Genomic DNA, 57671 nt, shown 5'->3' on the forward strand with positions numbered 1-57671 from the left:
TTTTGATCAAACCAGGTCTTCAAATACTTTGTATAAATTTTTATTTAACTCGTCTTTACTTGCAAAGATTTCTTCAAAGGAATGATAGGTGATCTCGTTTTTTTCTATTCCTAACGCTACACCGTAAATGTCTTTTTCAACTAGTTCAATCACTTTATGCCCCATTCGACTAGTAAATACACGGTCAAAAGCTGATGGTGTTCCACCTCTCTGGATGTGTCCTAACACCGTCGCCCTTGTATCCAATCCACTGTATTCATTTATTTGATGAGCAATATCCTCAGCCTTGCCAACACCTTCTGCCACTATCACAATACTATGCGTTTTGCCGCGTTCAAAGCCATCTTTTAGTTTTGCTGAGATATTCTGAATATCAGCTGGTATTTCAGGAACTAAAATCGCATCCACACCACTAGCGATCCCAGCATGAAGAGCGATATCTCCGCAATCTCTTCCCATGACTTCAATAACACTTACACGATCATGACTGCTCATTGTATCTCTTAAATTCCCAATGGCCTCTGTGACTACATTTAACGTTGTATCGAATCCAATAGTATAATCCGTTAATGGGATATCATTATCAATGGTTCCGGGGAGTCCATATGTTTTAATACCTCGCTTATTAAGTTCAGCTGCACCACGATAACTGCCATCCCCGCCAATTACAACAAGGTATTCGATACCCGCGTCTTTTAAATTATTTACAGCTTTCGATTGTCCCTCTTCTGTTCTAAATTCCTCCGAACGAGCAGAACGGAGAAACGTTCCGCCGCGATAAAGGATATCCCCCACATCTTTGGATTCCAGTATCGTAAAGTCCTTCTCCATAAGGCCATCGTACCCTCTTCTAATACCGACCATTTCAAATCCACTGGCAATTCCAGTTCTGACAATCGAGCGGATCGCACTATTCATACCTTGTGAATCTCCACCAGACGTTAACACTCCAATTTTTTTCAAAGAAAACATTCCTCTCTTTATATAATTAATTATTCCTATTATAGATGAAATACCCAGAGAAGCAAAAAACGAAGCAGAGAACCGTCCCCTGCTTTCCATAAATTGATTTTTCACTTATTATAAGACTATTGCTATATAAAAGGGCGGATAACTATGAATATACCTAACAGAAAAACTGGCTTTTTTTTCGTGATCACGGGAGCTTCATTTTGGGGAGTGGGTGGCACAGTTGCACAAAAACTCTTTCAGGAATATGCCATCGATGTCAATTGGCTGGTTACAACACGATTGCTCATTGCTGGATTGTTACTTTTAACCGTACAATTTTTTAAAAAGGACCGTTCTCAAGTACTCGGTGTCTGGAAAAACTGGAAGGTAGCGATGCAATTAGTTATTTTCGGGATATTCGGCATGCTCGCTGTACAGTACACTTATATGGCTTCCATTAATCATGGTAATGCTGCCGTTGCAACATTACTGCAATATTTGGCACCTGCAATGTTGATTATATATTTATTTTTACGCAAACAAACCATGTTAACAAGATTGGATGTCGTAACGGTTTCTCTAGCTTTATTTGGTTGTTTTTTCTTGTTAACAAACGGGTCTCTATCTCAATTATCTGTTCCGGCACCAGCAATCGTTTGGGGTGTTTTATCTGCAGTAGCATTAGCATTTTATACGTTATATGCCCTGCCGCTTCTTAAACAATATGATTCCCTAGTCATCGTTGGCTGGGCGATGGTCATTGGTGGTTTTGCCTTGAGTTTCATCCACCAACCGTGGCAAGTGAACGTTACAAACCTAACCGTAGAAGCCTCTTTATATATTCTATTTGTTATCGTCTTTGGAACGATGATTGCATTCTGGTTCTATATTGAAAGTTTACAAAGTCTTTCGCCTAAAGAAACAAGTCTTCTAGGCAGTTTAGAACCGCTAGCAGCTGTTTTAACTACACTCTTTTGGTTAAGAGAACCATTTGGAACTTTCCAATGGGTAGGAACTGCTTGTATTATAGGAATGATATTGATTTTGGCAATGAATAAAAGTTCTTCTTCAAAAACCAGCAAATCTAATAAAAAGCCCCTCAGAGTCAGTTAGTTTCTGATTCTGGAGGCTTAAAGTAATATAAAATATCGAAAAATCCACCAAACTCTTCATGTGTCGTACATGAAAACCATGCGGAATTATTCTTTATAAAGGTTAAATCTTCAGGTAAATCAGAGCTAACCAATCGTTCACATATTTTACCTACCGGGCAGTTGTTGATGTGACCGAAACAACTTTGGTTCCTGTTTTTTGTATAGATACTTTATCACCAATTTCATATCGCTCGGATATGGGAGTGATCATATTCACCGTCAGACCGGTTTGATCCGTAGCCGAATAATGAATTTCTCTTCCTTGATAAAGTGCGTTATTAATCACAACTTGAATGCCACTAAATTCTTTACTCATGATCCATTCATCAGGACGCACCGGATACGTTCCGTTTTCCTTAAAAGCTGATGCTATACATTTTCCATCCCATTCATTATCTGGTGCTGCATCAGGGTAAAATACTGATCCCTCCCAGCTACCTGGTATAAGTATTGCCTTGCTAACAAAACTTGCGACAAAACTCGTATTAGGTCTTAGATAAATGTCCTCCGGCGTTCCGATTTGCTCAATAGCTCCATCTTTCATAATCACCATTCTATCAGCCATGGCTAATGCCTCACCCTGATCGTGAGTCACATATAAAATCGTACTTTTTGTTTTTCGATGTATAATTTGAATCTCCTTTCGCATTTCTTCCCTAAGTTCCGCATCCAAACTACTTAAAGGCTCATCCATTAATAACAGAGAAGGTTCGTGAGCAATGGCTCGGGCGAGAGCCACTCGCTGTTTTTGTCCACCAGAAAGTTCGTTCGGCCTCCGTTCACTAAGATCACTAAGACCGACAAGCTTGAGAACCGTTTCCATGCGCTTTTTACGATTACTTTTAATCCTATCTGGTGTAGATGAATGGTGGATAATTGGAAATTCCACTTGATCATATATCTTCATATGAGGCCAGAGTGCAAAGGACTGAAAAACCATGCCAATATTTCTTTGTTCTGGTGGTTTCACATGATTCTCATTGCCAACAAGCTTATTATCAATATAAATACTTCCCGCTGTTGGTTCTTCGAAGCCCGCAATCAGTCGTAATAATGTCGTTTTACCGCACCCTGATGGACCTAGAATAGCAATAAATTCTCCTTCTTCAATTGACACAGAAACAGATTTCAGTGCCTCAAAATCCCCGAAGACTTTTCTCACGTTCTCAACCTTGGTTGTCATGGTTCCCCCACCCTCTTTTTCCACATTTGTTGAAAGATATAAAATACTGCCATCCCTAATAGTATTCCTAAGACAATCACTGTTGAAAACGCTGTGGAATAAGTTGTGTACCCAGCCTGTTCAAAATTAAAAATAACCACCCCAATTGTTTCAGAGCCACTCGACCATAGAAGTGAGGACACTGTTAGCTCTGTCAGAGAGGTTAAAAAAACTAATAAAGCTCCACTTAATAAGCTTGGTAGCATAAGTGGAAGTAAAATTCGCTTCCACTTACTTGTAGCCTTTGCCCCAAAAACTTGAGCTGCCTCTTCCATAGATGGATCGATCTGACTCATCGCTGTGATACTACCCCTCACTTGCAAAATCATGAATCTAGTGATGTAGGCAATTAATAATATAAAAATTGTTCCATAGATTCCTGGATTCCAACCGGGAATCGGCTGTAACCACATGAAGATCATCGCTAAGGCTAAAACCATTCCTGGCAATGCATATGGCAATCCGATGAAAATTTCTAGTATCCGTGTCAAATTATTTGGTTTCCGCGTTCTCATATAAGCGAAAGTCGTACCGACAATGATGCAAACAATGGCGGTCACAGTAGCGAGTACAAAACTATTCAGGATCGCCCCTAGTACGCGATCATTTTCAAAAAGAACAAACGAATAATGAGAAAACGTTAAATGCTCTAATTTAAATGGTAAACCATACGTTTTTATCAGCGATGACCTCATCATCGAAATGACTGGGACGATTGTGACAAACAGTAAAAAACTCCATAAACTGATTTCCAACACTGTTTTAAAGCGTCCTAAAGAGTAGCGGGGTGAATGATCTTCTTGTACTGTTTCTAATCGTTTAGATTTTCGAACAAAAAGCCATTGTATCAAAGTCCCGCCTAGTGCTATTAGACCTAATATCACAGACAAAGTTGCTGCTCTAGAAAAAGCAGAGGGGCCGAAACCAACCACCTCTTGATAGATAGCTGTGCTAAGGACAGGTATATTAGCAGGAATACCAAGAAAAGCGGGAATTCCAAAGTTATCCAGATTTGCAATAAACGCAATCAAACCTCCACTAGCAAGCCCCGGAAGAGCAAGCGGCATTGTAATTCGCAGGAAAACCTGCCTGCGTTTTGCTCCACTTGACCGTGCTACCCACTCGAGGTCTCTTGGTATTCTTCGCAAAACTCCAACCGTGAACAGATAGACAAGAGGAAAGTGAGAAAGCCCAAGTACAAATATCATTCCTCCCATAGAATACATGTTGATCGGTTCATATTGAAAAGGCATCCAGTCTAGTATCGAAGCAACTGGACCGTTCCGACTCATCAATTGTGTCCATGATAATGTCACAATATAGGATGGAACGATAAACGGAATCAGTATGAAAAGTTGCATCAAGAGCTTTCCTCTAATGTCACTGTATGCGATTATCCATGCAAACATCATACCGAGAGCCACAGAAATCGCTGTTGAACCGAGAACCATCCATACCGTATTTTCTAACATGTACCAAGTACGCCCTTCACCTAATACATCGACATAGGTAGCTAGTGTGACTTGCCCATCTTGGATCAAACTAAGGATAAATAAGCGAATGATTGGAATTACAAAGAAAAAGATGATGACTCCAATAAGTATGTATGTAGTTAGGCGTTGGCGCGTTTTTTTCCACATAGAAAGGGGAGAAAATCCCCTTTTAAGCTGTAAATTATTCATACCAATCTCTTACTCATCTCCAAAGATGCTACGGAATTGTTCTTTATCTTCTTCGCGTGTTTTCAAAAGGTCTGTCAAGTCATTCGATAATACTGTTAACTCATCCACACCTTTAAGTTCTTCTGGTGGGGCAAGTCCTTCCCTAATCGGTGTGTAACCAACGCCAATACTTAGTTGTTGTCCCTCTTCAGAAAGAATAAAATCGACAAATGCTTTTGCTGCTGCTTCGTTATCTGTATTTCCCAATATCCCCACCGGCTCAGTGATTACCGGCACACCTTCATCAGGATAAATTAATTCCACAGGCGCACCTTCCAATTTTGAACTCGCAACAATGAAGTCGACTACCATTCCATAGGCCTTTTCGCCACCTGCGACACTTTTTAAAACTGCACCATTTCCTTGGACAACAGTCGCTTCATTGTCATGAAGGTTTTCATAAAATTCCCATCCAAAGTCTTTCGTTCTGCTAAAAACACCAGCATTATAAGCTGCCGCACCTGAATAAAGTGGACTTGGCATAATTACTTCGTTTAAAGCCTCTTCCGTAGTTAGAGCTGACCAGGATGTTGGCAAATCATCGACCATGTTCGTATTTACAGCCATAATCGTTGACATGATTTTAGTTCCTGAGTACATATTGTCAACATCAACAAATTCATCAGGAATAGCATTCAGTTCAGGTGATTCATAAGATAGAAGCAGATCTTTTTCTTTTAAACCTTCAAAGGTTACCGCATCCGCAACTAATAGAACATCTGCTTGAACTGCTCCTACCTCTTCCTCAGCAAGCAATTTACTTATCACTTCTTCCGTGCCGGAGCGGAAGATTTCTACATCCACATTTCCGTATTTTGCTTTAAACCCATCAGCAAGGGCTTCCGCGTCTGCATCAGGTTGGGATGTGTAAAAAGAAAGAGTCCCACTAATTTCTTCGGGTTCTCCTGTATTTACACTAATTTCCTCTGTAGTTTCGTTTTCTTCTGTTGTTTCATTAACAGAAGCAGAATTTTCTAACACTTGTTCTTCTACATTATCTGCCCCACAAGCTGGAAGGATCATCATGAGTGAGATAAGAAAAAAAGATATTAAGAATTTCATGTCGTTTTCCTCCTTATATTGTTTAGGTTTAACAATGATCAAGCATAGTAAGTTGTTCCCTTACTTCTAGATATCTACCTTTTAAAAAAACCAGGCCACTAACGACCTGGAAATAGAATCTATGTAATGATAAGGGGGGTAATCACTACATAATGAAAATGGAACTTGTACTTCGTGTACATTTACATCATAAATCATGTTTATTAAGGCAGTTTGTTTCGTTTGTAAAGTTTCCGTAAAACTGCATTTTTCGTCATAAAACTGTAATGGTATTATTTACTCGTATCCATACAGCTTGCCGATTAAAAAATTTTATTCTTTATCAAAATCACTCTAAACTAATAGAAATCATTAAAATCGCACATAATAATTAAACATGATATTTGGAGGGGAAATTGATGGATAAAATTACAAACGAAACAGTAAAAACACCTCATCAAACAAAGCTTACTGCGCCTGAAATATCTAACCTTTGGACGCAGTATCAAAATGACTCGATGGCAATCTGTATTTACAATCACATGATCAAATATGTAGAAGATGAATCTATTCTTATCATTTTGAAGTCTGCTTTAAAGATAGCTGAAGGACATATTACTGTCATAGAAAGTTATTTAAAAGAAGAAAAATTCCCGATCCCTCAAGGATTTACCGAAAACGATTTGAATCTTACGGCACCTCGTTTGTTCTCGGACACTATATGCCTAAACTACACTTACATAATGAGTGTTAACGGTTTGGCTGGATATGCAGCAGCTATTACGACAAATGTGCGAAGAGATATTAGAGATTATTATACTCAATGTCAGAATCAAACGATGGAGCTATTCAATAAATCTTTGGACTTGCTATTGGAAAAAGGAATTGTGTCCCGACCTCCAAGCATCAGTCCCCCCACCTCTATTGAGTTTATCGAAAAGAAAGCTTTCGTAAAAGGATTTCTGGGATCCGAAAGACCATTAAGCTGTATTGAAATCAGCCATATTTTTTGGGATTTGAAAAAAATCCAATTAAGCAGAGCGGTTTCAATGGCATTTGCTCAAGTTGCTCAAGCAGATAAAGTGAAGAAATTTTTGTGGCGCGGGTCAGAAATGTACAAAAAACATATTGAAATTTTTGAATCAATTTTAGCCATGGAAGATCTTCCTACACCAAAATCAGATGACGCCGAAATTAGTAATTCAACCACTTCACCGTTTTCTGACCGGCTAATGATGTTTCATAAATTACTTTTTGGTTCAACGACTATTGGTTTTTACGGCACGGCTATTGGGACATGTCAGCGCGGAGATTTGTCCATACATTACTCCTGACTTTTATCCGAAATGGGATTATATTCTGCAGACGGACTCAAAATAATGATCGAAAATCAATGGATAGAACAACCCCCATTGACAGAAGACCGAAAAAAATTAGCCAAACAATAGGGACGGTTCTCTACTTCCTTTTTCTTTTAGCAGTTGAAACTATATGAATGCAAAAAAGACCTCAAAGATGGAAAATTATCACAGTTCGGACTATGAACATCCTTTACAATGTTTTAATAACAAACATGTAATTTCTTAAACTGATTTTCCTACTATCACTCCCATGGGAAGGGTACTTTCGGTAAAACCAATAAAGTTTTACGTACATAGGCCTGCAATTGTTTGTGAGGGCAACCTGAACGTTATTAAATGCTATACGTTTCACAAATCACGAAACAAGACTTGTTTCTTCCTCCGCGTTATACTTGCTATAACATAAATATCCAGAAAAGACTCAAAGGAGGAAATTAAATAATGACAGATACAAGTCTACCATTAAGAAAATTAGGTCAATCAAATTTAAAGATTTCAGCTTTAGGGTTAGGCTGTTGGCAATTTAGCAAAGGCAAAGGCTTAGTTGGCGGCTTTTGGCCGGAAATGAAACAGCAAGACCATCGTTAAGCTAAGTCTTGAAGGTGGCATCAATTGGTTTGATACCGCCGAGGCATATGGTAAAGTGGAATCAGAAACGGCTTTGGCAGAAGCATTAAATAATCTGGAGATTGAAGAAAAAAAGCGTTAATCGCAACGAAGTGGTGGCCATTATTGCGTGGGGCTGGTTCGATTACGATTACGATAGATAAACGAATCAAAGCATTACAAGGAAAAACGATAGACTTATACCAAATTCATCAACCGTTTTCGTTTTCCGGAGTCAAAGCAGAGATGGATGCGATGATTGAACTATTGGAAAATAATAAAATTAAAAATGTCGGTGTCAGTAATTTTAATGAAGCTAAAATGAGAGAAGCTGATCAAGTTCTTAAATCAGCGGGGTATTCCCTTGCATCAAACCAAGTGAAATATAGCTTGTTAGATCGCCGAATTGAAACGAACGAAGTACTAGATGCGGCAAAGGAATTAGGCATCACGATTATCGCATATTCTCCATTAGAACAAGGAATTCTTTCCGGCAAATTCCACAAAAATCCTGAAATGATCAAGAACATTAGCGGACCGAGGAAATATAGCAATCTATTTAAAAGATCAGGACTTGAAAAAACGAGACCTTTGATTGATTTACTAGAAAAGTTTGCCGAAAAATATGGTGTTAGCCAGACTCAAATAGCATTGAACTGGTTGATCCATTTCCACGGAGATACCGTTGTTGCGATTCCTGGAGCTTCGAAGCTCCATCATGCCCAGGAAAACATCGGCACTTTACAATTCTCCTTATCAAAAGAAGATATGGACGAAATTGATCTAGTGTCTCGTGCTGTCAGCAAATTCTAAGCTTCTCTTAGGCGGTGTAAAGGATAAATTCCTCCTTTTATACCGCCTCTTATTTTATGAACACATTAGTCATGGATATTTATTTCTTTCGGCAAACGATCAGAAGCAGCAGGAATTTTTCGCGGTTCATAATTAATCACATCAGAAGAATGAAGAGAAACAGAGATACTACCTCCATTTTGTTTCGTTCGAATCAGTACAGGTTGGTTATAATTGTTTTCAAAACGAAAGTCTGGTCCGTACCAGCTTACTGTAGCATCACGTCCAGGTGGAACATAAGGAACGCTCCTACTATGGGAATACCGCTGCACGATTTTTAACCCAGCTTCATCTACCGCATTAAACAATGTCGAGGACAACTGACATATCCCGCCTCCAACTCCTTCAAATAATTCTCCTTTAACGATAACAGGAGCACGTTTGTATCCTTTTTCAACCGTTCTTTCTCCGACCGCTTCGTTAAACGAAAACACCTTATTAGGAAAAACGACGTAATCATTTAAAGCATCCGAAGAAAGGGAGATATTGTGCGAGCGGTTTTTATTATTCGCATTAAAATAAGTGACATACTCCCCAATCTGCTGCACACGAATACCAGCAAGTAACTCACTATCCACTTCCGGATATATCTCTATCTCTGTCACTTCCACTTCCGAAGGTCCATCGCCAATAAAATACGTCCAAAACTGCTCCATAAACTCCTCTCGATAAAGTCGGTAACCCACCTGTTCAGGAACGATAATTTCCTGTTCATTAATCTTTGCATTAACAGGCGCCCGGTAAATTTGCTTATCCAGTTTATCGATAAACTCCAGGTACTTTTCATTATCAATCAACGGTGTACCTAGATAAGGGATCGAAAAATCTTCCCGGTTCACAATGGCTATCGTATGTCCCTCGTGGGTAACCGTTAAACTGTCAGGCAGCTCAATCGGTTGAGCCATAAACAACAAAACCACCATCGAAATCTGTGCCAACATCCCAACACCTCCTCTCATGGGTTCATAGGGACGGTTCTCTGCTTCCTAACCGTGCTGTGCGCAACTCAAGCTTATTAACGGAACAACACATTCACCAAATACCTATGGAATCAAGTCTTTTTGTTACAATCGCATCGAGTACATTTCGTGAATGGCTCTATCCACACCATTTACAGCCACTCTGATATAGTTCATCCATCTGACCGTCGCTATCGGCACTAGTTAGCCACAATCACATCCAAACCACTTTTCCCAATGTCACCAAACAATGATTATTATGACACCTAGACCGAGTACTCATTCATTTATTAAGTTTCTCAACTATCCATCAGAAAATAATCGAAAAAAGTTCCCAATAGAATACAATCTACTGGGACCATTTTTTAAAATATTATGCTGTTTTTCATATCCCACTTCGTTATGTTAAGAGAGAGTTCCCCTTCACAACTAAACAAAACTGAGCTATCCTCGTTATCCGTAAAATACCTAGCGCTAAATACCTCTTGCCCACCATTAATAAATATTTCTATTGTGGACACGTCTATAAAAATATTTAAAGAAAAAAGGTCTTCTAATTTACATTCACGAACCTCATCTATTTCAGAATGATATTTTCTCCTTGTTAACGAAAACATGTTTGTTGATGAATCATAGGATACCTGAATAGCATCCGACACTCTCATATTAAACACTTCGTAATCTTTGCTTAAAATATCTATTACCATTTCGATCGAGTTTCCTGAAATACCATCAAACTCATGAAAATCAGTAGAAATGGATACTTTATTATGCCTGACTTCTTTCGTTCTTAGACACTTCATTTCCTCTACTGGTTTTTGATATAGTTTATCTTCCATTACCGACAATTCCCTAGGGATAGTCATTCCATGTATCCAGCCATTGTCTATCGTAGGATGGTTTTTTTCGTCCTCGTCAGGCATACCCATCCAGGCAACTAATAATCTTTTCCCGTTTGACCCAATAGTTGTCTGAGGTGCATAGAAGTCAAAACCTCTGTCCAACTCTGTAAACGTACCATGAATAAACGTTTTATCCTCATAATTCATTTCTCCAATAAAATAACCGGATTGGAATAAATTGTTATATTTATACCCTTTGGCTTCAAGGCCTTGTGGAGAGACAATTAAAATATCTTGACCACTAAGTGAAAATAAATCCGGGCATTCCCACATATAGCCAAAATAATCTAAGCCGTTCATGTAGGAACCTGCTATCGGTCCATGATGTTCCCAGTCAGTTAAATTTGCCGAACTAAAGAAAGCAACCATACCCTCCTCCTCTTTCGTTTGCGTACCGACGATCATGTACCAAGTACTTCCCTGTTTCCAAACTTTAGGATCTCTAAAATGCGCAGTATAGTTATCGGGAAGATGGAGAATCGGTCCTTTTTTATCCAATGACATGCCATCTTTTGATGTCGCCATACATTGATACGTTTCTCGTTCGCCCTTTTCATTTTTAACATTTCCTGTGTAGAAGGCAATTAAGTTCCCCTTGTTTTCGATGGCACTGCCAGAATAGCAACCACTGTGATCAAACCAATCTTCAGGTGCTAATACCGAAGTTTCATGGTGCCATTCATAGAGATTTTCCGATGTGAAATGTCCCCAATATTTTGTACTATGGTCTGTCTTAAAGGGATTCCATTGATAAAAAACATGGTACATGCCTTTAAAGTAAATAAACCCATTTGGGTCATTTAATAGTCCTACAGGCGGAGTCATGTGATATTTCGGCCTATATCGATCTTCTTTATTTTCAGTTAAATGTGTCATCGGTTTTTCAAGATCTATATTCATATTAAAACCCTTTCCGTTTGAAACTATTAAGTGGAATCAAGCCTTTGACAATGCTTGATTCCACCTGTTTTTTCTATTTGTTCTCTTTTACTTTATCTTTATCTGAATAACCGAATACCCATGTGAGGGAGAAAGCAACTCCTATTGCAATCAAGTTTACTAGAATGTACAAAAATAGTTGTTCATTCAAATAAAGTAGAGTTCCCGGTATAACTGTAATCGACATACCAGTTCCTTGAAGGTTCATTATGGAAGCGAAGAATCCACCGACTCCTCCTCCAATTAGCCCCATTATAAACGGCTTTCCATAACGAAGATTAACACCGAATATCGCCGGTTCAGTAATACCTAGGAAAGCTGACAAGGAAGAAGGAAGTGCTAAAGCTTTTAATTTTTTGGACTTTGTTTTTAGTCCTACTGCTAAAGCAGCACCACCCTGGGCCGCAACAGATGCTGTAATAATCGCATTGTAAGGGTTAAACCCTAACGATTCCAATAAACCTATTTCCATCATGTTAAAAACGTGGTGAACACCTGTAATAACAATAATTTGATTAGAAAACCCTATTAACAAACCGGCTATACCCAACGGCCAGTCAAGTACTGCTACAGTGGCTGATAGAATAATTTCTTCCACAGAATGCAAAACGGGACCTAATACGAAAAGCGCAAGAGAAATCATGATTAACAATGTTAGAAATGGGGTGACAATTAGATCCAACGATTCTGGCACTTTATTTCTAATCCACTTCTCCATTTTTGCCCCTACTAGCCCTGCGATAAAAGCAGGCAGAACAGAGCCTTGATACCCTAGAACAGGCAGCACTCCGAAAAACATTAACGGTTCTGCATCACCTGCTGCAACTGCCCAAGCATTAGGTAAAGCGGGACTTACGAGCATTAAACCCAAAACAAGTCCGATGACAGGACTGCCACCAAAAACTCGGAAAGCCGACCAGGCAACCAAAGCAGGTAAAAAGACAAATGCTGTATCTGTTAAAACTTCGGTAAATAAAAGAAAGTTATCCGAGATATCCTCCGGAGCCATTCCAAAAAAAGCTAGAACACTTTCTTGCATAACCATACCTCTTAATCCCATAAATAGACCGGTTGCTACTAATACCGGGATGATAGGTACAAAGACGTCTCCAAACGTGCGAATAATCCTTTGAAACAAGTTTCCTTGTTTTTTTACATCTGCTTTTTGTTCATCTCTGGATGATTCCGAGACACCTTGATCTACAACCTCGGCAAAAATTTTATTTACTGTTCCGGTACCGAAAATAACTTGGTATTGTCCAGAGTTAAAAAACGCACCTTTCACTTTTTCTATATTCTCCACTTGTTCCTGATTAATTTTTTCTTTATCATTCACCATTATTCTTAGTCTCGTAGCACAATGTGCAACGGAACTAATATTAGATTCACCACCAACTGCTTCAATGAGTTCCTTAGCGATTTGAGAGTTTACTGACAACTTTAACTCCACCTTTCCATTTGTGTAATCGAATACATAAAATAAATTTAACAATACTTTAAAAACAATCTTTTTAGTGTGGAATCGATTACACAATCACTAAAAAAATAAAGGCATTAAAGCTTTATTTTCATCTGTAATCGGTTACAGTGTTATCTTACACTATCTCTTTCTATTAGTCTATAGTTTAAAATTATTTCTTTGTTCTTATATTCCTTATCTTGAATTTTGTTTAATATTAATTGTGCTGCTTCCCGTCCTGCCTTTTCATTATTAAAATCCACAGTCGTTAAACCAGGTTCAACAAATTCAGCTAATTCAGAAGCACCTATCCCAACAACAGCTATATCGTCCGGTATTTTGTACAGATGTTTTTTCAAATATCTCATTGCTCCGATAGCTAATCTATCTGTTACTGCGAAAACTGCAGATGGTTGCGTTAAAGAGTTATTCATGATCGATTCCATGGATTCCTCACCAAATGTCATAGCAAATGAGCCCGTTTTTATCCAATTTTCATCGATGGAAAGAGAATGATCTTTCATCGTATCAAGGTAACCTTTTTTTCTGTCATAACCAACCGCCGTGTCTTTTTCATCTACACCAATAAAGGCAATTTTTTTATGGCCTTTTTTAATCAAGTAATTGGTCAGACCTTTTGCAACTTCGTAATTGTTATAACTAACATAAGATTCCCCTTTTAATTCTTGGCCGATTGCAACAAATGGAATGGTTAGGTCGTCCACTTCTTCCATTAATTCTTTACTCGTGTTCGTTGCATTCAAAATGATTCCTTCCACCTGACGGCTTTTGAACAATTTTAAATATTTAATTTCGTTTCGTAATTCTAAGTCACTGGAAGCAAGAATTATTTGGTACCCTTCTGGGGCTAATACTTCATTTATGCCATTGACAATTCTACTAGCAGTCTCCGTACTGATCCGTGGTAATATTACTCCGATTACTTTAGAGTGCTTTGTCCTTAATGCCTTCGCATGTTCACTCGGAACATATTTATTTTCGTCGACAATTTTCATCACTTTTTGCCTTACTCCATCGCTTACATAACCCGAATTATTTATTACACGTGAAACTGTCGCACCAGATACATTAGCTAGTTTAGCAATTTCCTTAATAGTAATCATATAAACTCTCCTAATAAATACTCGATTTAGAATGCAGGGGACGGTTCTCTGCTTCCAAAAGATGCATGAGAACTCAATCGTGTATCATATCAATTTATCCAAGACACTTGTTAATCTGCACTAATTCCACCGGCCACATCTTTCTCCTCCAGCTCTGCAATTCTCTCTTCCACATCATCTTGATACTCTCCATAATGTGATCGCAACGTACTAAGAACCTTTTCTGTCTCATTATAGGTTCCTAACTTATTCGACATCCTTATAAACGCCCAAAAGTCGATAAGTCCTTCTTCACGAATGACGCCATTCCAAGGATCTTCACCATCACCAGCTTCAAGAATATCTTCGTAAGACATAAGTATTCCGGTGAAATCTACCCGCCATTCAAAGGGTGTTAAAGCTAATTCTTCCTCCAAAGTCTTCTCAAAATTATCTTCCATTGCTAAGTCGATCTCGGATTCAGTATTATCAACAGCCTCATCCAAATACCCGCTTAAAAGCTCTTCTATCGAAACTGGTGATGAAAATGGCTCGGGTAGCTGTACACTCATGACTCCCATTAGACCCTCGACATCACTCGCCTTATAATACTTATATTCTTCTGTTTCGTCATTCTCATCCACTTCATTTACGTCTTCATTCATCGTACCCGGATTTTGTTGAAGCTCGCCTAAGCCAAGCCCACTAAGCGGATTCAGTTGACTCATCAGAGAATCGATTCCGAGTCCTGAAGACACTCCTTCTAACATTAATCCACTTAAATCATCCTGACTTCCTTGAAGACCATTCAACATACCGCCAGTTGGATTCAGTTGGCCTGATTCCTGAACAGAAGACGGCGCATCGGTTCCTGCACTAAAGATATTCTGATCCTGAGCATTCGTTTGTCCTGAAGAACTCGAATTAAGGCTATTCCGTCCATTTATATCATTCCAGCGTTCATTTTGAATGTCACTCTCATACAATTCAAATTCGAAATCAAACTCACCCTCATCAAAAAAATCACTCGCAGCTTGTACATTCGAGCTATACCCACTAAAAATAATGACACCCAAAAAAACACCTAACGTTCCTATGTATTTGCGCACGAATGAATCCCTCTCTCTTTCGATTCTGATTGTTTGATTATAGCATAAATTAACATGTGAAATAACGAAAAATCAGGCCAAGAGCTAAATACCTCCTGGCCGTTAATAGTCCTTATTAATTTCCTCCGTGGTCACTCGGACCACTACCCATTCCATTCCCTATATGACTTTTAGGCATAGGTTTTGAGTGAGCGGATTTGTTATCATAAGCTTCTTCTACCTTACTTCTTTTTTTCTTATTCGCTTCATCTCCATAAAATCTGTTACTGTTTAAACCAAAAACGTCGCGAATGACCATAATCAAGATTGGAGAGGACAATAGTGCAATGAAACCTAGGAATATCCACATACCTGTTGACATACAAAATCACCAATCCTTTCTATATTCAAAATAAGTCTTTCAAATCCATATATGATTACTTCTTTTCTTTCAATGAGACACTTTTTTTATACCTTTATTATAACATAATTGACAAAAATACCTTTGACTCCCAATTAACTAAGGATAGCTCTAATTTTTTAGTGCCGTTCTGACCGCTTCAACAGCATGAATATAGGTTGTATCAAATAGCTGAACGTCTACATCTTCTGGTTTTACTAGTAAACCGATCTCTGTACAGCCTAATATAATTACTTCTGCTCCATCCTCTACCAAACCATTGACCACTTTTTTAAAGTACTCTTTTGATGATGGCTTCAATTTGCCTAAGCACAATTCTTCAAAGATTACTTTGTTTATTAGGTCTCTATCCTGTTTTCCAGGTGTAAGCACTTTTATGTCATGAGACTCTAGTCGTGATGTATAAAAATCTTGTTCCATTGTGTACTTTGTGCCGAGTAATCCAACCGTATTAACACTAGATTCTTGAATGTGATGTGCTGTAGCATCTGCAATATGTAATAGAGGTACCTTTGTTTTCAGGCTAATGTCTTCCACTACTTTGTGCATCGTGTTACTGCAAATGAGAATGAAGTCGGCACCTGCGTTTTCTAATGACAGTGCAAGATCTCCTAATAGTTTTCCCGCTTTGTTCCATTCGTCATCCCTTTGATAACGCTCAATTTCTTGAAGTCAACGCTATATAATAGACACTTTGCCGAATGAAGTCCCCCTAATTGCTTCCTCACTTCTTCATTTATTATTCGATAATATTCAACCGAAGATTCCCAACTCATCCCACCTATAAGTCCAATCGTTTTCATGGTAGTTCCTCCTATTTGAAGCTGGTACTTACATCTATTGGAAAAGATGATGCAATAACTGATCTTTATCTTCAAAAAACTGTCTCATAATAGAGTAATGATCCGTATCTTCCAGCTTTACTTCTGTCATTCCCGCTTCCGTAAGCTTCATAATTTTTGCATTCGGATGTGCCATAATCAGGGGTGAATGCGTAGAAATAATAAATTGAGATCTTTCATGTCTAATATAAACCCGACTGCAAAAACTGATATCAATCCAACCCAAAAAATTACACCGTTAGAAAAGACTCCGTTGTTGGAAATATAACTGTATATGTGATCAATAAATAATAGAATCAAAAACACATAAAAACCAACTATGCATCCTTTATCCCAGTTATTTGATTCCTTATCAGTCATTCGCTTAAAAAATAATCCCATACATTCACACTACCCTTCCAACCATTGCACATCATCATTTTATTGTGAGTTGGTATCTGTCGAAATAATATTAACATTAATTCCCTTTTTTTGTACCTAAAAAAGAAGTTTATTCAGATTTTATAAGTAGCATAGCATAGGAATAGATTAATTTATTCCACTAATTTTGTATTTAAAGCTACAAAGAGGTGAAAGATCGACCTTCACAAGAAATCCGGCCACTCATTTTCGCTAAAGAGCAAGTATCGTTACCTTCGCAACGTACTATTCATCGTAAATGTAACGTTAATAACCGTTTAGTTACACTTAGTTGTTTTAGCTTTACGTGATTGGCTTTAATCAGAGAATTATTAAAAAATAAAGGCACCTAAAACATAAATTTAACCTCATATTCATAAATTCCCTTTTTATTGGAAATGTTAGTATGGAAAAGGAGGGTTGAAACATGCCAAATATACTAGAAGCAATCCAGCATGCATTTAATTCCATCGTTGATGACGAACCAAAACCACCATTAAACATCATCGAGGCATCTTATTCCTGGTTATACTACGGTATCGCAAAGGAAGCCATTGCTTTTGAAGAAGCCGGATTAAATACGACACGGGATGATGAACTTAAAGGAATGCTGAACGATGCTATAAAACTATGCACGGATCACGCTCAACAATTGGAAAAGTTGATGAAAAATGAAGGAGTTACCTTACCACCGGTTTCAGAATCAAAGCCGAAAACTGACAACAAAGATATCCCTCTTGGAGTAAAACTAACAGATGAAGAAATAGCAAATGGATTGGCTTTAAAAGTTCTTGCGATGAGTAACAAATCAGCTTCGGGAGTAGCCGAATGTGTCAGAACAGATATAGGTGTAATGTGGCTGCAATTTTTCAACGAGGTAGCCGTATTTGGTGCGACTTTAAAAATCAAAATGCGAAAAAGAGGATGGGCCAAATATCCTCCTGCATTTACACCCCCTGGAGTTTAACGTTAAACTTATTGTTGTTGGGAAGAATGAACGCTCGCTTTCCATGGATCCTTCCCAACAATAGCTGAAGCAGGCAGGCAAAAGCAACCGCCTAGACCGGATTCGGGCACCTCACACCCTCTACTAAAAACTAATATTTTTTTATTGTCAACTCTAAAAAGAAGGAACTAAAGTTCAGTTCCCTCCAAGCAGTCCTCTTGTTTGCTCCAATATCTCTTCATCTTTCAACCTGAATTTGAATTCTACTCTCCGCGAATCCTTTGCATTATAATTTCCTGCTTCATCTGTTCGCTCATCGGTATTCGACCTTCCATTTACGGTTAACTTGTCTATTAAAGGCTGTTGGACATCTTGTTCCGGAAATCTTTCACTCAGAATGTGTTCGGCCACACTGAATGCCCGTTCCTGAGAAAGCTCTAAATTGTACAAATAGCCCCCTTCTCGATCGGCATGACCTTCCACGATGATTTCTGAAATATAGTCTTCATAACCACCCTCCAGTAACACCTCTAAATAAGTAGGCACGAACTCATCTAAAAACGCAAACCCTTCTTGTTTTAAATTTGCCTCATCAAATTCATACAAAATATCGGTGTTAAAGATGAGCGCACCTGTATCCTCGTCAACCTCCACCCCTACCGTTGATTCGTCAAACTCCTCTTGTAAATCTTCTATTAAATTAACTCTGACCCCCATTATTTGGTCAATTGTTTTTTCCATCTCTTCAATTTGGAACGATTTTATGACCATCATAATAATAAAGATCAACACAAAACAAAGTAAAACTGCCGTTAATAAATCCGTGAATGATGGCCAAAAGTGGCCATCATCCTGGTCATTTTTTAAAAGTCTCTGGTATTTATTGATCATGGTTGCTTCCAACCTTTATGCGATTAAAATGTCTTACTTCCTCCGGTTTCACGGTACGAAGCTGACGATTCAATTCTTGAAATTCTTGATTCAGGTCATAAATCATTTGCTGGGATAAACGAATGTTTTTTTGTTGATTTTGATCGGTGATTTCACCAATCTGTTTGAATTCCTTTTTAATCGCGCCATTCATATCCATAACGTAATCACCAATATTTCTTCCTACCTTATCAAGCTTGTCGCCCAATGTTCCATCTAGCGAGGTCACATAGCGGGATAGCGTATCTTTTAGCACTTCAACACTGGAGTCAATTTGCTTTTCTCTTTGTGAAAACGAATCCGTTATTTCATGCATGGTGCGATTTATCTCGTTGATCAGTTGATTATTTTTGATGTTTATTTGTTCATAAGAGCTCGATGCATCACGTAATTGCCTTTCAAAGGCATTCGATTCAGCGGAATGTGCTTTTAAATGCTGATTAAATTCTTTATTGAATTCTTTTAAATCGTCAAATCGATCCGATATCAAATGCTTGTATTCAGATTGCGTTTTAGAAATAGTTTCTAGTGCTTCTGGTAATTGAACAATCGAGCTTCCAAGTCTATCAAAATCACTCGACATATCCTTTAAAGATGAATGTATCCCTGACAGTTTCGAACTAACATCTTCCCCAAAAACCCCTTTAAACTGCTTGTTGTTTTCCTTCATTAATTTTACTAAATCATCGCACTGAGCATTCATTCTCTTAAAAGCGCCATGTGAAGACTCTTGCCTTTCATCCATCGCAGAAAGATACTCTTTCCAATCCTCCATGGAATCTTCAAACTGGTGTAACGTTTTCACTTGAGAGGCCGCGAGTTCCTCGATTTTTTTAGAAGTATATTGAAATGCTTGTGACATTCGATCGTTTCGTTTATCCATTTTATCAAAATAGGTAAACAAGTCGTTAAAATGATCATTTAGCTTTGTTGCTGCTTTATCAAACCCACTCGTTACTATTTTCATGTTCGTGAAAAGAACGGTGAAATCCTGAATGTTATTGGACAGTCCCTCGTTAAACTTACTTAGATCCTCTGCAGCTTTCTGGAGTCCAATCGTATATTCTTGAAACCCTTTAAAGGATTTTTCAATGTTTTGCAACGATTCCTGGTTTGTCTCCCGAAGGTCAATAATAGAAGAATTTATCGTTTCCGACACTTCAATAAGCCGATCTATCGGGTTCTGTTCATTTCCCTCTAAATGAGACTCCATTTTCAACATAATATCTGTCAGCAAATATTCCGTATTCGCCACCCGAATGATGACGGTCATCACTAAGGATAAACCCATTCCGACAATACTCGTGTAAAATGCGACATCTATCCCGGCAAGTACGCTTGCCACATTTTCAACAAGCTGATCCCCCGTGGAATCAATACTTCCTAGCGACATCGTCAGTCCAATAAATGTTCCTAATACACCAACTAAAATAAAGACAGACACAGTCATTTGAATCATTTTCATAAGACTCACTACGGGAATATGAAACATCCGCCAACTGGAGAATTTCTGTTGCACAAATGTCTCCACTTTTACGGAATCCTCTTGTTGTTTTTTATCAAACTCCTCTTTAAATGTCCGTAACGGATCTACATCCACTGAATCCGTAGCTTCTAAAAAATGGCGTATTTTCTTTAGCCTGAAATACATCATGAAATGAACGAGAAACGCTAGTGCAAATGTTATAAATAACACCATAAAAATCAATTCTATCAGCTGATTTGATAACATGGTTTGCGCTTGCTGCTCACTCATCACTAATTCTAAAATTGCTTCTACCATTAGATTTCCCCCTCATAGAAAAACATCCAAGCACTCCTTACTCCATGCTATTCAAAAGTGGGACAAATCATTCCAAACAAGGGGACGGTTCTCTGCTTCATTCTGAGCGAGAAAGGTTATATGTTACTTTGCAATGAAAGCAAGCCTTTCTCACTTCCTAAACGAATCAATCCTAACAATCTATCAGAAATAAAGTTCTGCTATTAATGAAACGAATCATTCAAGTACTTCCCTGTTGTAAATGAAACAACAAAACAGCTATTAAAAAAGAAGACCCTTTTAAAAATCACATGGCCTTCTCTTCAAATCTTTTTATTTCTTTTTTATGACCGATAACGATGAGTAATTCACCTTTCTTTATTTGGTATTCAGGTTCTGGTGAGACATTGATAGCCCCATCTTTTTTAATCGCTATAATCGTTATTCCATAACGTGCTCTAATATCTAATCCCACAATAGTATTGCCTTCAAGTTTTGATGTGGCAACCAGCTCGACAATGCTATATTCCTCAGATAGCTCGATAAAATCAATCACGTTTTCATCTGAATAGCTCTGAGCTATTCTTTTTCCCATATCCTTCTCCGGGTGAACTATATGATCAGCACCGATTTTTTCCAAAACCTTGTGGTGATATATGTTTTTTGCCTTTACACAAATATTTTTTATTCCTAACTCTTTTAATAAAAGAGTTGTTAGGATACTTGATTGAATATCATCCCCGATCGCAACAAAGACGGTATCAAAATTCCGCACACCTACTGAACGAAGAGTGACTTCATCCGTTGAATCAGCGACCAAAGTTTGTGTAGCAATCTTTGAAAATTCACTTACTGTATGTTCATCCTTGTCTATCGCTAACACTTCGTTTCCCTGATCGACAAGCTCTTCACATATGCTTCCACCAAAACGCCCAAGTCCGATGACTACGAACTGTTTTTTCTTCTGCTTGACCATCATTACTATCTCCTTATCTAAACAAAAAGACTTTGTTAACCCCAGTTGAACCGAGAGTAATCCTTTTATTAAGATTCACCCAATCCTAAATTTTATACATATTTATCCAAAACCTAATGATTAGATTAGTTCAACTATCAAAAAGCTAATTGTATTTTTAAGCATATCAATCATTACTAGCACAGGTGACACTCTTTTAAAATTAATTGTTTTACCGTAGTATTAAGAGAGATTGAAATCATTTGGAGGTTTTCGTATGATCAAAAATAATCAAATTAAGACCGAGGAAGTCCATCTGACCGGCTTGGACGGAGAAGATTTAGGCATCGTTCAAACTTCTGAGGCACTGGCCATAGCAAAAGAAAACAAGGTCGATTTGGTATGTACGTCCATGCTATCTAATCCTCCCCCATGCACATTAATCGCTTCTGGGAAGGCCAAACAAGAAAAACAAAAGGCCAACAAAAAAGCACGTAAGCCTAAAGTGAAGGAAATTCGTCTGACACCCGTTATTGAGGAGCATGATCTTGAAACCAAAAAAAGACGGGCTGAACAAATTCTCCAGTCTGGTGATTCCGTCTATTTTGTAGTGAAAGGCAAAGAAAGTGCAAGGTCGAAAGAGATGCTGGAGAGTCTACTACAAGAATTAAATCATTTAGGCACAAAAAAAAACAGTGTTCAAACGAGTGGGAAACAGACTGCTGTGCAAGTGGACCCTGTTGAATAAAGTGCTATTTAAAGGCACGGTGATTCCTTCTGATAAGCTACAGTCATAGATAGACTCTTTCATGAATGTAACTATAGAGGCGTCATAGTCACCCTCTTTTGATTCAGCTGCGGATGAGTGTAACTATACTAAGCTCATAGTTACACTCACATCCAACCTATCAATTGACCGTTACTTTACAAACACTAAATATATACTTGCAACAGCTATTCCAGCGAAAAATGAGATGACGACTGTACTCCATAACGCAGACTAATTTACTTTCTTTTCACTATTCACATCAACCATCTCCTAAAGAAAATTAAAGTCACTTTTTCACAGTAAAAAGAATCCCTTTGATTTTATTCCTTGAATAGTAAACTAAATTTTTCACAGACAACTAGCATGTTCTCTTGAAACTCTTGTCCTATATTTTTGAATTCTTTAGTAAAAAAAGTTTTATGGACATCTCGCCAATATTTTAGGGTACGATCCCCTTCTCCTTCCAAAAAGGCAAATTCCGGCGTAACTTCATCGAACGGGACAACTTCTACCGATGTCGTTTCTACGATTGCTACGGCCTTTCCTTCGCCATCAAGAATGATATTATGCAGACCAACATGCGGTAGTGGTTCGTCATCTAACTTATATAGCATGTAGTTAGAAGCAGTCGCTGTTTTCGTCCCTTCTAAAACCAGCTTAGCTAATTCATCGGCCATTTCCTTGGAATCACCAAATGCCCAAGCTTCGTATTTCTTTGGTGTGTCTGGGTTCGTTTTTAAATAGTCTTCCCACAACTTATCTGCGGAATCATTTCTCATATATATTCACCAACTTCCTAATATAATGCAAATTCTACCATTACCTTGATTATATATACCGTATATTTGATATTCAAATGAAAAAAAGTTTATGATAAGATTGTGAAAGGGTTTTCAACGTAAATTAGTATTCTTAAACTGTTGCTCATACTTCTAACAATTCTTAACCAAGATTTGCTTTTTTGAAATTCCCTGTCCCTCCCCTAGTAAATGCTTTTCATAAATCTATACATAAACCTACGAGAGTGAAGGTGTAAAAAATGACACGAAGAAAAAGACTTATCAAAAAAGGCTTAGCAATCGCACTTGCTTCTGTTACAGCCGCATCCGTTTTTACTATTTCTGCAACAAGAGTTAATTCTTTAGAAGTACCTTTACAAAAGCGGTATGATTTCGGGCCGTCTGACAGTTCAGTTGTAGCAGATTATCTAAAAGTTACAGAAGAAAGTATTTATAGTAAAGAAACAGGTTATGGTTTTTCTGACATCGCAAATGTAATGGCTATATATCAAGAGGAAGCGCAAGGCATAGAACGAGATTTTATCTCATACTCTAACACCGCCTTTCTCGTTGATCTCCCAAATGGCGATTACACGGTGTCTGTTGTTTCGGGTGACATCCACGAATCCACTGAATTTGGCATAAAAGCGGAATCGATTCAAAAAGTAGAAAACACCTCTCTTCATGCTGGACAAATTACAGAATCGGATTTTGAAATTGCAGTAATTGATGGGCAGTTATCGATTGAATTAACTGGTGATCAGCCCAAAATTAATGCTATTGTCATTACAAAGTTGCCAAATCGACAAGCTGCTAAACATCCAACAGTATATGTAGCCAGTGACTCTACTGCCCAAACTTACAAGCGTGATTTGAAACCACAAGCTGGCTGGGGACAAATGCTTCCTAGTTATTTCAATAAAAAATTAACGATCGCAAATCATGCAATCGGGGGAAGGAGCTCAAGAACCTTCTATACAGAAGGTCGGTTAGATAATATTTTACGTGAGTTGAAACCACGAGATTTTGTGCTGATTCAGTTCGGTCACAATGATGCAACTAGTTTCGTTCCCGAGCGTTATACACCAGTCGCAGATTTTAAAGAGTACATGAAAACGTATGTCACTGGCGTTCGCCAACGAGCGGGAATACCAATTTTAATTACTCCTGTTGGACGACGAGATTTTGATACAGAAACAGAAAAATTCAATACTAGTTTTCCTGAATATAAACAAGCTATGGAAGAAATTTCGAAGGATTTAGATGTATTACTCGTAGATTTAAACACGTCGAGTCGTGAGTATTATGATGAACTTGGGCCTGAGGGAACACGCTCTGTGTTTTTGCACGTAGATGAGGGGACTTACTCTGCGTTCCCAGAAGGAAAAATAGATGATACACATTTCCAAGAATATGGTGCCGATCAAATTGCTAAGCTGCTTTCAGAAGGACTTGTCAAACTGGACACTACTTTAGCAGAGTATTACAAGTTGTAAGGGTTCAGTTAAGTGTCTTTATCTTTTTTCTATTTTGTTGCTTTATAATCACGGAAGCTTGTTTGGAACAATTACCGCTCTCTTTCCGTAGATGATCCGCAAGCAAACTGACGCTCTGCGTGGTCTCGCGGATTCTTCCAAACAACATTTTTTTATAGAAACAGTTTACATAACCATTATTATTTCTGATAAAAGGCTAGAAGCGAATTTGAGAAACCTTTCGTTAAAAAGCATGCCCTCTTCAGCATAGAATTTTATTTTCACAAGATCTTTTGCCCTTGAGAATATTAAGTGATTTCAAGCATAGGTATAAGTGAAATTAGTTTTGAAGAGGGAAGTGTTCCTGATGAATGACAATAATTATTCAAATTCCATGCTAAACAAAGCTGAAAAATCCGTGCAAGCCCAAAATATACCTGTTTCTCTGCATCCAATTGTTCAACCTGCTTATGTGAATCAAATGCCTGCTCCCTATACACCTATATTTCCTGTTCCATCCGTGCCTCAGCCAACTCAGTATGTAACCCCACTCGATCCTGTTTTCGTTGACCATTTGAGTAGGCATGAAAATGAACAAATAATTGTAACTACAACTGCAGGAAAAATTGAGGGTGTTTTGACTGGCGTTGCCGTGGATCATATCCAACTTAATCTTTCCGATGACAAGGCGGTTCATATCCGAGTATCCCAAATCGTATTTTTTGAAGGATTTCCAATTTCGTATCGTTAAAATCTTTTAAGAAAAACCTTTTTAACAAATAAAGTAAAAACAACAAACTACCTAATTATAGTTTGTTGTTTTTGCTTTTTTAAAGATGTGGCTGAAGTCCTCCCACGGAAAGAATCCGCCTGCAGCTAGTTCAAGCGGTGCTTCCGATTAAGTAACTTACTTTCTATCCCCACCTAAAATATCAAAAAGCCCCCCTGCCACACTTCCCTCACCTTTGTTTCCGCCTCTTTCCGGTGCAGCAGCAAAAATGCGGCTGGCTAGTCGACTGAATGGCAGAGATTGAATCCACACAGTTCCTGGACCTGTTAAAGTAGCAAAAAACAGACCTTCCCCACCAAACATGGCTGTTTTAATGCCGCCAATATATTCAATGTTATAATCAATATTTCCTGTCATAGCAACCAAGCATCCCGTATCAACACGCAATTTCTCACCGGGTACAAGCTCTTTTTTGTGCATTGTTCCCCCAGCATGAATGAACGTCATTCCATCTCCTCAAGTTTTTGCATAATGAACCCTTCTCCACCGAAGAAACCAACGCCCATTTTCTTCTGAAACTCAATTCCAATAGACACTCCTTTTGCAGCAGCGAGGAAAGCATCTTTTTGACAAATCAGTTTTCCATCCAGTTCACTCAAGTCCATTGGGATGATTTTACCTGGGTATGGAGAAGCAAAGGAGACGTGTTTTTTACCTTGTCCTTCGTTGGTGAATGTCGTCATGAACAAACTTTCTCCTGTGATCACTCGTTTACCGGCACCAAGCACTTACTCATTAATCCACCTTTTTCAGAGGAACCGTCACCAAATAGTGTTTCCATTTTGATGTTTTCTTCCATCATCATTAAGCTTCCAGCCTCGGCGATTACCGTTTCATCAGGATCTAATTCCACCTCAACAAACTGCATGTCGTCTCCATACAACTTAAAATCAATTTCGTGATTATTCATTTTACCCTCTCCTTTGTAATATTCATTCACTGTCTTTATATTTCGTTCCGGCATAACAAAACTCCTTTTAATAAAAGGAAGTATTTGGACGATTCATGACTTTATTTCAGGCAAGGATGGGGATAAAGTTTATTTAGTGACCTTGAGGTGAAAAGTCTTATCCTGAGTGTCGTTGAAGATGATGTTTAGAGCCATTCAAATCTAACGGAGATTACCAATGTTACTATGGAAAGAGAATAGTGCCCTTGAGATAAGATAGTCTCAGTGAGTGACTCTATCTTATCAAAAACATTTTTTAACAAATAAAAAAACATAGGATTCACGCCCTATGCCTTTAACTAACTATTAAATCGCTGGATCATTTTCAAAATTCGTTTTTTATAGCTCATTTAATTCATGGAGTGTCTGTACTACGTGATCAATGAATTCTGGAATTTGATCCATATGATCCTCATTAATTTTATGATTAAAAGGTACTTCTACGGTATTCCTATATTCATTATGAGCGTTTCCATAGGTGAAACGTAACGTTTGGGCGGGACGATGGTCTGGCTTCCAAATGTTTTCTAAAATTTCATCAATAAGTTCACACTCGTCCTCGATATCCTCGACCACCATATGAAAACGCACAGATAGTGTGCAGCCGGGAGATTCACCAGATGTCTCTAATATTTCAGATGCCAAATCTTTTAACGTTGCTTCTAGGACAATCTCTGCCTTCACTTCCTGTTGATCCACTAATTCAAATTCTATGACAAATTCTCTGGACATTAAGGAGAGATCAAGAAGGTCCTGTCTGTTCGTAATATCAATCTCCCGATTTAAGTTATCTAAATCATACACATGATTCTCAAATGCCACTTTCAAATTATCAAAAATTGTTGGATCAAACATCGCAAAACGTCCTCACTGTTTTATTTTCAAGTCTACCATAAGTTTTATAAGAAGGCTCTTCTATAATACTATTCATAACAATCTATGTAATCACTTTCTTTTTATTTACTGTTGTGATTCGTAGTCGGTAACGTTATTATAAAACGCGTACCCTCTCCCACTTCACTTTCTACCTTAATTTCTCCATTCATTGCTTTAATAATGCTAAAGACAACCATGGTGCCAAGACCTGTGCCTTTATCCTTCGTTGAAAAATAAGGTGTCCCCAATTTATTAATTTGTTCTTCGCTCATTCCTGTACCTGTGTCATCAATCAAAATTTTTGCTATTCCATCACGTGCATCCACTGTAATAGTTATTTGTCCTTCCAGTTCGATCGATTCAATGGCATTTTTTATAATATTTAATAAACATTGATGGAGCTTCTCGGCTTCTCCGGTAACATACCCATTGTTTATTATATTCACTTCAATAAGAACATTATTCATAGTAGCATATGGATTGACGACTTTTAAAATATAGTCCAATTCTTTATCAAGTTCCAACACCTTAATATTTTCAAGTGATGGTTTAGCAAAGGTTAAATAATCAGTAATAATTTGTTCGGCACGATCCAACTCTTCCAAAGAATACTTAATGTATGTGCTCCTTTTTTCCTCTGTTAGATTTGGTTCTCTTAATAATTGCAAAAACCCTTTTGTGACTGTTAATGGGTTACGTACTTCATGAGATATGCTAGCAGCAATATCACTGACAGCCTGCAGTTTTTCAAGCCGTCTTAATTCACCGGCTAGGATAATATCTTGTTTCGCTTTTTCTATAAAACTAACAAACATAATAATACCAATAGGTTGTGCTATTGAAAAGAAACTTATAAATATGATATATCTCCTATCGATTAATTCACTAAATAAAAGAGAGACCAAAAGAGCCATAAACATCACACCTAATAAAGCAGTTACGGTGGCAAGTTTGACTTTACTCTCTATCTTAAAGGTCTGATAAAATTTTGGAATGATAAACCATAAGGAAAACAGTAATAGAAAATTGACGATAAAGGCTCCATAGAATCCTGAACCATCGAGAAGAAAACGATAAGATATCAAAATAACAAATAACACAACCGCCACTCTTCGGCCACCATACAAAGCTCCAAGAATAAAAGGTATTTGACGCAAATCAAAGATATGTCCTTCCGTTAGATTAACTGAAAATGTCATACATAAAATGATCGAAGTACCTGCTACTAGTGTAATTAAACCTTCATTTATACAAGGATGAAGATTCCTTTTAATAAACCTGCTAACAATAAAATAAAAAACAATGATGCTAAAAGTTTCTAATAAAAATATTTGAAGGTCGCTTAACAAAATAATCATCTTCACACACTCCCTTCTTCCAAACAAACGGTTACTAGTAATTTTATACTATAAAAAGGTAAGTGTATAGAATTCTTATTTCATTAATCGACGAAAAAGCCGTAGATTTTCCCGATTTTAAGCCTTTATATCATTTTTTGTCTAGACATAAAATTTTATATTAAAGCAGTTTTTTAGCGAGAGGATGAACGCCAATACTTTGAATAATTAACGACATAAGCACAACAGCAAATGTGATAGATATAATTACATCTATTTCTTGACTGCTTCCAACTTGCAGGGACAAGATTAAAAAAATCGAGACGGAACCTTTTAAGCCAGACCAGCTAATAAGAACTGATTCTTTGAGACTGACTTTCTTATTCCAAGCAGGAATAAGTTGCGTTGATCCTGTGATTATAAGAAATCTTACAAGTAGTGAAGCGATGAAAATGACAATTGCAAGTCCCCAATAGTCGAAGAAAAGGTAGTCAGCCGAAACGATTCCAATGACTAAAAATAAAATAGATAAAATCGATATTTCAACGATACCCCAAAATCCGTCCAGAGCTTCGCGGAAATGTTCTTCCTTAATAAGGCGACCAAACTCAAAAGAGAGTACGATGCCAGCGAATACGGTTGCGAGCACACCTGATACTCCAAAATGTTCAGCAATATGAAAGGAACCATATGCCAAGATAATACTGAGCATGACTTGATATTCCTTATGATGTGTAAAGTGAATGGCCTGACTAAATAACCAACCAAAGACTAGACCAATTGCTACTCCGCCTAGTGAAACGTATAAAAAATCACCAACAAATGCGACTGGTGACAAGCTTTGGGTTTGCATAAATATCCCCAATATAAATGTAAAAATGACAATACTTGTTCCGTCATTTAAAAGGGACTCGCCTTCAACGACATCCACAATAAGGTTATCTTTAGCCGATTTTTTCAACACACTCACAACAGAGACTGGATCGGATGGTGTCAGAATCGAGGCAATTAACATCGCACCGACAAATGATAGAGAAAGAAATGGTAAACTGACTGCATAAATTATTCCCCCTAATATAACTACCATTAGCAACGTTCCTGCTGTAGCCAAGAATGTGATAATACCAGCATGCTTTTTCAAATCAGCAAAGGGAAATTGATACGCTGAAACAAACAATAATGCTGGTAAAAAAACATGATATATCATCTCTTTCGTTACTTCGACTTCCAAGAAAAAGGGAACGAAAAATAGTCCGATACCTATTATCACTAGAATTGGTGGTACAGGCAAATCCTCTTGCTTTTTATCAATTGCGAAAATAATATAACCTATAAATAGCAATACAATCGTTATCGATACCGACATCTTAAACACCCTCCTTTTGTTTTCAAAATTACTATCTCTTATATTCCTTTGATTCATGGGTTTTTAAACATCAAAATTCCGAGTGATTTCATCACATCCTAAAATGAATCTCTTTAATTTTAACATGTATTTCCAAAAGTGTTTTTCTATCAATTGTTAAATACGAAGAGACTTTAATTTATTTGTGAAATTTACATCCAATAAATATCAACGTTTAGCGACGGGATACTCCTTTTTTGGTAGAATAGAAACAGAAAGGGTGATTAACGTGCAAAAAGACATTCATTGGGGAATTATCGGTTGCGGAGACGTAACCGAAGTGAAAAGTGGACCTGCTTTTCAAAAAATTAGTCACTCAAATCTCACCGCTGTAATGAGAAGAAATGGTGAATTAGCCAAGGATTATGCTTCTCGTCACGGTGTTCCTAAATGGTACAGAGATGCAGAACAATTAGTTGCTGATTCTGACGTCGATGCGATTTATATCGCTACTCCTCCAGCATTCCATAAAGAATATACGTTACTAGCTGCGAAATACAAAAAGCCCGTGTACGTAGAGAAGCCAATGGCGATGAATCATCTGGAATGCGTAGAAATGGTCAAAGTATGTAAAGAAACGGAAACACCTCTATTTGTAGCTTACTATCGAAGAGCTCTACCGAAGTTTTTAAAAATTAAAGAATTAATCGACCAAGGCGCTATTGGTAAGCCTTGTTTTGTGAAAACAACACAATTTCAAAAATCAATAGAAATGAAAGATAACAAAGAACCTTGGCGCGTAAATCCTGAGATTGCTGGAGGCGGACTGTTTTTTGATGTAGCTAGCCATACACTTGATATTCTTGACTTTCTGCTAGGATCTATCGAGGAAGCGAAAGGATTCGCATCAAACCAAACGAATGCTTATAAAGCAGAGGATATTGTCACAGGAACTTATTTATTCGAATCTGGTGTGCATGGTGTGGGAACATGGTGCTTTTCAGCTTATGAAAAAGAGGATGTGAATGAGATCGTTGGTACTAAGGGAAAACTTGTATTTTCCACGTTTGGTCACGAACCTGTTCAATTGACTACCGGTTCAGGTAAACAAGAATGGGAATTTGAGCGTCCAACACATATTCAACAGCCTCTCATTCAAACTATTGTCGATGAATTACGCAATGACGGAGAGTGCCCAAGCACTGGTGAAACAGGTTCACGAACCAATTGGGTGATGGAAGAAATGACTAAAAGCTATTATACTTGAAAACCTACTAACTAAACTAAAATGAATTAAGAAAGGCAAGTAGAGCTGAGAAGCCCTTGCCTTTCTTTTGATCTGAACAGCAGCAAATCAACTATGATTTAAACTTTCACCGTTTTAACAGCAGTTCCATAGGCTAGGAGTTCTGAACTTCCCTGCATCACTTGAGATGTGGTATATCTTACGTTAAAAATGGCGTCTGCTCCCATATCTTCAGCTTGTTTGACCATCCGATTATAAGCAATATTTCTCGCCTCAGTCAGCATTTCTGTGTACCCTTTAATTTCTCCGCCTACAATCGTTTTTAAGCCAGCCATGATATCTCTTCCAACATGTTTCGATTGCACAACATTTCCTTGAGCAATGCCCAATACCTCCATCACTTCAAAACCTGGAATGAAAGCAGTATTAACTGTAATCACAAAATAACCCCCTCTTATGAATATATTATTCTAGTAGTTATAAATAAGACTAGTTTTAATACAACAGTCTCTTCCTGCCTCTTTTAATCATTCAAAGTTGTTTTGAAGAATGATTGCTCCCTTTCTGTGAACATTGTTCCTTATCGAATTAATGTCCGAAGGGGTGGCTTCATTATCTATGTTTTTTCGGCAAGATCAGTGGGTAGTGAGTATTTATATTACTTTTCCCTGCATAATAAGTCAAAGTAGCCTTTTAAATCCAATTAGTAACTTTAAAAACTCATTTATAAAGGAGGTTTATTTTCATGTCATCGGAGTTAGTCGGTCTTAGTTTTGTCGTATTATCCATATTTATTGTCATTGGTAAATGGCTGCGTGTTTTTACTCCGTTACTTCAGAATATTTTTCTTCCGTCCTCCATTATCGCAGGACTCATAGCACTATTAGTGGGTCCTGAGGTGTTTGGACGATTGTTTTCACTATTTGCTGGTGAAGGTATGTTTTCACAAGGGCTACTAACAGAAAATATTCTCTCTGTGTGGTCTACCCTTCCTAATCTTTTTATTAATATCGTGTTTGCCTGCCTTTTTCTAGGAAAAGCTTTACCAAGCTTGAAAAAAGTATGGGACATTGGCGGACCTCAAGTTGCTATGGGGCAAATGGTCTCGTGGGGACAGTATGTTGTAGGTTTACTACTCGTTCTCTTGTTATTAACACCTATGTTCGGGGTCAATCCACTAGCTGGTACGCTTATAGAAATTAGTTTCGTTGGTGGACACGGAACTGCCGCTGGTTTAGGGAATACGTTTGAAGAATTAGGTTTTGCAGAAGGCTATGACATGGCAATTGGTTTAGCTACAGTCGGTATTTTGAGTGGCGTTATTATTGGTATCATTCTTATAAATTGGGGAGCGCGGACTGGTCGTACTGAAGAGCTTAAAGGTGGAAGTAAAGTTTCGATGGATGGTCAGCACGGAATTATTGATTTTGATGAGCGCGATTCAGGCGCTGACATTACCACCAGACCTGAATCTATCGAGCCCCTTTCGATACACATTGCCTATGTTGGAGTTTCAATCGGAGTCGGGATTCTCCTGTTGGAAGCATTAATCTGGCTAGAATCTGTCACTTGGGGTCCTCTCACAGATACTTATTTACTAATCTATGTCCCTCTCTTCCCACTTGCTATGGCTGGAGGAATTATTGTGCAAGGTCTTTCCCAACGTTACGATAAGTTTAGGATTATTGACCGAAATTAATTAACCGCATTGGCGGTCTTTCACTGGATATTTTAATTGTCGCTGCAATTGGTACGATCTCTCTAGAAGTTATCGGCGAAAATATCATTACTTTTGTATCATTAGCTTTGGCGGGAATTATTTGGAATGTATTTGCGTTTCTAGTCCTTGCCCCAAAAATGATTCCATCTTATTGGTTTGAAAGAGGAATTGGAGACTTCGGTCAAGCGACAGGAATCACAGCTACAGGCTTGCTACTTATGAAAGTTGTAGATCCTAATAACCGAACACCTGCATTAGAAGGGTTCGGTTACAAACAAATTCTCTTTGAACCGCTTGTCGGAGGTGGATTATTCACGGCAGCCGCCATGCCTCTCGTTGCACAATTTGGTCCAGTCGCAATACTTATCTTTGCCAGCATTGTTACTGCGTTCTGGATGTTACTAGGATTGTTTTATTTCGGAAAAAAATAATAACTAACGAAGAAATATAGCTAAATATTATTTTTGTGTCATAATTTTTAGAAATCTACTCACCAAACATTACCAGTTTCACTGAGCGTTTATAGGGAAAAAGATCTATATAAATGATAAGAGTGGAAATAATAAAGATTTCATAGGTGTTTAAGGAGGTTTTTATGATCATTAATCTTATAAATAAACAAACTATACTTTTAAGCAGTCTTTTAATCTTGTTTTTATTAGTTGGCTGTTCAGCAGGTAATAATACTCAGAATAATATATCTTCAGAGGATAACACTGCAGAGAGTAATGAGCAGAATAACACGGTCAATATTGAAGAAAATAATTCTGAACAACTAGAAGAAAAAGAAGAGGAACTTAATGATCTTCAAGAAGAAATAAAGACTAAAGTGGCTGAACTTCAAAAAGCAGAAAATGAACTCAGTAATATCGAAGAAGAAATTGAAGAGAAAAGTAATCAATTAGAAAGCGGAACCGAGGAAGATACCAATGAGTCCGCCAATGGCAACTCCGATTACGAAGTTATCCAGGAGAAAGCAGATTCCGTGGTCATTGGCTTGGAAAGCGAAGACTTTGGGACAGTTGCGATTCATGCTCATCCAGAAAAAGGTGTCCAGTTCTCTCCATACGGTTACGTGGATAAAAATGATCATCTAACTTTCACAAAAGAAGAACTGCGGAATTTTATGGAGGACAGCGAAGAATATAATTGGGGATCAGAAGACGGGAGCGGTCACCCCATAGAACTCACTCCCGCCGAATACTATGAAGAGTATATTTATATTCGAGATTTCTCGAGATCGGCCTCGGAAGTGAATTATAATGAGACTAAATCACGGGGAAATACGATTGTAAACGTAGAAGAAGCTTATCCAGAGGCACACTTTATTGAATATTTTGTGTCACCTGATGATGAAATCGGAATGAATTGGGCAAATCTCATTCTTGCTTTTGAAGAGCATGAAAATGATTGGCATTTAGTTGCTATTGTGGTAGACCGATGGACAATCTAACATAATACATCGAAAAAGGGCGGTAAAAGTTCACTGTCCTTTTTCAATATGTTTAAGTTGCACTTAACAAAATCCGCTCGGCTGCTTTCCTAGCTCCAGAAATATTTCTGGCAGTTGGCCCCAATTCCAATTCACTTAATGGTCCTGCAACATATAAATGTTCACACCATTCTAGGGAGGATTGAACGATGGGATAACCACACTTTGCACATTGCAGTCCCTCCGAATTTATTAAATTAGTTAGCCACGCTTCATTTGGCAGCGAAGGGGTGAAACCTGTTGCTAATATAACTGAATTCGTGGTAAGGCTATTTCCGCCTTTCAAATGTAATACTGTTTCTTTATCATCGATTCTTTCTCCAACCACCACTTCGCCATTTTTTATACAAAGTTTGTTTTCTTTCTCTAATCTAGCTAATTTATTATAAAGTTCTCGAGGTAAAGAACCTTTATGTCTCGCTTCATTTATTAGACTTCGACGTTTGCTGTAGTCTCTCTCTCTGTGAAAAGAGATCAAGTTCTTTGGTCCTAACCAGCCAGGATCACTATCAAAAGAATGAATACGAAAGGGATGTCTTTTTAGTAATGTTACTTGACCCGGATAAGGAACCGTTAATTTAATTGCAGCGTGGGCGGCTGGGCTGTAATTCCTCCACCAATAACCGTTACTGGTCCTGAAACATTTTCTAGGCTTGTCAAACTCTTATCGTACACATGATAGATATTATCTCTTGCAGATTTTAATGAAGCTACCCACTCAGGTATTTTTAGCTGATGATTGAGGCTTATAGCGATCACTATATTTTTAGTGAAAACTTCATTCCCTAATTCCGTAATAATTCTCCATCCGTCTCCTTTCCTTGATGCATGACTAACTTTTCCTTGGTGCCAAGAACGATGGATATTGACATTTTCCAATGTTTTATCCGCATGGTCGTTAAATAAATTTAAGGATGGTCTCTTGTAGTTGCCATAAAGTTCTTTCCTGTCATGATTATTTTCTTGATATTTCTGAAGACTGAAAGGGTCCAAATCAATATGATGAACAGATGGGGAACGAAGATATTCCATACCAATCAACTTTGTATTTCGTTTCCACATGTGTAATGGTTCAGAATGCGGATCTATGACTGATAACTTACTAGTTGTCGTTAAGCCTTTGGCTAGCAAAAAGTTAGCAACTGTACATCCGTGAATTCCTCCACCAATAATTGCCCATTCATACATAAAACAGACCTCCTAGTTAAACTCAAAATGATTACAATTAGTGTTATTATTTCAAAATTTATCCTTTATTAATCATGGATATACATAGGGTTCTGTTGGCTCATCGATACTGTTCCATTGTTGCACATGTATAAACGGAACTAATTGCCCTTCCAATTGATGTACATCAATTATCCCGCGTACGCTTATCCAACCCTTTTCCTTTTCCAAACTCTTATCACTACTCGACAATACCACCCCAGTGACATGTGCATCTGCCACACAATGTGTCACAATAAATCTTGCCAACATTGGATGACCATTGGCAACAGCTTTATCACTGAATATAAAACCTTCCATATTAATTCGTTTTCCAACAAAAAGCTCTGGCGATGTTTGGATAGCATTCGTATAATCACTAAAATTTGAATGATCAAGGGACAGGATTGGCTGATCGATCATTTCTTTCAGGATGTCGTCTGATTTAGTACCCAAAGTTTCGTGAGAGTGTCCTGTATGTGTCTCGCTACTCGAATAACAAATAGCCCGGTTCATGGCCTCTGCAGCACCTAACTCGCTATACGGGAGAAAAAATCCCGTGACTAGAGGCAGACATATCATCACATATCCAATTCTATTTTTCAGGGGCTTCGTATCTTCTATATCGTGACTACACCCCAAAATATTACAGTATTGATGGTCAACAGCTTGTTCTTCCGTTAAAAATATTCTCGTAACTTGGATAAAAAAGAGAACTAAAAAAATGATCGAGGCTACTTGACTAAAAGCTGCATACTGAGGGTTGATAAAACTATTAATTTCCCCTGTGTGGTGCAATCTAATAATAAATCCTGAAAATAAGGCTAATATCAATGCTTTTAATACTTGCTGTGGATGAAAGATCACTTTTTATTCCCCCTCATAGAAAAGGATGAACACCTAATAATATACCGAACACACTCACAGTGATGATAAGCATTAGGACGATAACAAAACGAAACTTAAATACAGCTAGCATCATAATCGTATTTTTCAAATCTAACATAGGTCCATAAATCAAAAATCCAAGTATTGATGTTTCTGGAAACAAATGACGAAATGAAGCACCAATGAAGGCATCTGCCTCCGAACATAATGACAATAAATAGGCAAGTCCCATCATGATTGCGGTAGAGTATACAACTCCCTCCCCGAGATCTACCATTGCTTGTGTTGAAATAAAAGTCTGAACGAATGCCGCTAACAGGGCACCGATAATTAAAAATTTTGCAACATCAAAAAACTCATCGACAGAGTGGAACAGCATAGCTTTCAAGCGCAAGGAGAGGTTAAGTGAAGCTGAAGAATAGCCTAACTCATTTGAATTTGTAGATTTTTTAAGTTGGTTTCGTTTAAAAATGAGACTTACAATTGCTGTAATAAATAATGCGATAATAAACCCTAGAATCATTCGCTGCAAAGCCATTTTTAGATCCTGACCAAAAGCTACATATGTAGAAAAAATGACAATTGGATTTATTAATGGTCCAGTAAGGAGAAATCCGACACCTGCAAAAATAGGGACTCCTTTAGATACTAATCTTCTAACAATCGGGACAATTCCACACTCACACGCTGGAAACAAAGCCCCTACCAAACAACTCATCAAGATCGTCATCACTCGATTTCTAGGAATGAACCTTTTCAGTTGCTCTTCAGAAACAAAAACCTGGATGATGCCCGCTATAAAAACACCTACTAGTACAAAAGGCAAGGCTTCAATTAAAATACTGAGAAAAATAGTGTTAAAAGCTAGCAGTGATGGAGGAAACAAAAGACTTTCCATCATCAATCGTTCATTTAATATCATAAAATAATAAACGAAGACGAGCACAAGAATTCCGGCTACTTCCGCAAGATTTTGTTTTATACGTTTCATCATAAATGCCTCCACATATATCTATTTACAGGAAAATATATGTGGACAAGATTAGTAACATGCAGATAAATCAAAGTAATTACGATTTAGAGGAATGCGCAGTGTCTTATTAAGAAAAATGCTTAGCGACTAACGCCCCCTTCTTTTAAAAAGAAAACGCGGTCCTACTCTTTTTATTTATTAGATAATGGTACTGTTGACCCTAAAAGTAATTCTATTTTCTCTATCACTGCTACTGAACAATCATCTTCTTTTACGAGCCTACTTTTAAACTTAGTTTAGCCCACTCTTTTTGAATTTCGTCGATATTTAGATCAATACCAATCAGTACCAGATAGTTTCTTCCCCTATAATCAGTCGGCTCCCAGTAGCTTCTTTTCATGACATGCTGTAATAAATAACAATTTTCATTTACAAATAGATATCCTTTTGCTCGTAATAAATTAGGGTGCCATCTTTTTAGAAATTTTGCTACTATTGATGACTTCATAGGTTCGTTTACAGAAAGAGTTAGTGTATTAATGCGTGAAAAAGAGACACTATTTCCATGTATATGAGGGTATGGAGTTCGCCTATTTGCATAAAATTTATCTTTATTGACTTCTGTGATTCCTTCAAGCAAACCGTTTACATCAATTTCCGAATACGTCGTAAAAAGTAATGGGGATACTGAGTTCCGTTTACGGATTGCCTTTGTGATTTTTTCTTTATAAGAGCTTGTAATTAAATCAAGCTTATTTACAACTAACAGGTCCGCAACTTCAATTTGGCGTCTCGTCGTTTGAACTAATTCTTTATCAGCTTCAAAAATACTGTTATATTCGAGTATATTTTCTCCATCTAGTAAAGTTACTACCTTTCTTCCTGGGTTGCCATTGGATCTGAACTATTCATATACAAATATCTATTCATAGAATAATTTTCGTGATTTGTGAGCAATTCATCGATCGTTTTTTGAGAAACAACAATATCTAAAGTACCAACCCGTGTTGCATCAATACCCATTGGCGTCTGGTCGGTTAAGGCCATGATCTCTATATCATTTATAAACTCCGTTTCCTCACTATCGAAATCGAAGGAAAATAAATCAATCATCTTTCCCGGTTCGACGCTAATCGCATCTGACTCAACAAATTTTCCTGAGACAGGATCACGAAAGGAGATCTTATTTATCACGATTGCCGGCAGATTTTCTTGATTTTCTAATTTCTTAACATCTAACCCTACTAGTTCAGCATACGTTTGAAAATTTTCTTCATCAAGCCCATGTAAATAGATATTATAAGGGTATTCTCCATCTTCTAATATACTTTCATCTTGTTTTACTTTTTCCTGCAATATTTCAGGAATATTCGTTTGTTCGATCCAAGTTCTCATTTGAATTTCTTGAACGATACTAGATTCCGTGACATAGTCAAGCGTCGTTAATGACTCCAAATCATCTTCTTCGGCGTATTCCCCACCAAAAACTTGTATATCATAATTAATCGTTTCTTGAGAAAGTCCCACTGATTTTTCCAAATTCGAAGTAAAAAAGGAGACCGACAGAAATAGGACGATACTCACTACAAGTGAAAAGACAGTAGCTTGATATCTTCTTTTATTTCTTTTTAAATTTTTCAAGCCTATTTCTGCTTCTATTCCAAAAATACTGCGAACCAGCTTGGAAGTTTTTACTTTTTTACCAGATAACTTCACGTCCTGTGATTGCCTTATTGCATCAATAGCTGAAACCTTTGATGCTTTGCGAGCAGGAAGGTATGTTGAAATAAAAATTGTAAGCAATGAAACGGCACTTGCTATTAAAATCAATCCTGGAGTGACAACTACTTCAAGATCATGCGTAGCATTCAGTGCTTCTGCGATCAAGGAGTTAATAAATGAAAACGTAATTGCTATCTCTGCAAGACCAGCAACAATGCCAACTGGAATACTGATTACTGCAATAATTGCTCCTTCAAAAAATACAGAGTTTCGCTTCTGTTTTTTCGTAGCTCCTACACTCGACAGCATCCCCAAGTGTCTTGAGCGTTCCGACACACTAATCGCAAAGGCATTATAAATTAATGAAACTGAACCAATAATTATGACAGACATGATAATGGCTACTAACGAATACATCGTCCATAGCAAATCACTGTTATCAGATACTCCGTATAAACGGAGTAATTCATCGTTATAATGAACTGCTTCAATATGATGTTGGTGCGCTAATTCTTCAGAATGCTTATAAAGAGATCTGCTCACTTTGTTTAAAACAACGACAACATCCACAGTGTTCGTTGAATTTACCATGCTTTCATTCATATAGCTAATTACGGTATATCCTGGTGACGAGGGAGGTTCCCATGTTGGACGTTCGATTGTACCAACAACTGTAAACATTTCTTCTGACTCATTTTGCAAAGTTTCCCCAAGATAATTTTCTTCTTCACCTATTTGGAACGGATCCTGCTGAGATAAAATATACTCTTCACCTTCTAAATATCTAGTTCCTACAGATAAAGGAAGCTCTTCACCAATTTCGATCGTTACATTAGCATTATCTTTTATCGCCTCTGAAATAATAATTTCATTCTCTGCTTTAGGAAGCCGTCCCTCCTTTAATACAATTGGAAACTGCTCTAAACCTTGTTGATTGTAATCTTTAATAAAGAGATACGGCTTGTTTTCATTTTTTGAGCCTTCTAACTTGGCATACCCACGGTCGTTGGAGATAATCAGTTCTTTAGTTGATTCGTCATTTTCAATCGCTTTTAATTGCTCTTGATTCACATTTTTATATTGCACATGCCATTCGCCATCTGTGGCAATCACTTCTTTTCTCATTAAATCCAGGAATGATACTCCAAGTGTAGCAACCCCAGTTAGCATGGCTACAGAGATGATAACGCCAATAATTGTTACAAGCGTTCGTCGTTTATTTTCTTTTAAATGTCTTACTGTAAGCTTGTTTATGATGTTCACGGACGGATCACCTCATTTTTGGCAATCCTTCCATCTTCAATTGAAATCACGCGGTCTGCCTGAGTAGCAATTCGTTCATCATGGGTAATAACTATAAGTGTTTGATTATACGTTTTATTGAACATTTTTAATAGCTCCATGATTTCACTGCTATTTTTACTATCCAAATTTCCAGTCGGCTCGTCCGCAAGCATGACCGCAGGGTTACTAATCAACGCACGTCCAATCGACACACGTTGTTGCTGTCCTCCAGATAGTTGGTTCGGCAAATGGGAAAGACGATTCTCCAACCCTAAACTTGCAACGATATTCTGAAGTTGCTTTCTATCTACTTTGTGTTGATCCAGCAAGACAGGAAGCGTAATGTTTTCTTCTACTGTTAAAATAGGTATGAGGTTATAAAACTGATAGACTAACCCGATTTGACGTCGTCTGAAAATAGCTAACTGTGTTTCATTTAGCTCATAAATATCCGTATCCTCAACAAGAATCTTTCCACTTGAAGGTCGATCGACACCACCTAGTAAGTGTAATAAGGTCGATTTTCCAGAACCCGATGGACCGATGATTACGACAAATTCTCCTCTTTTAACAGAAAATGATATGTCATCTAATGCTTTAACCGCTGTTTCTCCTTTACCATAAACTTTAGACAGATTATTAATTTGTAAAATATCCATTTGTAAAACCTCCATTGTTAGATCTTACTGCTAGTTTATCTGCCTAAAGTGACTTTCACGTGACTCGATTGTGACAGTTTAGTCACTTAACCTAAACTACACTACAATTTGTTTCAGAGGCCTTTGTAAAAGCTGTTGTTTTACTTCAAAGAGAGAGACTCGATCGCTCTATGCACCAGTTTTCCGCGGAAAATTATTAAATGATTTGTTTATAAAACTTAATTTTAAAGCGAGTCCCTCTACCTTTCTCACTAGTAACTTCAATGTCTCCCTGTTGACGTGTGATAATGCTGTAAGCCATCGCAAGTCCGATTCCAACACTATCATCTCCTGCATTTTTCCCTTTGTAAAACCGTTTAAAAATATAAGGAAGATCTTCCTTTGGTATACCAATCCCATTGTCTTCAATGACTATTTCTGTGAATAGTGCATTTTCTGAAAATGAAAGTTTAATCGTTCCGCCTTCTTGGCTGTGCTCGACACAATTTTTTAATATATTAATCACTGCCTCTGTCGTCCATTTTAGATCTCCAACAAAGAAAATCGTCTCGTCTTGATCGACATCTAATGTTTGTTGCTTGATATCCATCGGGATTAACACAGGTTCAATAGCTTTTTCAATCAGCGTTTGGACGGAAACGTTTTCTTTTTTAAATGGAGCAGTTCCCGCATCTATTTTTGACAGTTTCAATAAAGATGACACCAGCCATTCTATCCTTTCCAATTGGAGACGAATGTTATGTTTGAACTCTTCTCTCTTTGCTTCTTGGAGATTAGGATCACTTAATAAATCCGCCATCATCATCATCGATGTCAGTGGTGTTTTTAGCTGATGTGAAATATCGGAAATGGCGTTTGTTAACTTTATTTTATCCTCTTCTAATTTCGATCCTAGTTCCGAAAGCCTCAATGTCACCTTATATATATCATTTTTTAAAATGCTAAGTTCACCCTCTTGATTATCACGAATATCCAGGCTGTATTCGCCATTACTAATGCGGTGTAAATAACTGGATAGTTTCTCTATTTCACGATAGCGCCAGCTTGTGAAACAAAGGCAGCAGGTGATAAGAAGAATAGACGTGATTAAGACGGTAACAGCTGCTGGTATTGATACAATTATCGTTGCTAAAATCGTTGCTAGCAAACTGATCACTATCAGGATAAGCATAAGCCGTTGAATTTCTCTATTACGTAACATATTAATCACCTACCTTGTAACCCATCCCACGTACTGTTTTTATAAGCGTCGGGGTTTGCGGATGATCTTCAAGTTTATCCCGTAATCGTTTGATATAGACAGTAAGTGTATTATCGTTGACAAAGTCTCCGGCAACATCCCAAATTCGTTCTAAAAGTTGGTTTCTTGTAAGAACTTGTCCAATATGACTCGCAAAAATGAGTAAAAGTCGATATTCCAATGCTGTCATCAACACTTCCTCACCATGTTTATAGACTTTTCCCTCGAGCGTGTTAATTTGAATATGATCTATATCAATGATTGTTTTAGGTTGAGCGTGTATTTGCTTGTTATAGCGACGTAACACCGACTTCATCCGTGATAGTAACTCTCTTATTCGGAAAATGTAATCATCCGCTCCCATATCAAGCCCCATCACCACATTTACTTCATCATCGAATGCCGTTAAAAAAATGACTGGTATGTCCATTGCTTTTTGACTAACGCACACAAGTCATAACCACTGCCATCTGGTAACGACAAATCAAATAAACATAAATCAATCTCTGCCAATTGTTCACTGATTACTTTTTTCGCAGAGGCAGCATTCGGACAAAGCAGCGTTTCATAATTGTCCTGCTTTAGAGAATATTCTAATCCAGACGCAATCGTTTTGTCATCTTCTACCAATAAAATTTTCATTCTAACACCCTACCTTGGTTTCAATTCTCAACCAGTACTTTTTCTTTTATCATATTTGTTCCACAACCTTACGTCAAAGCAAATTCAAAATTCTAGCATCAGGGAATCCTGAACATCCAATATATGGGGGGGCTGACCCCTTTTCCTCTCTTTACAGAAACTTTATATTTATAGTTGATGTTATCGTTGTTTGAACTCAGTGACTCTGATACTGTTAAAATGAACGTTTCTGTCCATGATATTTTGCTCCAAGACATTGCTGTAGAATATATCATTTTATGTTGAAGTCAGGAATAAAACTTTTGTATGATATAAAATAGAACAGCAAAACAAAGAAGGTGAATCTATGCCAGATCAACTAGAACGTAAGCTGAAATCACTATTAGAAATACTTATGATATCCACTAGACTCGGGTTCACATCGTTTGGTGGTCCAATTGCTCACTTAGGTTATTTCCATGAAGAATACGTTCGCAGAAGAAAATGGATGGACGAAAAGAGTTACGCAGATTTAGTAGCCTTATGTCAATTCCTCCCTGGCCCGGCAAGCAGTCAAGTTGGCATTGGAATAGGAGTCATGAGAGTTGGCGTGTTAGGTGGCATTATCTCATTTCTTGGTTTTACGCTTCCTTCCGTCGTTGCACTAATCATTTTTGCTCTTCTGCTTCACAGTTTAGGATTTACAGAAGCAGGATGGATTCAGGGTTTAAAAATTGTCGCGGTTGTAGTTGTTGCACATGCCATTTTAGGAATGGCGAAAAACTTAACACCGGACGTTAAACGGAAAACAATCGCTCTTTTTGCCATCGTAGTTACTTTATTATGGCAAACTGCCTTTACACAAGTGGGTGTTATTTTACTAGCTGGATTACTAGGGTTTCTTATGTATAAAAATCAACCAATTGATGAAAAAAAAGATGACGTTCATTTCCCTATATCCCATCGTTTCGCTTTCATTTCCTTAACGTTATTCTTTGGTTTCCTTATTGCATTACCGATCCTTAGGGAAATGACTAACATCAACTGGATAGCGATGTTTGACAGCTTTTACCGTTCTGGTGCTCTTGTTTTCGGTGGTGGGCACGTCGTCTTGCCGCTACTCGAACGAGAATTCGTCCCAACCGGATGGCTAACAGAAGAAGAATTCCTCGCGGGGTATGGAGTTGCCCAAGCGGTGCCGGGGCCATTGTTCACTTTTGCCGCATATATTGGTGCGATGATCAATGGATGGAAAGGTGGTATACTCGCAACGATTGCTATTTTCTTACCTGCTTTTCTATTAATTTTAGGTACTTTACCATTTTGGAATTCGTTGCGTAAGAACCCAAAAATCAAAGCTGCCTTAATGGGTGTGAACGCAGCGGTTGTTGGAATATTAATTGCTGCCCTTTATTCACCAATATGGACGAGTTCCATTTTGTCTGCGATAGATTTTGCCTTTGCAGCCATATTATTCAGCATGCTTGTGTTTTGGAAACTCCCACCATGGGTTATAGTTTTAACAGGAGCATTTGGCGGATTTCTCATATCATCAATTATGTAAATAGAATTGCGAGGGAATTTCCCTCGCATTTTTCGAATTTAATGAAGACATTTACTTTTCCACTTCTACAATAATACTTCGATAATGTTTTTTACCAACATAGGCATCTAACCTCCACAGGCCCGAAGATGGTAATGAAAAAACAGCATGTTGAGACGCCTGTGCACCTAAAATCGACTTAAAACTTTCATCTTCATATTCAGGATTACTCACTTCCCAGTGATTCGAATCTATTACTACTTTTTCTTCCTGTGAGTCTTTATGAGTAGCAATTACCACAAGGTTTTCTCGATTAACTTCTTGTAAATCTTCCCCCCAGATGAACCATCTTGTCTTCCCTTCTTGACCCACTTTAAATTCCATTTCCATAAAGGCGATTTCTCCTTCAATACCTTGAAACACTCTTTCTCCATTTTCTGTCTTCACGGTAAAAGTTGGGGTGATTTCCCAATCTTTATTGATTGGTGCTTCTTCTCTTTCTTCATATTGTTTTTCTCTAACTGAAACAATAACATTGCCGTACAATTGATCATCTACAAAAACTTCATACTTCCAAATCCCACCAGCCGGGACTGCAAAATTCGTCGTAAAACGTTCCAAACTTGAATAACCAGAGGGTGGATTGACTACCTTATTTGGTGCTAAGACAGTTATCCGTTCGCCAGTCTCCTTATGAACTGCATAAATGGCCAACTCTTTTCCTTCAAAGGTGTCAAATGGAGCGGTAAAGTTAAACAGATAGCCGTATGGTTTTTCAGCAGAAAGTCCAGGATCTGGATATACACTAAATAACACTTCCCCATTCTCTTCATACTCATTTCTGATCTCCCAGTCATCAATTAGTGCTTGAGTAGAGCCATCATTAGGCTCTTTAATTGAAGGTGTTATCATGAATTCTGTTGAAACTAATAAAACGAGAATACTTAACGCAGCAGCAGTAAATCCGAAAACCATATGTTTTTTTGGCTCGTGACTTTCTGAAGTTTTTACGGAACGAATCTTTTGTTTGATCTTTGCTTTTTGAACTTCTGTGAAATGTTTTCCATTGTGAGTCGTGGAATCCATAGCTTTACGTAAATTTTGAAGTTTATCTTCCACTAAATTCTCCCCCTTTCAAGTTTAATTTTCAATCTGTCTCTGCCTCGATTCAGTCTAGTTTTAATCGTATTTCCATTCATTTTCAACATGACACTAATTTCCAAAACGGATAAATCCTCATAATAATATAGAATGATAATTTCCCGATATTTAATTGGAAGGGAAAGTATACACTTAGACAATACTTCTTCCTCGTTTCGTTTTATGGTTAGACCTTCTGGAGACAAGACACTTGATGATAATCTATCAAAGATACCTTTATTAAAAACTATTTTTTTAATAAAAGAACTTTTTAGAACATCTTTGCATTTATTAATTGTCATCCTGAAAATCCATGCCTTGAATGAAATAACTTTATCTATCTCATCAAATTGCTTATAGCAGGTAATAAATACATCTTGAACGACATCTTCAGCAATACCCCAATCTTTGACATAGTTATAAGCTAATTTCGTCAACCTTTCTCCATATTGATCCATGATGCCTTCAAGCCATAAATCTTTATCTCCTAACAGAACAAGATCATTCCTGTCCAATTCATCCAAATTATCCTCACCCCGTTTTCTTTTCTACTGCTAAGACGAATAAATAGCAAACAGGTTTCATTTTTTTCAAATGAATTAATAATAGCAATAAATATCATACCACTCACTGTTTCTCATTCTTTAATAAACACGTTCATGTTTAAGTACATATAATGTGGAACTTAAGCCTATACATAGGAAACACTCGAGGACACCTAAAAATACAAAGTAAAGCACCCTATAGAAGGATTCCAATCTACAGGGTGCTAATTAACCATTTATAATTTTGAAAATTCATCTACTAACTCAGCGAAAAGGCTGAGTGCATCTTCGATAGGTTCAGGACTTGTTAAGTCGACTCCAGTTTTCTTCAACAGTTCGATTGGATAATCCGAACTTCCGCTTTTTAAAAATGCAAGATAGTTTTCCAGAACTTCTTCATCGCCGCTCAGAATCTTGTTTGCAATCGATATGGCTGCTGCGAAGCCAGTTGCGTACTGATACACATAAAAAGGTCGGTAAAAATGTGGAATTCTTGCCCAGCCGTATTTTGTTTCCTCTTGTAAAACGAGTGCATCACCGTTATACTCCTGGAATAGTTTTTCATACAGTTCACTAAAGGCTTCTGCATTTAAGGACTCCCCGTTTTCCGCACGTTCATGAGTTTTCATTTCAAATTCAGCGAACATGACTTGCGTGAAAAACGTTCCTTTAAACTGGTCCATAAAGTGATTTAATAAATATTTGCGGTATTCTTCACTTTTTGCATTTTTTAATAAATAATTGATTAACAGCACTTCATTTACTGTTGAAGCAACTTCTGCAACAAAAATCGTATAGCCTGCTGTGATTTGAGGTTGGTGTTTGTTTGAATAATAACTATGCATTGCGTGACCCATTTCATGTGCTAACGTAAATAAGCTGTTAATATCATCCTGATGATTTAATAATATAAATGGATGAATGCCGTATAGCCCTAAGTTAAAAGCTCCAGACCTTTTACCAGGAGTTTCCCGGACATCAATGTAACGGGCATTTTTCATTTCCTTCAAAACTTCTATATAGTCCTTTCCAAGTGGAGCAAGAGCATCTAACATTGTTTCATATGCTTCCTCGTAAGGAATGTCTTCTTTCACTCCGGTTACTAACGGCACCCCTAAATCGTATTGTTTTAACTCTTCGACACCTAAAGTTTCTTTGCGTAATTCAGTATATCGATACATGGATTTCAAATTATCTTTTGTTGTCTGAATTAGGTTCATGTATACTTCTTTCGTTATCTTTTTTCCAAATAATGATTTCTCCAACGCAGAAGGATAGCTTCTAACTTTTGACAGAGTCACGTTATTTTTAATTGCCGAGGAAAGCGTCGAAGCGATGGAATTTTTGAGCTGTACATAAGGCACATAATAAGCTTTGAAAGCTTCTTCCCTCTTACTGCGGTCCTCATCCTCCATCAATTTGGAGTACATACCGCGAGTAAGTTCTTTTTTATTGCCATCTTCATCTGTCACTTCGCCAAACTTAATATCTGCATTGTTGATCATTCCAAACGTGCGACTTGGAGAAGATAATGTTTCCCCCAATTGAGATAAAAGTTCTTCTTTTTCTTTGCTCAGAACATGCTCTTTATAACGAAAAGCATCGTACAAATCTTCTTTAAAATAATCTAAGCGTGAATCTTCGCGTAGAAAGCTTTCAAGTGTACTCTTATCTAATCCTAAAAGGAACGGAGTAAAAAAGGACGTGGCCGCGCTAATTTTCACACCAAGTTGACTAGCTTTTTCCGTTAACGATTGCGCTAATGTTTCCCTTGTGTCGATATCACCGCTCAGTTTTGCAAATACAAATACTTTCCCAAACAATGACTCGACGATTTCCTCTTTGTGCAAATAATCATAGAGATCATTGCCGTCTTCAATCTTTCCATCAAATGTATGTAGTTCTTCTGTTAGTTTTTCTATTTTGTCGTAGTCCTGCTCCCATTCCTCAAGTGAAGAATAAATATCGTTTAAATTCCATTTTTCTTTTTCCGGAACTTCCTGTCTTGAATTAAAAGCATTCATGTAAAAACTCCTCTCAAATAATATAGATTTAGACTCTCAAAAAAGGCTTTCCGTTGCTTGAGACATGTAATCTTTCTTTTCTAAGCTTTATTTTTAGGATAGGTTTCATTCAAAAACGTGACAGATTGAGTAATTAGAGCTTTTAACACATCAACATCAATATCTGCAACCTTATTAATATAAACACACGCCTTCCCAGTTGTATGTTTTCCAAAATCTTTTAATAAATCCTCTCGTAGTGTATCTCCAGTTGCAAAATATAAACTAATTTTAGCTTTTCGAGGTGAAAAACCAACTAAAGGCGCATCACCTTCATGCCCCGATTTATATTTATAATGATAGGTACCAAATCCAATGATACTCTCTCCCCACATCTTTGCTTGGTAACCTGTCGTTTCCGTGAAAATGTCCAACAGCCGGAAAGCATCTTCTTGTTTCGTTTTACTGTCGACTTTTTCAATAAACGCCAATACACTTTTATCGTTTTCTTTCGTTTTCAGCTCATACATACCGATTACCCCTTTTCTATACTAAGTTTAGTTTTGGAAAAGTGAATGTATACCAAGTATACTAGATTTTTCATAAAACGAAATGTTCATGCTTTTCCGCTGGCGTGTTTCCCCACCCAAGTTATTCATTTAAAGAAAAAAAAGATGCGATAGAAGGCTAAAAGACCTTTGTCACATCCATCTAAATTCATACCGTAAATTTATAGTTTTGCGAATTCAGGATCCGCTACTTTAACTAATTGTTTGCCTATGTTCGTTCCTTTGAATAAACCAAAGAACGCTTCAGGTGTATTTTCAAAACCGTCTACGATTGTCTCTTCATATTTCAACTTGCCTTCTGCCAGCCATTTAGCCAGCTGTACAGCACCTGTTGGGAAGTCTTGAGCATAGTCCCCAAGTGTAAAACCTTTCATCATCGAGCTTGTTTTGATGAATTTCCATTGCATGCGAGGGCCAATGTCTTCCCCTTCTGTATTATATGAGGAAATACTTCCGCACAAGGAGATTCTCGCTTTATTATTGAGTTGTTCAATAACAGCATCAGATACATCTCCTCCGACATTGTCAAAATAAACATCGACACCGTTCGGTAACGCTTTCTCTAAATCTTCCTTAAAGCTATCTTTTTTATAATTGACTGCGGCATCAAAACCGAGTTCATTTAATAGATAATCTATTTTTTCATTAGAGCCTGCAATTCCGACTACTTTAGTTCCCTTGATCTTCGCAATTTGACCTACCACGGATCCGACTGCTCCCGCTGCACCGGAAACGACGACGGTTTCACCTGGCTGAGGTTTACCAATATCTAGCAAACCAAAATAAGCGGTTAAGCCTGTCAGACCTAGTATACCTAAAGTGGTTGTGATTGGAGCAACTGATGGATCAACTTTCCGAACTGAGTTTTCATTTGCTACGTTATATTCTGCCCAGTTAAGGTTGGCGTTAACAATATCTCCTTGTTTAAAAGAAGCAGAACGTGATTCTATAACTTCAGCGAGAACCCCACCTGTAATTGCTTCATTTAATTGGAACGGAGCTATATACGATTTTACATCTTTCATGCGACCGCGCATGTAAGGGTCAACGGATAGGTATAGTGTTTTCAACAAAACTTCATTTTCTTGAAGAGAAGAAAGTTCTTTTTCTCTAAATTCAAAATCTTCTTTTGAAGGCATACCTTCTGGTCGATTGACCAAGTGAATTTCTTTTTGAGTAAATGGTTCCATTAAAATTCCTCCTTTTTGGATCTGTTCTTTTTGCTTTTCGCTGAGAAGCGTAACACTACATAAACAAATAGGTCAAAGAAACTGCATTGCCACATTAACCTGGTGTTTCAGGTAATAAAAGACGGCTATGCGGTTTTCTTACAAGATAAGAATTTATAAGTTTACAGCTATCTTTACGCTACGCGTTTTTCTTAGTGAGCCTTTTAATTTACATCTTACACGATATATCGTAACATAGATCGTGTAAGATATAAATGACTGGAGGAATACTACCAATGAGAACTTTATACGAAACGACAATTATTAACACGGGTGGAAGAGAAGGTATTGTATATTCAGAGGATCAAGAATTTCAATTGGAAGTAGCAAAAACCAAAAGCTCTTGGAGGAAAAGTTACGACCGCTACCAATCCTGAGCAGTTATTTGCTGCTGGATATGGTGCATGCTTCAATAGTGCATTGGAATCCCTGTTGGAAGGTGATAAGATTGAAATTGAAAAAAGCGAAGTCAGACCAACAGTTTCTCTCGTTAGAGACACTGACAACGGCGGTTTAAAATTGGCGGTAAAACTAGAAGTTAGTATCGACGGAATTGATGAAGATCAAAAACATCAATATGTCGAAAAAGCCCACCATCATTGCCCTTATTCCAAAGCGGTCAAGGACTCCATCGACGTAGAGATTGTTGTAATATAACAAACCTAGGTGTGATGAAATGTATGAATCGTTAAAATTAGATCAGCAACTTTGCTTTGAAGTTTACAAAGCATCGAGCAATTTCACGAAAATGTATTCACGAGTGCTTAGTCCCTTCAATCTTACTTTTTCTCAATATTTAGTGCTAGTTGTCTTGTGGGAAGAAGATCATTTAGTAATGAAAGATATCGGGGATCGTCTTGGTCTAGGTATTGGAACACTCCATCCGATTATTAACCGGATGATTGCAAATGGACGACTTACAAAGGAGCAATCCACAAAAGACAAACGTGCCTCTGTTATCTCATTAACCGAATCAGCAAAAACTGATCACGGGTTAATAGAACAGGCCATTGTTGAAAAACTGACGAACTGCAACTTCATGGATGTGAGTCCAGTAACTTTAATGAAAAATTTAAAGAGTTTAAATGCATTTTTTCGAACAATGGACTTGTGAGACAGATAACCAAAGCAAAGGAGTGATATTTACATGAGTATTTATGACATTACTGTCACAAAATCGAATGGAGAATCCTATTCATTAAATGAATATAAAGGAAAAACAATGCTAATTGTTAATACTGCCACGAAATGTGGTCTAAAAGATCAGTTTGATGATCTGGAGGAATTGTATAAGAGTTATAAAGACCAGGGATTTATTGTTCTTGGCTTCCCCTCGGACCAATTTGGACAGGAAGTTAATAATTCAGCAGAAGCTGAACAGTCGTGCCTGATGAGTTACGGTGTTACCTTTCCGATGCACAACTTGATCCAAGTTAATGGCAAAGAGGCGGAACCATTATTTCGATACTTAACAGAAAATAGTAAGGGTTTTTTTGGTAAGAACATTAAATGGAACTTTACGAAGTTTCTGGTTGATAAAGAAGGTTCTCTTATCAAGAGATATGCCCCAAAGGACAAACCAAAATCATTTGAAAATGACATTATTAACGTTTTGTAGATTTTTAAAATAGGCTGTTTTCTTTAAAATTGTTGTTTAGTTAGAACTAAGAGTCCCCTTGAATTTGCTGCAGGGTTATTTTCCGAGGACACTTCTTCAGCTTACTCGGTAAAGGACTTCATCTATTTTTTCCCGGTGAAGTCTCTCCACCTTTTGCTTCTTCAATTTTCTTTTCAAAAAAGATTTCAGTTTACGAAAACAGCCCAAAAAAATCTTCAAGATATATTACTCTGTTTCCTCGCTTGACACTGAACTTTGTTTTTGAAAACTCCTAAAAATGCTCTGAGTCTTACCCAAAACTATGTAGAACCTTTTACCAAAATGAAATCATGAATCCCATTCTTCATCCCTCCACAATTTTCGTTTTAAAAATCCTAACAGCAATCGTGAGTGAAGGGTTGCCAATGTTAAACCAATAAAAGAATGGTGTAGCTTCCAACCTTTACACCAGGTAATTAATTTGGTTTTCCTCACTGCCCAATATTCAACGACAATCATTGGAATAATAAAAGAAAAAAGCTTTACTAAAATGCCCAAAGGTTTATCTTTCATCGTCATTTGGTTAAAAAGTACCGTAATTGTTGGATAAACAAATAAATCAAATAAGACATGGATTCTAAATACATTTGGAAAAATACGTACTGGATACTTGACTATTTCACGTTTTACAAGAACCTTGTCTTTTAATACGTTAGTAACAGCATTGTAAACATAAAGAAGTATCCACACTTTTATTGGTTTCTTACGCGTAATAATCGGTATTACTAGGATTAAATTAATAATGAAAATAGCAGATAAAAGATTTTTTTCCAATTTAAACATGAAAGCACCCCTTTGAAATTAGTGTGCTCTCAATAAGGTGATTTAATATCATTTATTCTGCATTATTTCAAAAAGATATTGCTGTTTATTTCAATAGCATCGTTTGACTCCTGCTTCGAAAACACATATTGTTGAAAGATTTGGGAAATCTATACCAACAATACTAGAGAGGTGTGAGCCTAATTGGACAAAGAGCAACTTAAATCGTATCACGAAGTAAAATCCTTAAAAGAGCAACTAACCGGCTTAGAAACAGAGTATTGGCATTTATATTCTGATTTGGCCACTTGGCAATTTTGGGTTATTTTACTGCTTTTTTTCATAGGGCCATTAGTAGCTTTGTATTTTTTAATTGACCGCAAAAAAATGCTTTTATTAGGTTTTTACGGTTTTAATATTCACGTCTGGTTTGGTTATTTTGATACTTGGGGAGCGAGACAAGGTTTTTGGGGATATCCTTATGAACTGGTTCCTTTTTTCTCGGGCAACATATCTTTAGAAGCTGCTTTTATGCCGATTTTATTTATGTTGGTCTATCAATGGACACTTAATAATAACAAAAACTTTTACCTGTATTCATTATTATTATCACTGTTTTTATCATTTATATTTAAACCGATATTAGTGATGCACGACTTTTTTCAGATTCATCATGGTACTAATTATTTTCATTTGTTTTTAACATTCTTAGTCATATTTCCTTTCTCAAAATTAATTACGAATGTATTTTTAAAAATGCAAAAATAAGCAATCGGATATCTTTTTTAAATCCACTTAAATCCCCCCCCTTTGCGGACTTCTAGCATAATGCCTCCATTTAGATTTTATTCATTCAGATTCCAGAAAATAATATGCCTTTCGATAATTCCATGCATAATTCCCAATTTTTAGCACACACTACCCGAAGAAAGGGAGTGAAAGCATTGAATAAGGGATTGAGGATGGCTTGCAGGATTTTTGTTCACATTGATAAAAAAGGATACATATTCGATAAGTGTCTCAATTGGTATATTCTTCTCCAAAGAAATTATTCTATGTCATGCACGTTTCAGTATTTTGGTGCAGTCGTATACTTAGTTTAATATGAGGTGCTGTCACTCCCCAATATTAGGGGGCAGTTCCTTCCAAATTATGGCGGGTCTGACCCCTTGCAGTGTATCTTATAAAACTGGCGAGAAAAGTCGGGCAAAAGATTCTTTCGTTTTTTCGAGAGCTCCTCGTTTCTCATAAAATGATCGATCTAAGAGGTCACTATCCAGCAAGTCCTCTTTAAAATGTTCGACGAGATCTTTCACGCTCTCCGTTTCATAAAGAAATGCGTTTACTTCGAAATTCAAATGCATGCTTCTCAGATCAAGATTTGCTGTCCCAACCGATGCAAACTGTTCATCAATAATAATAACTTTTTCATGCAGGAAGCCTTTTTTATATTTATAGATCTCAATATTATCCGCCAACATTTCGGAAAAATAGGAACTTGTTGCGTATTTTGCTAAACCGCTATCACTTATTTCCGGGACTAATATTTTTACATCAATCCCTTTCGAGCTTGCCATGGACAATGCTGTTCGAATCGCTCTATTAGGCACGAGATATGGGGTTGTTATTAAAATTGATTTTTTGGCGGAAGTCAAAAGTTCAAAATATAAATCACTCATAATATCTTCCCTAGGTGCGTCAGGACCACTCGGTAAAATTTGAACTCCTCCATCATTATCTACCTCGAAGTTTGTCTCAAAATACCCCGAATCTTGTAATGTATCTCCAGAAACGAAAGCCCAATCTAATAAAAATATTTCTTGAAGTGTTTTAATAGCTTCTCCACTAATAAGAAGATGAGTATCTCTCCAAAAGCCAAGTTCAGGGTCTTTTCCTAGATATTCATCCCCAACATTTAATCCGCCAACAAACCCTTTTTCCCCATCGACAACGATAATTTTTCGATGATTTCGGAAATTTAGTTTTTGGTTAAAAAATGAAAACTTAACTGGTAAAAACTCATAAAAATCTATCTTTGCTTCCATCATTTGTGCTAATACTTCCTTAGATATTGAACTTCCTACTGCATCATAAATAAAGCGAATTTCAACACCATTCTTCGCTTTGTTACATAATAAGTCAACGATCTCCTGACTAATTTTATCAGATCGAAATGTAAAATATTCTAAGTGAATGTACCTCTTGGCATGCTTTATAGCGTCTTTTATAGCCGGAAAAGTTTCATCGCCATTCTTTAAAACTTTCGACGACGTATGAAAGCTGATTTGATTATTACTAAATTTTTCAATTAATTGAGACAAACTTTTCTGCGTTTCTGTAAGGTTGTTCCATTGGGAAGAATTTTTAAATAATTTCCTGCTTTTAATTTCTTCATTAGCTTGCATTCTTTTATTTCGAAAAAGATGTCCTCTCACTTCTAATTGTCCGGAATAGACAAAGAAAATATATCCGAGTACGGGAATAAAAAAGAGCACAAACATCCATAGCAGAGTTCTGTAGGGAGATCGTTTTTCCAATACCAATCTATATAAAATAGAAAAAAGGGTAATTAGATAAACGATGAGGGAGAGGAATCTTATACTACTTGAGATACCAGAGAAAACAAAAACAAAAAATGATATCGCTAGTAGTAAAAACAGTATTAATTGCCGGTTACGCTTCATCTGTTCTCCTCACTTAATTTCTGATTTTATATCGTATTCTAATCACTTTTACCCTTGTGATTTCTGATGAGGTTTCTGCATATCTATTGTTTTATTGCCTGTCAACTATTTCTTTGATTACATTTGCTTGATTATTTTGTTCATCTTTTGCTGCGAATACCAGAGTTATATTTTTGTTGTGCTCCTTTGTTAATTCTTTTAATTTTTTAAGTTCTTCCTGTTGCTCCCCTTCTTCAAGCTCTTGTTTATATTTCTTTTTGAATTCATTATACTTATCAGGGTCATGTCCAAACCATTTACGTAAATCGCTGGAAGGACCTATTTCTTTCATCCAGTAATCCAGCTTTGCATCTTCCTTAGACACCCCTCTTGGCCAAACACGATCTACTAAAACTCTGACGCCATCGCTCCTATTTGCTTCTTCATAAATTCGTTTCGTTTGAACTGGCATAAAATATCACTCCTGTAGGCAGAACTATATTTTATCCATTCCCAAATAAATATCGTTTAAACACTTTTATCGATCAAACATTGAAGTGGGATATCACCTTTCACTCTTCAAAGTTTCCCTCTTTACTTCTTTTCCCCGAAATGTAATTCCCCAATAGAAAAAAGGCTCGGTAATAACAAGAGCCAATAATTCCATGCTTATTTTATCGATAATTAGTATGTGAAGTTGACAATGTTATAAAAATATTTGTAATTATTTTTGCGCCATAAATGACAAACAAATAAGCTGCTAATAATACAAACCAATTTGTATATATCTGAAATAAATTTAACGAGATCATGATTGGCTTTAAGATAAATGTAAATCCTATTGCCGATAGTGATGCATACAACCAATAGTTCTTATTTTTATTTAAACACCATTGATATAGAAAAATAAAATAAACTGGAATTAAAGATGCATCTATACTTATACTCCCGGGTAACTGAGGAAAGACAACGTGAGGATAATCCCACCACAATTTCCTGATGCCTAACGCGTCGGTATATGCTGCTAAAATATGCACTGAATACCCGAAAAAACCTAATAGAAATATCTTACTTTTATCTATTCCGATAATTAAAATAATTATTGGAATAGTTAGGGTTGCTAAAACCGCCCAAAATTCCCATGTCCTAAAATCTGAAAATTTCTGCCAATAATCCATATAAGTATTTTCAAGCTCTGACATTAATCTGTGTATGTGTTCAAAGTGTTCTTGTTGACTCATCGATGCCTCTCTCCTTCCTAGTTATAGTATTTAACTAAGAAGTTGTTCTTATCCAATTCCTCCAACCATTTTCAATAATCGGGCAAATCAAAACCCATCATACCCGACTACTTTGCATCATCGGGTATGATGTTAATTTGCTTCGCAGTTGCTTGAACTGGAAAAGATTCTTTCACATCACCTTGAAAAAAGACGTTCACATACATATCCATTGTTAAATCTTCAAAACTTGAAAGCTCATTTTTATAAATTTTAGTGTCCGATGTAACAGTGACTTGAGCTTCGGTATAGGTAGCACCATTTTCCTTAGAACCTTCGACTAAAATTGTTCCAAGGATAGTTTCATCCTCACTAACAGTTATTTCAATTATACGCCCAGCAACACCGTACTCCACAAACTGGCTGTCCTCCAAGGCAGAGTTTTGGTTAGTGGTTGATGGAGATTGATCCTCAGTAGCTCCGCATCCACCTATAGTCAAAACTAAGAAAAGAAATGTAAATTGTATACTTAACTTTTTTAACATACAGTTCCCGCCCTTCGACTTATATAAGATATAGACGGTAAATTAACTGAAAAGTTTCAATTATGGGATACGATTAACTTCAAAAATTCGTGAATATATATTTTGTTCAGCCAACCCTAATTCCGGGTATTTGTACGATAATTTGATAAATAACCTTTTTACGATGAGATTTTTCTAGCACACCATTTTAATGAGTTCACCATCATTTTTTGAAAGGCTGGGTGTAACAATCCTTCTTCAAGATGAGCAGGGGCTATACACATGACGCGCCCATTTCCGTACTCGTGAGCCCAGGCTGCAATTGAATCCCCGTCAACAGAACGCGATCTTAGTAACACATTCGTATTTTCTTCTTCACAATCTACCATGTAATGTTCATCTAAAAATTTGAATGTTTTATCTTTAACAATGAAGTCCGAGCCCGGTTCGGCGATATACTCGACAATTTGATGTGCACCATGATATTTGAACTGACCACGCAGCATGGAAATATATTCGGTCACATTTTCATATTTAGCCATGCCAGAGTGCCAGGCTATCCAACCACCTCCATTTTCTACATACTTAGTAATTGCGGAAGCAATGTCTTTATCCATCCAATTAGTTACAATATCATCTTCTGGGTTTAAGCGATTTTCCTTAAATAAAATGACCACATCAGGTTTTTTGTTCAGGTCTTCAATCAGTTCATTCGGAGAAATATACGTTATTTCTACTCCCCCAATTTCTTCATTTAACATTTGAACAGTCTTTTCCGATGCATTAAAAGATACCTTTTCATTATGATAATAGTCACCTAAAACAGCTGTAA

General features: G+C 37.2%; 53 protein-coding genes and 6 pseudogenes (1 of these 59 running past the window's edge). 17 read left to right on the forward strand and 42 right to left on the reverse strand.

Going from position 1 to position 57671, the window contains the following annotated elements; translation table 11 throughout:
• Nucleotides 1-6: 6 nt before the first annotated feature.
• Nucleotides 7-972, reverse strand: coding sequence for a 6-phosphofructokinase (gene pfkA / locus ACHABW_RS12885; protein ID WP_435755691.1), 966 nt, complete (start codon nt 970-972; stop codon nt 7-9).
• A 144-nt stretch (nt 973-1116) separates the two neighbouring features.
• Here pfkA and ACHABW_RS12890 point away from each other — a divergent pair, with 144 nt between their 5' ends.
• Nucleotides 1117-2064: an EamA family transporter gene (locus ACHABW_RS12890; RefSeq protein ID WP_435755692.1), complete on the forward strand. Its 948-nt coding sequence runs from the start codon at nt 1117-1119 to the stop codon at nt 2062-2064.
• A gap of 150 nt (nt 2065-2214) precedes the next feature.
• Here the strand turns inward: ACHABW_RS12890 and ACHABW_RS12895 are convergent, their stop codons facing one another.
• The 3 genes from ACHABW_RS12895 to ACHABW_RS12905 are packed head-to-tail and all read right to left on the reverse strand — an operon-like array spanning nt 2215 to nt 6110.
• Nucleotides 2215-3288, reverse strand: a complete 1074-nt coding sequence (locus ACHABW_RS12895; RefSeq protein WP_435755693.1) for an ABC transporter ATP-binding protein — start codon at nt 3286-3288, stop codon at nt 2215-2217.
• Entirely contained in the window at nt 3285-5009 is a 1725-nt protein-coding gene (locus ACHABW_RS12900; RefSeq protein ID WP_435755694.1) for an ABC transporter permease, read from the reverse strand. Before ACHABW_RS12900 ends, ACHABW_RS12895 begins: the two co-directional genes overlap by 4 nt.
• Nucleotides 5010-5018: 9 nt before the next feature.
• Complete coding sequence (locus ACHABW_RS12905) at nt 5019-6110, reverse strand: ABC transporter substrate-binding protein (RefSeq protein WP_435755695.1); 1092 nt, start codon at nt 6108-6110, stop codon at nt 5019-5021.
• Nucleotides 6111-6508: 398 nt separating this feature from the next.
• On the opposite strand from ACHABW_RS12905, the gene ACHABW_RS12910 reads away from it, so the two are divergent.
• The 3 genes and pseudogenes from ACHABW_RS12910 to ACHABW_RS12920 all read left to right on the forward strand — a co-directional run bounded on the left by ACHABW_RS12910 (nt 6509) and on the right by ACHABW_RS12920 (nt 8869).
• The gene (locus ACHABW_RS12910) at nt 6509-7423 is read left to right on the forward strand and encodes a DUF3231 family protein (RefSeq protein WP_435755696.1); all 915 of its coding nucleotides are present in this window, start codon (nt 6509-6511) and stop codon (nt 7421-7423) included.
• A gap of 468 nt (nt 7424-7891) precedes the next feature.
• Nucleotides 7892-8038 carry a hypothetical protein gene (locus ACHABW_RS12915; protein ID WP_435755697.1) on the forward strand — a complete coding sequence of 49 codons (147 nt, stop codon included), beginning with the start codon at nt 7892-7894 and terminating at the stop codon, nt 8036-8038.
• Between the two features lie 19 nt (nt 8039-8057).
• A pseudogene (locus ACHABW_RS12920) lies at nt 8058-8869 on the forward strand (aldo/keto reductase).
• 65 nt (nt 8870-8934) lie between these two features.
• On the opposite strand, the gene ACHABW_RS12925 reads toward ACHABW_RS12920, so the two are convergent.
• The 8 genes and pseudogenes from ACHABW_RS12925 to ACHABW_RS12960 form a co-directional block, all read right to left on the reverse strand.
• On the reverse strand, nt 8935-9849 hold the full coding sequence (locus ACHABW_RS12925) for a VanW family protein (protein WP_435755698.1): 915 nt from the start codon (nt 9847-9849) through the stop codon (nt 8935-8937).
• A 383-nt stretch (nt 9850-10232) separates the two neighbouring features.
• Nucleotides 10233-11669, reverse strand: a complete 1437-nt coding sequence (locus ACHABW_RS12930) for a glycoside hydrolase family 32 protein (RefSeq protein ID WP_435755699.1) — start codon at nt 11667-11669, stop codon at nt 10233-10235.
• A gap of 73 nt (nt 11670-11742) precedes the next feature.
• Complete coding sequence (locus tag ACHABW_RS12935) at nt 11743-13146, reverse strand: sucrose-specific PTS transporter subunit IIBC (RefSeq protein ID WP_435755700.1); 1404 nt, start codon at nt 13144-13146, stop codon at nt 11743-11745.
• Nucleotides 13147-13298: 152 nt separating this feature from the next.
• The gene (locus ACHABW_RS12940; protein ID WP_435755701.1) at nt 13299-14291 is read right to left on the reverse strand and encodes a LacI family DNA-binding transcriptional regulator; all 993 of its coding nucleotides are present in this window, start codon (nt 14289-14291) and stop codon (nt 13299-13301) included.
• Nucleotides 14292-14401: 110 nt separating this feature from the next.
• Nucleotides 14402-15379 (reverse strand): hypothetical protein, encoded by a 978-nt coding sequence (locus tag ACHABW_RS12945; protein ID WP_435755702.1) that lies wholly within the window; start codon nt 15377-15379, stop codon nt 14402-14404.
• Nucleotides 15380-15494: 115 nt separating this feature from the next.
• Complete coding sequence (locus ACHABW_RS12950; protein WP_435755703.1) at nt 15495-15740, reverse strand: hypothetical protein; 246 nt, start codon at nt 15738-15740, stop codon at nt 15495-15497.
• A 150-nt stretch (nt 15741-15890) separates the two neighbouring features.
• A pseudogene (locus ACHABW_RS12955) lies at nt 15891-16582 on the reverse strand (aspartate/glutamate racemase family protein).
• A 34-nt stretch (nt 16583-16616) separates the two neighbouring features.
• Nucleotides 16617-16847 carry a hypothetical protein gene (locus ACHABW_RS12960; RefSeq protein ID WP_435755704.1) on the reverse strand — a complete coding sequence of 77 codons (231 nt, stop codon included), beginning with the start codon at nt 16845-16847 and terminating at the stop codon, nt 16617-16619.
• Between the two features lie 600 nt (nt 16848-17447).
• On the opposite strand from ACHABW_RS12960, the gene ACHABW_RS12965 reads away from it, so the two are divergent.
• Nucleotides 17448-17987: a DUF3231 family protein gene (locus ACHABW_RS12965; protein ID WP_435755705.1), complete on the forward strand. Its 540-nt coding sequence runs from the start codon at nt 17448-17450 to the stop codon at nt 17985-17987.
• A gap of 174 nt (nt 17988-18161) precedes the next feature.
• Here the strand turns inward: ACHABW_RS12965 and ACHABW_RS12970 are convergent, their stop codons facing one another.
• From ACHABW_RS12970 to ACHABW_RS12980, 3 genes are all read right to left on the reverse strand, one after another.
• Complete coding sequence (locus ACHABW_RS12970) at nt 18162-18857, reverse strand: OmpA family protein (protein WP_435755706.1); 696 nt, start codon at nt 18855-18857, stop codon at nt 18162-18164.
• Entirely contained in the window at nt 18847-20679 is a 1833-nt protein-coding gene (locus ACHABW_RS12975; protein WP_435755707.1) for a MotA/TolQ/ExbB proton channel family protein, read from the reverse strand. Before ACHABW_RS12975 ends, ACHABW_RS12970 begins: the two co-directional genes overlap by 11 nt.
• Nucleotides 20680-20965: 286 nt before the next feature.
• Nucleotides 20966-21634: a potassium channel family protein gene (locus ACHABW_RS12980; RefSeq protein WP_435755759.1), complete on the reverse strand. Its 669-nt coding sequence runs from the start codon at nt 21632-21634 to the stop codon at nt 20966-20968.
• A gap of 256 nt (nt 21635-21890) precedes the next feature.
• Between ACHABW_RS12980 and infC the strand changes: the two genes are divergently transcribed.
• On the forward strand, nt 21891-22361 hold the full coding sequence (gene infC / locus ACHABW_RS12985) for a translation initiation factor IF-3 (protein ID WP_435755708.1): 471 nt from the start codon (nt 21891-21893) through the stop codon (nt 22359-22361).
• Nucleotides 22362-22702: 341 nt separating this feature from the next.
• Here the strand turns inward: infC and ACHABW_RS12990 are convergent, their stop codons facing one another.
• Nucleotides 22703-23161 (reverse strand): ASCH domain-containing protein, encoded by a 459-nt coding sequence (locus tag ACHABW_RS12990; protein WP_435755709.1) that lies wholly within the window; start codon nt 23159-23161, stop codon nt 22703-22705.
• Nucleotides 23162-23421: 260 nt separating this feature from the next.
• Between ACHABW_RS12990 and ACHABW_RS12995 the strand changes: the two genes are divergently transcribed.
• Both ACHABW_RS12995 and ACHABW_RS13000 read left to right on the forward strand, forming a co-directional pair.
• The gene (locus ACHABW_RS12995; RefSeq protein ID WP_435755710.1) at nt 23422-24657 is read left to right on the forward strand and encodes a rhamnogalacturonan acetylesterase; all 1236 of its coding nucleotides are present in this window, start codon (nt 23422-23424) and stop codon (nt 24655-24657) included.
• 346 nt (nt 24658-25003) lie between these two features.
• The gene (locus ACHABW_RS13000; protein WP_435755711.1) at nt 25004-25387 is read left to right on the forward strand and encodes a DUF2642 domain-containing protein; all 384 of its coding nucleotides are present in this window, start codon (nt 25004-25006) and stop codon (nt 25385-25387) included.
• A 156-nt stretch (nt 25388-25543) separates the two neighbouring features.
• On the opposite strand, the pseudogene ACHABW_RS13005 reads toward ACHABW_RS13000, so the two are convergent.
• The 4 genes and pseudogenes from ACHABW_RS13005 to ACHABW_RS13020 form a co-directional block, all read right to left on the reverse strand.
• Nucleotides 25544-26336 (reverse strand): annotated as a pseudogene (locus ACHABW_RS13005) (TIGR00266 family protein).
• A gap of 378 nt (nt 26337-26714) precedes the next feature.
• Nucleotides 26715-27230 (reverse strand): hypothetical protein, encoded by a 516-nt coding sequence (locus tag ACHABW_RS13010; RefSeq protein WP_110935466.1) that lies wholly within the window; start codon nt 27228-27230, stop codon nt 26715-26717.
• A gap of 101 nt (nt 27231-27331) precedes the next feature.
• The gene (locus ACHABW_RS13015; RefSeq protein WP_435755712.1) at nt 27332-28609 is read right to left on the reverse strand and encodes an ATP-binding protein; all 1278 of its coding nucleotides are present in this window, start codon (nt 28607-28609) and stop codon (nt 27332-27334) included.
• A gap of 160 nt (nt 28610-28769) precedes the next feature.
• A complete protein-coding gene (locus ACHABW_RS13020; protein ID WP_435755713.1) occupies nt 28770-29954 on the reverse strand; it encodes a cation:proton antiporter in 1185 nt (394 codons plus the stop codon).
• A 268-nt stretch (nt 29955-30222) separates the two neighbouring features.
• Between ACHABW_RS13020 and ACHABW_RS13025 the strand changes: the two genes are divergently transcribed.
• Nucleotides 30223-31200, forward strand: a complete 978-nt coding sequence (locus tag ACHABW_RS13025; protein ID WP_435755714.1) for a Gfo/Idh/MocA family protein — start codon at nt 30223-30225, stop codon at nt 31198-31200.
• A 98-nt stretch (nt 31201-31298) separates the two neighbouring features.
• Here the strand turns inward: ACHABW_RS13025 and ACHABW_RS13030 are convergent, their stop codons facing one another.
• On the reverse strand, nt 31299-31619 hold the full coding sequence (locus tag ACHABW_RS13030) for a YbjQ family protein (protein WP_435755715.1): 321 nt from the start codon (nt 31617-31619) through the stop codon (nt 31299-31301).
• 305 nt (nt 31620-31924) lie between these two features.
• On the opposite strand from ACHABW_RS13030, the gene ACHABW_RS13035 reads away from it, so the two are divergent.
• The 3 genes from ACHABW_RS13035 to ACHABW_RS13045 all read left to right on the forward strand — a co-directional run bounded on the left by ACHABW_RS13035 (nt 31925) and on the right by ACHABW_RS13045 (nt 34352).
• Nucleotides 31925-32878 carry a sodium/glutamate symporter gene (locus ACHABW_RS13035; RefSeq protein ID WP_435755716.1) on the forward strand — a complete coding sequence of 318 codons (954 nt, stop codon included), beginning with the start codon at nt 31925-31927 and terminating at the stop codon, nt 32876-32878.
• A gap of 107 nt (nt 32879-32985) precedes the next feature.
• Entirely contained in the window at nt 32986-33330 is a 345-nt protein-coding gene (locus ACHABW_RS13040; protein WP_435755717.1) for a hypothetical protein, read from the forward strand.
• Between the two features lie 164 nt (nt 33331-33494).
• Complete coding sequence (locus ACHABW_RS13045) at nt 33495-34352, forward strand: hypothetical protein (RefSeq protein WP_435755718.1); 858 nt, start codon at nt 33495-33497, stop codon at nt 34350-34352.
• A 52-nt stretch (nt 34353-34404) separates the two neighbouring features.
• On the opposite strand, the gene ACHABW_RS13050 is transcribed toward ACHABW_RS13045, so the two are convergent.
• The 10 genes and pseudogenes from ACHABW_RS13050 to ACHABW_RS13095 all read right to left on the reverse strand — a co-directional run bounded on the left by ACHABW_RS13050 (nt 34405) and on the right by ACHABW_RS13095 (nt 43005).
• On the reverse strand, nt 34405-34869 hold the full coding sequence (locus ACHABW_RS13050) for a hypothetical protein (RefSeq protein WP_435755719.1): 465 nt from the start codon (nt 34867-34869) through the stop codon (nt 34405-34407).
• Between the two features lie 95 nt (nt 34870-34964).
• Nucleotides 34965-35579 carry an FAD/NAD(P)-binding protein gene (locus tag ACHABW_RS13055; RefSeq protein WP_435755720.1) on the reverse strand — a complete coding sequence of 205 codons (615 nt, stop codon included), beginning with the start codon at nt 35577-35579 and terminating at the stop codon, nt 34965-34967.
• 72 nt (nt 35580-35651) lie between these two features.
• Nucleotides 35652-36464, reverse strand: coding sequence for a TIGR03943 family putative permease subunit (locus tag ACHABW_RS13060; protein ID WP_435755721.1), 813 nt, complete (start codon nt 36462-36464; stop codon nt 35652-35654).
• 13 nt (nt 36465-36477) lie between these two features.
• Nucleotides 36478-37479 (reverse strand): permease, encoded by a 1002-nt coding sequence (locus tag ACHABW_RS13065; RefSeq protein WP_435755722.1) that lies wholly within the window; start codon nt 37477-37479, stop codon nt 36478-36480.
• Between the two features lie 250 nt (nt 37480-37729).
• Nucleotides 37730-38098 carry a GTP-binding protein gene (locus ACHABW_RS13070; RefSeq protein ID WP_435755723.1) on the reverse strand — a complete coding sequence of 123 codons (369 nt, stop codon included), beginning with the start codon at nt 38096-38098 and terminating at the stop codon, nt 37730-37732.
• A 105-nt stretch (nt 38099-38203) separates the two neighbouring features.
• A pseudogene (locus tag ACHABW_RS13075) lies at nt 38204-38305 on the reverse strand (hypothetical protein); the annotation flags it as partial.
• 23 nt (nt 38306-38328) lie between these two features.
• Entirely contained in the window at nt 38329-40443 is a 2115-nt protein-coding gene (locus ACHABW_RS13080) for an ABC transporter permease (protein WP_435755724.1), read from the reverse strand.
• Nucleotides 40440-41123, reverse strand: a complete 684-nt coding sequence (locus ACHABW_RS13085; protein WP_435755725.1) for an ABC transporter ATP-binding protein — start codon at nt 41121-41123, stop codon at nt 40440-40442. Before ACHABW_RS13085 ends, ACHABW_RS13080 begins: the two co-directional genes overlap by 4 nt.
• Nucleotides 41124-41319: 196 nt before the next feature.
• Nucleotides 41320-42324 (reverse strand): sensor histidine kinase, encoded by a 1005-nt coding sequence (locus ACHABW_RS13090; RefSeq protein WP_435755726.1) that lies wholly within the window; start codon nt 42322-42324, stop codon nt 41320-41322.
• Nucleotide 42325: 1 nt separating this feature from the next.
• Nucleotides 42326-43005, reverse strand: a pseudogene (locus tag ACHABW_RS13095) (response regulator transcription factor).
• Nucleotides 43006-43351: 346 nt separating this feature from the next.
• On the opposite strand from ACHABW_RS13095, the gene ACHABW_RS13100 reads away from it, so the two are divergent.
• The gene (locus tag ACHABW_RS13100) at nt 43352-44548 is read left to right on the forward strand and encodes a chromate transporter (RefSeq protein ID WP_435755727.1); all 1197 of its coding nucleotides are present in this window, start codon (nt 43352-43354) and stop codon (nt 44546-44548) included.
• A gap of 51 nt (nt 44549-44599) precedes the next feature.
• Here the strand turns inward: ACHABW_RS13100 and ACHABW_RS13105 are convergent, their stop codons facing one another.
• The 5 genes from ACHABW_RS13105 to ACHABW_RS13125 all read right to left on the reverse strand — a co-directional run bounded on the left by ACHABW_RS13105 (nt 44600) and on the right by ACHABW_RS13125 (nt 49974).
• On the reverse strand, nt 44600-45646 hold the full coding sequence (locus ACHABW_RS13105; protein ID WP_435755728.1) for a DUF4871 domain-containing protein: 1047 nt from the start codon (nt 45644-45646) through the stop codon (nt 44600-44602).
• Nucleotides 45646-46191, reverse strand: a complete 546-nt coding sequence (locus tag ACHABW_RS13110) for a sigma-70 family RNA polymerase sigma factor (RefSeq protein WP_435755729.1) — start codon at nt 46189-46191, stop codon at nt 45646-45648. The genes ACHABW_RS13105 and ACHABW_RS13110 overlap by 1 nt, the downstream gene beginning before the upstream one ends.
• 257 nt (nt 46192-46448) lie before the next feature.
• Entirely contained in the window at nt 46449-48236 is a 1788-nt protein-coding gene (gene pepF, locus ACHABW_RS13115; RefSeq protein ID WP_435755730.1) for an oligoendopeptidase F, read from the reverse strand.
• A gap of 80 nt (nt 48237-48316) precedes the next feature.
• On the reverse strand, nt 48317-48745 hold the full coding sequence (locus ACHABW_RS13120; RefSeq protein WP_435755731.1) for a DUF1801 domain-containing protein: 429 nt from the start codon (nt 48743-48745) through the stop codon (nt 48317-48319).
• Between the two features lie 200 nt (nt 48746-48945).
• Nucleotides 48946-49974: an NADP-dependent oxidoreductase gene (locus ACHABW_RS13125; RefSeq protein ID WP_435755732.1), complete on the reverse strand. Its 1029-nt coding sequence runs from the start codon at nt 49972-49974 to the stop codon at nt 48946-48948.
• Between the two features lie 275 nt (nt 49975-50249).
• Here ACHABW_RS13125 and ACHABW_RS13130 point away from each other — a divergent pair.
• The 3 genes and pseudogenes from ACHABW_RS13130 to ACHABW_RS13140 all read left to right on the forward strand — a co-directional run bounded on the left by ACHABW_RS13130 (nt 50250) and on the right by ACHABW_RS13140 (nt 51631).
• A pseudogene (locus tag ACHABW_RS13130) lies at nt 50250-50670 on the forward strand (Ohr family peroxiredoxin).
• 19 nt (nt 50671-50689) lie between these two features.
• Complete coding sequence (locus ACHABW_RS13135) at nt 50690-51127, forward strand: MarR family winged helix-turn-helix transcriptional regulator (protein WP_435755733.1); 438 nt, start codon at nt 50690-50692, stop codon at nt 51125-51127.
• A 33-nt stretch (nt 51128-51160) separates the two neighbouring features.
• Complete coding sequence (locus ACHABW_RS13140; protein WP_435755734.1) at nt 51161-51631, forward strand: glutathione peroxidase; 471 nt, start codon at nt 51161-51163, stop codon at nt 51629-51631.
• Nucleotides 51632-51958: 327 nt separating this feature from the next.
• Here the strand turns inward: ACHABW_RS13140 and ACHABW_RS13145 are convergent, their stop codons facing one another.
• Entirely contained in the window at nt 51959-52453 is a 495-nt protein-coding gene (locus ACHABW_RS13145) for a CBO0543 family protein (protein ID WP_435755735.1), read from the reverse strand.
• A 183-nt stretch (nt 52454-52636) separates the two neighbouring features.
• Between ACHABW_RS13145 and ACHABW_RS13150 the strand changes: the two genes are divergently transcribed.
• Nucleotides 52637-53200: a CBO0543 family protein gene (locus tag ACHABW_RS13150; RefSeq protein WP_435755736.1), complete on the forward strand. Its 564-nt coding sequence runs from the start codon at nt 52637-52639 to the stop codon at nt 53198-53200.
• A gap of 413 nt (nt 53201-53613) precedes the next feature.
• Here ACHABW_RS13150 and cls read toward each other — a convergent pair whose 3' ends face one another.
• From cls to ACHABW_RS13175, 5 genes are all read right to left on the reverse strand, one after another.
• Entirely contained in the window at nt 53614-55116 is a 1503-nt protein-coding gene (cls, locus tag ACHABW_RS13155; RefSeq protein WP_435755737.1) for a cardiolipin synthase, read from the reverse strand.
• Between the two features lie 91 nt (nt 55117-55207).
• Nucleotides 55208-55567 carry a DUF488 domain-containing protein gene (locus tag ACHABW_RS13160; RefSeq protein WP_435755738.1) on the reverse strand — a complete coding sequence of 120 codons (360 nt, stop codon included), beginning with the start codon at nt 55565-55567 and terminating at the stop codon, nt 55208-55210.
• Between the two features lie 202 nt (nt 55568-55769).
• On the reverse strand, nt 55770-56336 hold the full coding sequence (locus ACHABW_RS13165; RefSeq protein WP_435755739.1) for a CBO0543 family protein: 567 nt from the start codon (nt 56334-56336) through the stop codon (nt 55770-55772).
• A 107-nt stretch (nt 56337-56443) separates the two neighbouring features.
• Nucleotides 56444-56860: a DUF3221 domain-containing protein gene (locus tag ACHABW_RS13170; RefSeq protein ID WP_435755740.1), complete on the reverse strand. Its 417-nt coding sequence runs from the start codon at nt 56858-56860 to the stop codon at nt 56444-56446.
• 158 nt (nt 56861-57018) lie between these two features.
• A protein-coding gene (locus tag ACHABW_RS13175; protein ID WP_435755741.1) for a ThuA domain-containing protein crosses the window boundary here: on the reverse strand, nt 57019-57671 show its 3' portion. Its footprint extends 13 nt past the window's final position; the window shows 653 of its 666 coding nt (coding positions 14-666); its start codon lies off the right edge, out of view; its stop codon occupies nt 57019-57021.

It is taken from the genome of Salipaludibacillus sp. CF4.18 (assembly GCF_051262595.1).
Lineage (GTDB): Bacteria > Bacillota > Bacilli > Bacillales > Salisediminibacteriaceae > Salipaludibacillus > Salipaludibacillus neizhouensis.

Coding starts and splice junctions, on each gene's coding strand:
- ACHABW_RS13020 (WP_435755713.1), bottom strand. CDS start 29,954: ATGTCGGTATCGATAACGATTGTATTGCTATTTATAGGTTATATTATT.
- cls (WP_435755737.1), bottom strand. CDS start 55,116: ATGAAGCGTAACCGGCAATTAATACTGTTTTTACTACTAGCGATATCA.
- ACHABW_RS12930 (WP_435755699.1), bottom strand. CDS start 11,669: ATGAATATAGATCTTGAAAAACCGATGACACATTTAACTGAAAATAAA.
- ACHABW_RS12950 (WP_435755703.1), bottom strand. CDS start 15,740: ATGTCAACAGGTATGTGGATATTCCTAGGTTTCATTGCACTATTGTCC.
- ACHABW_RS13015 (WP_435755712.1), bottom strand. CDS start 28,609: ATGATTATTTTGTTAAGCGACCTTCAAATATTTTTATTAGAAACTTTT.
- ACHABW_RS12895 (WP_435755693.1), bottom strand. CDS start 3,288: ATGACAACCAAGGTTGAGAACGTGAGAAAAGTCTTCGGGGATTTTGAG.
- ACHABW_RS13125 (WP_435755732.1), bottom strand. CDS start 49,974: ATGGAACCATTTACTCAAAAAGAAATTCACTTGGTCAATCGACCAGAA.
- ACHABW_RS13090 (WP_435755726.1), bottom strand. CDS start 42,324: ATGTTACGTAATAGAGAAATTCAACGGCTTATGCTTATCCTGATAGTG.
- ACHABW_RS13065 (WP_435755722.1), bottom strand. CDS start 37,479: ATGATGAAACGTATAAAACAAAATCTTGCGGAAGTAGCCGGAATTCTT.
- ACHABW_RS12965 (WP_435755705.1), top strand. CDS start 17,448: ATGCCAAATATACTAGAAGCAATCCAGCATGCATTTAATTCCATCGTT.
- ACHABW_RS13120 (WP_435755731.1), bottom strand. CDS start 48,745: ATGTATGAGCTGAAAACGAAAGAAAACGATAAAAGTGTATTGGCGTTT.
- ACHABW_RS12925 (WP_435755698.1), bottom strand. CDS start 9,849: ATGTTGGCACAGATTTCGATGGTGGTTTTGTTGTTTATGGCTCAACCG.
- ACHABW_RS12990 (WP_435755709.1), bottom strand. CDS start 23,161: ATGAGAAATGATTCCGCAGATAAGTTGTGGGAAGACTATTTAAAAACG.
- ACHABW_RS12995 (WP_435755710.1), top strand. CDS start 23,422: ATGACACGAAGAAAAAGACTTATCAAAAAAGGCTTAGCAATCGCACTT.
- ACHABW_RS12910 (WP_435755696.1), top strand. CDS start 6,509: ATGGATAAAATTACAAACGAAACAGTAAAAACACCTCATCAAACAAAG.
- pfkA (WP_435755691.1), bottom strand. CDS start 972: ATGTTTTCTTTGAAAAAAATTGGAGTGTTAACGTCTGGTGGAGATTCA.
- ACHABW_RS12900 (WP_435755694.1), bottom strand. CDS start 5,009: ATGAATAATTTACAGCTTAAAAGGGGATTTTCTCCCCTTTCTATGTGG.
- ACHABW_RS12980 (WP_435755759.1), bottom strand. CDS start 21,634: ATGGTCAAGCAGAAGAAAAAACAGTTCGTAGTCATCGGACTTGGGCGT.
- ACHABW_RS12890 (WP_435755692.1), top strand. CDS start 1,117: ATGAATATACCTAACAGAAAAACTGGCTTTTTTTTCGTGATCACGGGA.
- ACHABW_RS13145 (WP_435755735.1), bottom strand. CDS start 52,453: ATGTTTAAATTGGAAAAAAATCTTTTATCTGCTATTTTCATTATTAAT.
- ACHABW_RS13000 (WP_435755711.1), top strand. CDS start 25,004: ATGAATGACAATAATTATTCAAATTCCATGCTAAACAAAGCTGAAAAA.
- pepF (WP_435755730.1), bottom strand. CDS start 48,236: ATGAATGCTTTTAATTCAAGACAGGAAGTTCCGGAAAAAGAAAAATGG.
- ACHABW_RS12905 (WP_435755695.1), bottom strand. CDS start 6,110: ATGAAATTCTTAATATCTTTTTTTCTTATCTCACTCATGATGATCCTT.
- ACHABW_RS12940 (WP_435755701.1), bottom strand. CDS start 14,291: ATGATTACTATTAAGGAAATTGCTAAACTAGCTAATGTATCTGGTGCG.
- ACHABW_RS13055 (WP_435755720.1), bottom strand. CDS start 35,579: ATGTATGAATGGGCAATTATTGGTGGAGGAATTCACGGATGTACAGTT.
- ACHABW_RS13010 (WP_110935466.1), bottom strand. CDS start 27,230: ATGTTTGATCCAACAATTTTTGATAATTTGAAAGTGGCATTTGAGAAT.
- ACHABW_RS13140 (WP_435755734.1), top strand. CDS start 51,161: ATGAGTATTTATGACATTACTGTCACAAAATCGAATGGAGAATCCTAT.
- ACHABW_RS12915 (WP_435755697.1), top strand. CDS start 7,892: ATGACAGATACAAGTCTACCATTAAGAAAATTAGGTCAATCAAATTTA.
- ACHABW_RS13170 (WP_435755740.1), bottom strand. CDS start 56,860: ATGTTAAAAAAGTTAAGTATACAATTTACATTTCTTTTCTTAGTTTTG.
- ACHABW_RS13085 (WP_435755725.1), bottom strand. CDS start 41,123: ATGGATATTTTACAAATTAATAATCTGTCTAAAGTTTATGGTAAAGGA.
- ACHABW_RS13135 (WP_435755733.1), top strand. CDS start 50,690: ATGTATGAATCGTTAAAATTAGATCAGCAACTTTGCTTTGAAGTTTAC.
- ACHABW_RS13100 (WP_435755727.1), top strand. CDS start 43,352: ATGCCAGATCAACTAGAACGTAAGCTGAAATCACTATTAGAAATACTT.
- ACHABW_RS13045 (WP_435755718.1), top strand. CDS start 33,495: ATGATCATTAATCTTATAAATAAACAAACTATACTTTTAAGCAGTCTT.
- ACHABW_RS12975 (WP_435755707.1), bottom strand. CDS start 20,679: ATGGTAGAAGCAATTTTAGAATTAGTGATGAGTGAGCAGCAAGCGCAA.
- ACHABW_RS13165 (WP_435755739.1), bottom strand. CDS start 56,336: ATGAGTCAACAAGAACACTTTGAACACATACACAGATTAATGTCAGAG.
- ACHABW_RS13160 (WP_435755738.1), bottom strand. CDS start 55,567: ATGCCAGTTCAAACGAAACGAATTTATGAAGAAGCAAATAGGAGCGAT.
- ACHABW_RS12970 (WP_435755706.1), bottom strand. CDS start 18,857: ATGATCAATAAATACCAGAGACTTTTAAAAAATGACCAGGATGATGGC.
- infC (WP_435755708.1), top strand. CDS start 21,891: ATGATCAAAAATAATCAAATTAAGACCGAGGAAGTCCATCTGACCGGC.
- ACHABW_RS13035 (WP_435755716.1), top strand. CDS start 31,925: ATGTCATCGGAGTTAGTCGGTCTTAGTTTTGTCGTATTATCCATATTT.